The organism is Pseudonocardia sp. CA-142604 (assembly GCF_050948475.1).
GTDB lineage: Bacteria > Actinomycetota > Actinomycetes > Mycobacteriales > Pseudonocardiaceae > Pseudonocardia > Pseudonocardia alaniniphila.
In genome coordinates this window covers 2,450,279-2,507,949 of record NZ_CP192045.1, presented here as the reverse complement: position 1 = coordinate 2,507,949, position 57,671 = coordinate 2,450,279, and the positions used below count along the sequence as shown (strand labels likewise).

Below are 57,671 nucleotides of genomic sequence, written 5' to 3'. Positions count from 1 at the left end.
TCCTCGGCGAGCGTCCGCGTCCGCACGGCGTCGGTCACGGCGGAGTCGCCGACGTACGCGGCGGGCGAGCGCCCGGTCAGCGCACGCACCATCGCGACCATCCCGCCGTGATACTGGAAGTAGTCGTCGGAGTCGACGATGTCGTGCTCGCGGGTGTCCTGGTTCTTCGCCGCCACCGCGATCCGGCGGAACGACTGCTCCATGTCCGCCCGCGCCTCGCGCCCGTCCAGTCCGCGGCCGTAGGCGTACCCGCCCCAGACGGCGTAGACCTCGGCGAGGTCGGCGTCGCTGCGCCAGTTGCGGGCGTCGATCAGCGGAAGCAACCCCGCCCCGTAGGCGCCGGGCTTCGAGCCGAAGATCCGGGACGTGGCGCGGCGGCGGTCGCCGTGCAGTGCCACGTCCTCCTCGACGTGGGCCCGCAGGTGGTTCTGCTCGGCGGGCTCGTCCAGCTCGGCGACCATCCGGATGGCGTCGTCGAGCAGCGCGATGACGTGCGGGAACGCGTCGCGGAAGAACCCGGAGATGCGCACGGTGACGTCGATGCGCGGGCGGCCCAGCTCCTGCGCCATCACGACCTCGACGCCGGTGACACGCCGCGAGGCGTCGTCCCAGACGGGGCGGCAGCCGATCAGCGCGAGGATCTCCGCGATGTCGTCGCCCTGGGTACGCATCGCCGACGTGCCCCAGACCGTCAGGCCGACGCTGCGGGGGTACGTGCCGGTGTCGGCGAGGTGGCGGGCGACCAGCGAGTCGGCCAGCGCGCTCCCGATCTCCCACGCCGAGCGTGACGGGATCGCCTTGGGGTCCACCGAGTAGAAGTTGCGCCCGGTCGGGAGCACGTTCACCAGGCCGCGCGTCGGCGAGCCGGACGGCCCCGCCGGGACGTAGCCACCGTCGAGGGCGTGCAGCACGCCGGTGACCTCGTCGGTGGTGCGCTCCAGCCGTGGCACGACCTCCGCGCACCCGAACTCCAGCACGGCCACGACGTCGGGGATCTCCTCGCCGAGCAGCTCCGCGCAGACCGCAGCGGGTCCGCTCCACCCACGGGCCTGCACCCCGGTGACGAGCGCGCGAGCGACCCCCTCCAGCACATCGACGAGATCGGCCCCGGTGACAGCGGGCCCCCCGGCGAGCGCGACGAGCCGCGCCAACGGAGTCCCCACCGAACCAGCGGCACTCTCGTCCGTCAGGTCGACACCGATGACCCGCTCGTCCGGCCCAGGTGCGAGCACGGGCGGCAGCACCACCCCGACCGAACCAACGGCACTCTCGCCCGCTGGATCCGCGAGAACGGCCCGCTCGTCCGGCTTCGCGATCGGTTCGCCGGGTGCGGCGAGGAGGGTCTGCTCGTCCAGGCCCGCCCATGCCGCCAGCGCCGCTCGGAGACCGGGGAGTGCGCGCTTCCCGCCCCAGACCTGCGTCGCGCGCAGGATCGAGAGCACGAGGTTGATCTGTGCCTCGTCGCGCGGTGCCGCACCGAGGATGTGCAACCCGTCGCGGATCTGGACGTCCTTGACCTCGCACAGGTAGCCGTCGATGTGCAGGACGAAGTCGTCGAACTCCTGCTCCCCCGGCGCCGTGTCGACGTGCAGGTCGTGGTGCAGCTGCGCGGTGGTGACGACCTCCCAGATGCGGGCGCGCAGAGCCGGGAGCTTCGCCGGGTCCATCGCCGCGACGGTGGCGTACTCGTCGAGGAGCTGCTCGAGCTTGGCCATCTCGCCGTAGGTGTCGGCGCGCGCCATCGGCGGCACGAGATGGTCGACGACCACGGCGTGCCCGCGGCGCTTGGCCTGCGTGCCCTCGCCGGGGTCGTTGACGATGAACGGGTAGATCAGCGGCAGCTCGCCGAGCACGGCGTCGGGGGCGCACTCCGCCGACAGCCCCAGCCCCTTGCCGGGCAGCCATTCGAGCGTGCCGTGCTTGCCGAGGTGGATCACGGCGTCGGCGCCGAACTCGTGGTCGAGCCACCGGTACGCGGCCAGGTAGTGGTGCGAGGGCGGCAGGTCCGGGTCGTGGTAGATCGCCACCGGATTCTCGCCGAACCCGCGCGGCGGCTGGATCATCAGCACCACGTTCCCGAACTGCAGAGATGCCAGCACGACGGCCGCGTCGTCTCCGCTTCCGTCGACGTAGAGCGAGCCCGGCGGCTCGCCCCAGTGCTCGCGGATCCCGTCGGTGAGCTCGTCGGGCAGCGCGTCGAACCAGCGGCGGTAGTCGGCGAGGCGCACCCGCGACGGAGCGGCGGCCAGCTGCTCCTCCGTGAGCCACTCGACGTCGTGCCCGCCGGCGGCGATCAACGTGTGGATGAGCGCGTCGGAGTCCTCGGGGAAGTCGCCGACGGTGTACCCGGCGTCGCGCAGGGCGCGCAGCAGCAAGACGGCGGACGCCGGCGTGTCCAGCCCGACCGCGTTGCCGACCCGGGCGTGCTTCGTCGGGTAGCTGGACAGCACCACGGCGAGCTTCCGGTCGGCCACGGGTGTGGCCCGCAGCCGGGCGTGCCGCACCGCGATCCCGGCGAGCCGGGCAGCGCGCTCCGGGTCGGCGACGTACACCGGCACGTCATCACCGGGGGCCGTCTCCTTGAACGAGAACGGCACCGTGATCAACCGGCCGTCGAACTCCGGGATCGCCACCTGCATCGCGGCGTCCATCGGCGACAGCGCCGCGTCGGACTCCGCCCAGGTCGCCCGGGACGTGGTCAGGCAGAGCCCTTGCAGCACCGGCACGTCGAGCGTCGCGAGCGCACCGGCGTCCCACGAGTCCTCCTCGCCGCCCGCCACGGCGTCGCTCGCCCGGGTGCCGCCCGCCGCGAGCACCGTGGCGACCAGGGCGTCGGCGTGGCCGAGCAGCTCCATCAGCGCCGGGTCGGCGCCGCGCAGCGATCCACAGAACACCGGCAGCGCGTTGGCTCCGCGGGCCTCGATCGCGTCGCAGAGCGTGTCGACGAACGCGGTGTTCCCCGACAGCTCGTGGGCGCGGTAGAACACCACACCGACGGTCGGACGGCCGGGGCGCTGCTCACGCTCGCCGCGCACCCCGAACTCGGGAGCCGGTGCGGGCGCGGCGAACCCCTCGCCGGTCAGGAGCACCGTGTCGGACAGGAACCGGTGCAGCTCACGGAGGTTGTCCAGGCCGCCGGCGGCGAGGTAGGCGAGCGCCTCGGACGCCACGCCCGCAGGCACCGTCGATGCCGCCATGAGCTCGGCGTCCGGTGCGGCCTCGCCGCCGAGCAGCACCACCGGCCGCCCCGACGCCACCAGCGCATCCACGCCTTCGGGCCAGGCCCGCCGTCCGCCGAGCAATCGCAGCACCACCACCGACACCCCGTCGAGCAGCGCGGGCAGCCCCGCGGGCTCGACGCGTGCCGGGTTGGCCGTGCGGTAGAGCGCTCCGGAGCTGCGGGCGGCCAGCAGTTCCGTGTCGGCGGTGGACAACAGCAGGACGGGGCCGGCGTCTCCACCAGCGCTGCGCAGTGACGGCCCTGTCTGGGCGCCCATCGCTCCTCCTCGAGGGTCCGCGCCCTCTGCTCGGGGACGTACGACGGCGGCGAGTGTCCTGGCTCCCGGATCAGCGCGAACCGTCCGACCTTCCCGCCTCTCGGCAGTGGTCATTCGGCTGGACGTCCGCTCCCCGGTGACAGTGGCGGGACCGCGCCGGATTCACACCGGCTTCCTCCACTGCCGTCCGTCACACCAGATCACAGCGCCGTACCCGCGGTCAACGAGAGGTCAAGCACCAGCCGGTGCGCCCGACGGCCCGTCAGTCGGAATCGAGCTCGGTCACGTGGTCGCCTGCCGCGGTGGCGAGCAGGCGGACGCGTTCCAGGTCGGCCACGCCCTCCTCGCCGTGGACGTTGGCCGCTACCAGGTCGGCGGCTGTGCGTGCGGCCGCCGCGGCGATCCGGACCGCGGCCACGGCGTCCCCGCGAAGCTGCTGGTTGCCGTGCCGGGCGAGGCCCGCGGCCAGCTCGGCGACCTCCGCGGCGAGCTCTCCGACCTCCGCGGGCACCCCGATCGCGCCCCGCCGGGCCTCGGCGACGGCAACGGGCCGTCCGGGATCGTCGTGCGGGAGCCGGACGGCCGCGAGGAACGTCCCATACGCGATGGCGTCGGCATCCGCGAGCGCCGCCGCGCGGTGGCGCAGATCGTCGCTCCTGGTGGCCGCGGCCCCGTCGCCGAACCTCGACGCCATCCCGGTGAGTGCCGCCGCCATCGCCGTGGCCAGGGCCGCAGCACCGCCACCGCCCGGCGCGGGCGTGCGCGCGGCCATCACGTCGAGCAGGTCGCGGACGGTCAGGTCGAGCAGTGAACCCCTGGCTTCCGCCACGTTCGGCTCCTCCGATCGAGACGTAGGTCAGTCAGTGACGGAGTCGGAGACCAGGCCGGCGACCGGGCCGATCACGACCACCGCCGGCGGCCGGATCCCCTGCTCCTGCACGGCATCAGCCACCGTAGCCAGCGTGGCGCGGACCGCGCGTTGAACCCGCATCGTGCCGTCCTGCACCACCGCGACGGGAGTGTCGGCCGGGCGGCCGCCCTCGATCAGCGTCTCCGCGAACAGACCGATCCGCTCCACCGCCATCAGCAGCACGAGCGTGCCGCGCAACCGCGCCAGCGCCTCCCAGTCGACGAGGCTGCGTGGGTCGCCGGGCCGCACGTGCCCGGAGACCACCACGATCTCGTGGGCCACGCCGCGGTGGCTCACCGGCACATCGGCGACAGCCGGTGCGGCGAACGCGCTGGTCACGCCCGGGACGACGGTGACCGGCACACCCGCCTCGGCGCACGCGAGCACCTCCTCGAACCCCCGGCCGAAGACGTACGGGTCGCCGCCCTTGAGCCGCACCACGAACTTCCCGGCCCGCACGTGCTCCACCAGCAACTCGTTGATCCGGGCCTGGTTCATCGCACGCCCGTAGGGGATCTTCGCCGCGTCGATCACCTCGACGTGCGGGGCGAGCGAGTCGAGCAGCTCGCGGGGGCCGAGCCGGTCGGTGATCACGACGTCGGCCCGCGCGAGCAACCGCCTGCCGCGCACGGTGATCAGCTCGGGGTCGCCGGGACCACCGCCCACGAGCGCCACGCCGGGCCGGACCGGCTCCACGGAGTCGTCCACGAGTCCGGTCTGCAGCGCCTCCACCAGCGCGGTGCGGACCGCGGCCGAGCGGCGCGGGCGTCGCCCGGCCAGCACTCCGACAGAGAGCCCGTCGTGGCGGCCGACGGCCGGGGTGACGGCGCTGCCCGACGGGGCGTCGTCGGCACGCACGCAGAAGATCCGCCGCCGCTGCGCCTCGTCGGCGACCGCCGCGTTCACGGCAGGATCATCGGCGCAGGCCACCGCGTACCAGGCCTCGTCGAGATCGCCGTCGCGGTACCGGCGGGCGGTCCAGCGCAGCTCCTGCGCCGTGGCCATCCCCTCGACGGCCGGCGTGACCTCGGGCGCCACGACCTCCACGTCGGCACCGGCCGCCAGGAGCCCGACGACCCGCCGCTGCGCCACCGTGCCGCCACCGATCACGACGACCCGGCGCCCGGCCAGGTCGAGACCGACGAGGTAGTGCTCGCTCATCGCAATCCCTCGCTGCGCTCGGTCAGCGCTGCGCGAAAGCGCTGTACCGATGATTCGCTCGCACACTCGCTCATACTCACTCCCCAACGACCGCGTCGACGCGCGCATGCCCGTGGCCGTGCCCATGGCCGTGCGCCGGGTCGTCCGGATGATGGTGGGGAGTCTGCGCCGCGCCGAGCTTGTCCTCGAACCCGGGGAGCAGCACCCGGTAGGCGCAGGTGTCGCAGTTCATCCTGATGTCGCCGTGCAGCGCCTCCCGGTAGCGCTCGACGACCAGCCCGGCGAGCTCGTCACAGTCGCCGAGGTAGTCCGCGACGCGGACCTCGACGTCCGGGTGCTCCACCCCGAACGCCAGGGACTGTTCGACGACCCGGCGCGGCAGCACGCCGTCGAACAGGAAGTAGGGCGCCACGACGACGCGGCGTGCCCCGAGCGCCCGGCACCGCGCGAGCCCGGTGGCGACATCCGGCCGGGCGAGCGAGACGAACGCGGGCTCGACGAAGTCGTACGCCCTGCCCTCCTGCAGCAGCCGGGCGACCTTGCAGACCTCGGCGTTGGCGTCCGGGTCCGTGGATCCGCGCCCGACCAGCAGCACGGCCGTGCCGGTGCCGTCCTCGCCGTTCAGCGCAGCCGCGATCCGCTCGTCCAGCAACTCCTGCAGCACCGGGTGCGGGCCGAGCGGGCGGCCGAACACGTAGCTGGTGGCCGGGTCGCGCAGCACCTCCCGCTGCAGGGCAGCGGGGATGTCGCCTTTGGCGTGCCCGGCGCCCACCAGCACCATGGGCACCGCCGCCATCGTGGAATGGCCACGACCTGCCAGCGCCGTCCATGCCTCGTGCACGGTCGGCTGCGACAGCTCGATGAACCCGCCGTCCACGTCGACGCCCTCGGCTGCGAGCCGGCGCCGCACTCGTCCGGTGAACGCCACGAACTCGGCGACGCCCGTGGCGTCCACCGTTCCGTGGCCGACCAGCAGCACCGGCGGGACGTTCATGCGGTCTCCTCGCTGTACAGCAACGCGTTGACGGCGGCGGCCGTCGCGGCGGCCCCACCCCGTTCGGAGCGGTTGGACACTGCGGGCAACCCGGCGGCGCGCAGCCCGGCCTTCGCCGCCACCGCGCCGACGAACCCGACGGGCAGCCCCACCACGAGCGGTGTGGTGACCAGGCCCGATGCGGCGCACCGCAGCAGTTCGACCAGCGCGGTGGGGGCGTTGCCGATGGCCCAGACGGCGCCGGATGGATGCTCACGAACGGCGGCGCGGATCCCCGCCGCCGAGCGCGTGAGCCCGTCGGCAGCCGCGAGTTCACGCACACCGGGCAGGTCGAGGGCGACCGTGGCGGGCCGGGAGGTGACACCTACCGCGACCATGCGCACATCCGTCACGAGCGGCGCCCCGGCGAGCAGCGCGGCGCGGCCCGCGCGCAGTGCCTGCTCGTCGCAGACCAGGTCACCGGCCCAGCTCGGGTCGGCGCTGGTGTGGACCACTCGCTCGACGACCGCACGGGTCAGCGGCGGCAGATCGGTGGTGTCGAGGCGCGAACGCAGGATCGCGTACGACTCCACCTCGATGGGGTGCACGCTGCTGCGCACGCTCGTTCTCCTCCCCGGGTGTCCGCGCCCGGACGGGTCGATGGCCATCGGCGGCGTGGGTCTGGCTCCCCCGACGAACCGGGGTCACAGTGGCGGGACCGCTCCGGATTCGCACCGGGTTCCTCGCTGCCGATCGATCGCGAGCATAACCCGAGCTCTCCGCGAACACGGAGAACCGCAGGCCAGGTGGACGATCATCGGGTGATCCAGCGGTATCCGCGGGGGGTGACCATCCGTCCGGCGACCATCCGCGTCGCCGACGATCCCACGACCACGGTGGTGAGCATGTCCACCTCGGCGGGGTCGAAGTCCGCCAGCGCGGCGGTCCACACCCGCTGCCCAGGCCGGCCCGCCTGCCGCACCGCGCCAATGGGAGTGGTGGGCGGCCGGTGCGCCCGGAACGCATCGAGGGCCGCGCCGAGCTGCCAGTGCCGGTCGCGGCTGCGCGGGTTGTAGAAGCAGGTGACGAGATCCGCCGCCGCGGCGGCCGCCACGCGCTGCTCGATGACCTCCCACGGCGTGTGCAGGTCCGAGAGCGAGATCAGCACGTGGTCGTGGCCGAGCGGGGCCCCGAGCAGGGACGCGGCGGCGAGCGCTGCGGTCACCCCGGGCACCCCGACCACCTCGATGTCAGCCCCTGCGCCCTGTAGCGCCGGGCTCGCCATCGCGTACACCCCGGCGTCGCCGGAGCCGATCAGGGCCACGGCGTGCCCCTTCGCGGCGAGGGCGACGGCGTCGGCGGCGCGCTGCTCCTCGTCGCCGAGCCCGCTGGCGCGCACCTCGGTGCCCGGCCGCAGCAGGTGGCGCACCTGGTCGACGTACTGGTCGAGCCCCACCACGATCGACGCGCGGCGCAGCTCCGCCTCGGCCCGCGGCACCCGCAGGTCGGCGGCACCGGGCCCGAGCCCGACGATCGCGAGCCGTCCGCGGGGGCGGATCCGGGCGGCCGCGACCGTCACGTTGTCGCCCTTGATCTTCTCGACGACCAGCTCGACGGGCGCCCCGGCAGCCAGATCGGCCGCGGCATGCAGCGCTGCCGCCTCCGCGACACTGGCCGTGCCCACCTCCCTCCGCACGACCTCGCTGGGGTTGGGCACCTCGACCGCAGCCAGCGCGGCGGCCGGGTAGGTGCGCAGCGGGGCCGGGGCGATCGCGGCGAGGATGCCGGACTCGGCAGCCTTCAGATCGACGCTCGCGTAGGCGCGGACCGCGCGGAGGTCGAGGCCGTACTCGGTCTCCAACCGGCTCAGCGTCGCCGCCACCGCCTCCGCCGGAACGCCGCGGGCGCTCCCGATCCCCACGACGAGCGTGGGAGGCACGAGCCGGGTGACCGCGGTGCCGTCCCCACCCCGCGAGTCGCCTGTTTCGCCGACCAGGGCCCCGGAACCGACCCCTGCCCCGGCCTGCGCACGGGCGACACCCGCGGTTTCGGCAGGGGCTCCCGCTCCGGTGGCGTTCTGCTCGACAGCATCGCTCGCCGCCACGCTCCGGGCGGCCGGCGTCCTCCGGTCCGCGGCGGCGTCCGGGTCCTGCGCCGCGTGGGCGGTCGGTGTGCCCGGGGCTCCGACCTCCTCCTGGGAGCCGCTGCGTTCCTCGGCTAGGGCGACGCGGTCGGTGATCACGATCGTGTGGCGGATCTCGCCGGTCGTGGGCGGGAAGGGGGGCAGCGGGAAGCCCAGCGGGTTCTCCAGGCGCGCGGCCCCGTCCAGGAGCGCCGTGCCGGCAGCGGCGAGGTCGCCGCCGACGGCCGCACCGAGCAGCTGCACCAGCTCGTCGAGGCCCGTGCTGCCCACCGCGTCGGACGCCGTGGTGATCACCGGCTGGGCACCCAGCAGCGTCGCGACCCGGGTGGCCAGCGCGTTCGCCCCACCTTCGTGGCCGCCGGTGAGCGCCACGGCGAAGCGGCGCGCCTCGTCCACGCAGACCACGCCGGGGTCGGTGCGCTTGTCGGCCAGCAACGGGGCGACCAGCCGCACGGTCGCCCCGGTGGCGAGGAAGAACACCGCCCCGTCCAGCCCGGGCCACAGCGTCGGCAACTCGCCGAGCTCGTGCGCGGTGGCGCCGAGCGGGCCTGCCACCTCGGCGGCGGCCCGGCGGCCTGCCTCGGTGACGGCGAACAGCGCGATCGTCATCGATCCTGAACCTCTCCCCAGACGAGCGTGATCGGATTGGTGGCCGCGAGCCGCACCGACCCGTCGGGCAGCTCCGCCAGGCGGCTCGCCGCCACCTGCACGCCGCCGACGGCGTATCCGGCGGCCGTGAGGGCGGCGCGGGTCGGAGCGACCCGGTCCAGCGCGGCGAGTGCGACGACGATCCGCCGCGGTCCGACGGCCGCCGCCGCGGCGACGACCTCCGGCCCTCCGCCGCCCACGAACACGGCGTCCGGGTGCGGGAGCCCGGCGAACACGTCGGGCGCCACGCCCGGTACCACCCTGACCTCGACGCCGTGGGCGCTCGCATTGGCCCGCACCCGGGCGACGTCGTCGTCCCGCCGCTCCACCGCGAGTACCGCCGCGCCGAGCCGGGCGCACTCGACCGCGACCGATCCCGACCCGGCACCGACGTCCCAGACCAGCGTGCCCGGACGGGGCGCGAGGCGGGGCAGCGCGACGGCCCGCACCTCGGCCTTCGTCACCATCCCCGCGCGGTGCTCGAACGCCTCGTCGGGCAACGCCCACCCGCCGGGCGGGGGCGCCGGCTCGCCACCGGCGTACCAACCCCGGCTCGCCGCCTTCTCATCGAGCCGCAAGCACAGCAGCACGCTCAGCGGATTCCACGAACGGGCTGCAGCCTCTGCGGCCGGCACCGTCGTCACCCGCTCGTCCGGACCGCCGAGGTCCTCGGCCACGACGAGGGTGCGCGGCCACCCGTCCAGCGCGGCACCGATCTCGGCAGGCCCGGCGCCCGGCCCGGTGAGCACGGCCGTGGCCCCCCGCGCACGGCAGACGTTCACCGCGGGACCCAGGGCACGCCCGTGCGCGCTGACCACCGCCACGTCGTCCCACGATCGGCCGGCCCGGGCGACCAGCACCTGCACGCTCGACAGCGCAGGCAGCACGACGGGCTCGTGACCGTGCTCACGCAGCAGGCGGACGATCCCGAAGAAGCCAGGGTCGCCGCTGGCCAGCACCACGGCCCGGCGCCCGGCGAGCTTCTCGAGCGCGGGTCCGACGGGCCCGAGCACGAGCTGCTCCGCCCCGGCGGGCACCGACAGCCGCTGCACATGCCGCGCCGCCCCGACCACGACCTCCGCCGCAGCCAGCGCCGACTCGGCCCCCGGAGGCAGTGGCCCCCCATCGACCCCGATGACGGTGATCGTCACGCTGCCACCCGCCCCGTGCCCATGGGCCCCGACGACCTCCGGAACGAACGGCACGCTCGGCGGAGAGGTTCGTGCGGAAGGGCCGCTCGTTTTCTCACGGGGCCGGGCGTCCTGCGGCGCGGGCGGCCCGCAGTTCCCGGCGGGCGGCCGCGTCGGGCTTGCGGAACGTGTGGAAGTGCCCGGGGTGGTAGAGGTGACTGCGGGTGCCCGCCGACCCGAGCGCCGGGCCGACCAGGAACAACGTCTGCCGCCACAGCTTGCGCTCCTTGCACACGGCCTCGACCTCGTCGAGCCGGCAACGCAGCGTCAACTCGTCGGGCCAGCTGGTGCGGTAGGCGACCACGACGGGGGTCTCGTCCGGGTAGCCGCCTGCGCGCAGCTCGTCGACCATCTGGGCCGTGCGCGCCGCGGACAGGAAGATCGCCATCGTGGTGCCGTGGCGGGCGAACTCGCGCAGCTTCTCCCGCTCCGGCATCGGGGTCTTGCCGCCTTCGAGCCGCGTGAGCACCACCGACTGGGCCACCTCGGGGATCGTCAGCTCCCGGCCCGCGACGGCTGCGGCGGCTCCGAACGCGGAGACGCCGGGCACGATCTCCACGTCGAGACCGAAGGCCTGCGCCGCGTCGTACTGCTCCTGCACGGCGCCCCAGAGCGATGGGTCCCCGGAGTGCACGCGCGCAACCTTGAGCCGCTGGTCGGCAGCCCGGCGGTAGATCGCGAGCACGTCCTCGTGCGCGATCGTGGACGAGTCGACGAGCTCGGCGTCGGCGCGGGCGTGCTCGGTTATGCATTCCTGCATGACGAGGCTCGCAGCCCAGATCACCACATCGGCCTCGGCGATCCGCCGCGCGCCCCGCAACGTGATCAGGTCCGCTGCCCCCGGCCCGGCCCCGACGAACGACACTCTCCCGCGATCCACGCCGGACAGTCTGTGCCGCGGCACTCGGCCACGTCCAACCAGCGGCCGCCGCCATGATTGTCGTGACATTCGGCTGCCAGCCCGTCGACGGGCCGAAACCCCGATCTCACGGTGATCAGTCGGGCAGCAGGGCGCGCAGCGCGGCGTCCACCGCCGCCGTCCGGTAGGACTCGAGCGGCTCCTCGGCCATCAGGACCACGCAGTCCTGCAGCCCGCCGAAGGCGATCACGGCGCGGGCCCGGTCGGCGGGGCGGTCGCTGCCCACCAGCGCCCGGTCCAGCTCGACCCGCTTGCGGACGAGGGCGTCGAGCACGTCCAGCCGGGCGAGCGCTCCGAAGTCGCGCAGCAAGCCCTGGAACAGCATCTTGTGCCGGTGGCACAGCTCGAGATAGCCGTCGAGCGTGGCCCGCATCCCCTCCGGGCCGGAGGCCATGGCGTCGATGCTGAACGCCTCGAGGTCCACGACCAACGGGCTGAAGAGCTCGGAGATCAGCTTGTCCTTCGACGGGAAGTGGTAGTAGAGCGCCGCCTTCGTGATGTCGAGACGCTCGGCGATCTCGCGCAGGCTCGTCTGCTCGAACCCCCGTTGCGCGAACAGCTCGAGCGCGACCGCCCGGATCTCTGCACGGGTGTCGGCACTGCGTCGCGGCACGGGAGGTCTCCTCGGCGGATCCGGATACGGCTCCGGAAGCTTAGCCGCTTGCCTGCCGGACGGTTATCTACTTGCCGCACGGTTAGTTAGTGGCTTACCGTGCGGCAAGTAGATTCCTTGCATCGGGAGGCCGACATGACCCGCACCGTCCTGATCTCCGGCGCCAGCATCGCCGGGCCGGCCCTGGCCTACTGGCTGCATCGCCACGGCTTCCAGCCGGTGGTCGTCGAGCGCGCGGCGGCGGTGCGCGGCAACGGCTACCCCATCGACATCCGCGGTACCGCTGTCGACGTCGTCGACCGGATGGGTGTGCTGCCGCGGCTACGGGCGGCGCACGTCGACACGCAGCGCATCACCTTTGTCGATGCCTCCGGCCGTCGCACCGCCGGCATGAACATGGAGGACATGCTGAGCAGCACCGCAGGCCACGACATCGAGGTGCCGCGGGGTGAGCTCACGACCGTGCTCTACGAACACACGCGGAACGACGTCGAGTACGTGTTCGACGACTCCATCAGCACGATCGAGCAGCGCGACGACGGCGTGCACGTGACGTTCCGGCGCGGCAGGCCGCGCACGGTCGATCTGGTGGTCGGCGCCGACGGCCTGCACTCGAACGTCCGTCGCCTCGTCTTCGGGCCGGAACGGGATTTCCGGCACGACCTCGGCTTCTACTTCGCCGGCTTCTCCATCGACGACGCCCTCGGCCTCAGCCACGAGGTGATGGCGCACAACACGCCGGGCCGGCTCGCGGGCTGGTACGCGGTGGGCGGGCAGGACCGGCCGACCGCGATGCTGGCCTTCGCCGCGCCGGAACTGCACTACGACCACACCGATCTCGACCAGCAACGCGACCTCGTGGCGCAGGCCTTCGCCGGCGGCGGATGGGAGATCCCGCGGCTGGTCGCGGCGATGCGCACGGCGGACGACTTCTTCTTCGACTCCGTCAGCCAGATCCGGATGCCCCACTGGACCGCCGGACGGGCCGCCGTGGTCGGTGACGCCGGCTACGCCCCGGCGCTGCTGTCCGGCCAGGGCACGAGCCTCGCGCTCGTCGGCGCGTACGTGCTGGCCGGAGAGCTGGCCGCAGCCGGAGGCGACCACAGCGTGGCGTTCCCGGCGTACGAGCGGGAGATGCGTGACTTCGTCGAACGCGGCCAGAGGATCGCCCGGACCGGTGGGGCCGCCCTGATCCCCCGGACCCAGGCCCGGATCTGGTTGCGTGACCGGATCATCTCGGTGCTGCCCCGGCTGGGTCCGGCGAAGTCGCTGGTCACCGGCGGGGCGGAACGGGCGACCCGCAGCCTGGAACTGCGCGACTACGCCCGCGATGATCGCCGCGAGATCCGGGGATCCGCCCTTCCCAGGGCCGAGAACCGGATCTCGCAGTGATCATCAGGCCGCCGCGCTCCTCCCGACGTCGATCGCGTGGGACAGCGTCGCGGCCGCCGTGGTCAGCGCAGTGTCCAGCACCTGCTCGCGCCGCCGCGGGTTCATCAGGTTGCCGCCCATCGCCAGCAGGTCCTCCGCGCCCGGCATCAGCACCGTGACGCGGGTGCCCGTGGCCCGCAGCGCCTCGACGTCGGCGTCGAGCCAGCGGGTGATCAGACGCCGGACGCCCCGCTCCACCCCGACGATCGGGTCGAGGGAGCGGTCGTAGGAGTGGCTGGCCAGCGGCGCGAGCACGTACACCTCGTCGAGCCGCGGCGCGTCGGGCCGGGACAGCAGGCCCAACGACGTCGACGAGGCCACCCCACCGTCGACGTACCGGCGCCCGCCGATCGCCTGGGGCGCGAACCAGCCGGGGATCGAACAGGACGCCAGCACCGCCTCGGCCACCGACGACGCCGGCGCACCGGGCCGTCCGAAGACGACGCGCTCACCGCTGTCGTAGTCGACGGCGACCACCCACAACGGCGCTCCGGGCACCCAGCCGTCGGGGGTGGTGCCGATCCGGGACTGCAGGACGTCGACCATCCGGACGAGCGATCCCATCCGTCCCCGGCCGCGCGGCAGCAGGCCCGACGCCGCGATCACCGGATCGATCCGCCACGGCGGCATCGCGGCGGCGAGGAGCAGCCGGGGGGAACCGAGGAGGGGCAGCGGCAACGGCGGGAGCCCGTCGCCGGACTCGCGGTCGATCGCCTCCATCTCGGGCAGCTCCTCGGGCCGCCGGTCCGCGACGCCGATCGGGTCGATGCCCCGCTGGTGCGCCAGCAGTTCCGGCACGTCGATGCCGGACCGCAGCGCTGCCGCAAGCACGCTGCCCGCGCTCGTGCCGAGGACGAGATCGACGTCGCCGAGGGGGCGATCCAGGGCCGCCGCCACTGCGGAGAGCGCTCCGACCATCCAGGCCGATCCGAGGATGCCGCCGGCGCCTAGCACCAGACCCACCGTCGGAGCTCGTCGTGAAGCGTTCGTTGCACGAAGGCGGTCCGGCATGGTGACCTCCTCGCCGAGGACCCGTTACTGCACGGTAGCAACGAGGACGGCGAAAAGGGAGCACCGGCGAATCACGTCTTACAAGGCCGCTGCACCGACGAAACGGGCAACAGCATCCGGATCTCCCGCGGGATGGGTGTGCAGAAAGGACGCGTGCACCCCGCCGACCACCCATCCCTCCGGCGCGCCGCCTCGCCAGCCCCAGGCCGGCGCCGACCCCGCCGCGGGCGTCACCGCGCAGTGGTGGAACTCGTGACCGGCTACCCGGGCGCCCGCAGGGAAGAGCGGCGATCCGGTGAGTGCGACGGCGTCGCGGTACCCGAGCGTGAGCCGCCCGGTCATCGCGGCCCGGGCCGGCAGCACCCCGCACATGGGCGCGTCGTCGAGCGATTCGCACAGGTAGAGCAGGCCGCCGCACTCGGCGTGCAGCGGCGCTCCGGACGCGGCGAGCGCCGCGACCGCGGCCCGCAGCCCCTCGTTCGCCCCCAACGCGGCGACGTGCTCCTCCGGGAACCCACCGGGCAGCACGAGCGCCGCCGTGCCGTCGGGCAGGGTCTCGTCCCGCAGCGGATCGACCACGACGACCTCCGCGCCCGCTGCCGCCAGCAGCTCCACGTGCTCCGCGTAGCCGAACGTGAACGCAGGTCCGCCGAACACGGCCGTGCGCGGAGCCGGACGCTCCCGCACCTGCACCATCGCTCTGACCGCGTCGGCGGCCGACCAGGCCGGCCCCGGCGGCAGGGGCTCGGCGAGCCGCACCACGGCGTCGAGGTCGACGTGGGCGGCCACGAGCTCGGCCATCGCGGCGACGGCCGACACCGCCGCGGCCCCGTGCTCGGCCGCGGTGACGAGCCCGAGGTGCCGCGACGGGACGGCGAGTGCGTCGCGGCGCGGCAACGCCCCGAGCACCGGGAGCCCGGCCTCCTCGGCGGCAGCCCGCAGCACGGTCTCGTGCCGCTCGCTGCCCACCTGGTTGAGGACGACACCCGCGAGCCGCACCTCCGGGTCGAACGACCGGAAGCCGTGCAGGAGCGCCGCCAGGCTGCGCGACTGCCCACGGCAGTCGACGACGAGCACGACCGGCGCCCCGAGCAGTCCCGCCACCTGCGCCGTCGAGCCCTGGCCGTCGGCGAGCCGCCCGTCGAAGAGGCCCATCACCCCTTCGACGACGGCGATCTCGGCGCCGGCGGCACCGTGCCGGGCGAGTGGCGCGATCCGCTCGGTGCCGACGAGCACGGGGTCGAGGTTGCGGCCGACCCGGCCGGCGGCGAGCGTGTGGTAGCCGGGATCGATGTAGTCCGGTCCCACCTTGAACGGCGCCACGGCCGTGCCCCGCTCGCGCAGAGCGGCGATGAGACCGGTGGCGACGGTGGTCTTCCCGCTGCCGGACGACGGGGCCGCGATGACGAGCGCCCGCGCCGTCATCGACGCCTCCGTCCGCCACATGGACACGTGTCGCGGTTCAGGCCGATGACCGAACGGCGTGATGTGTCCATGTGGCGTCGATTCCGGCGGTTACTGGTGGCCGAGGACCGGGTGCGGGACGTACGGGGCCTCCAGTGCCGCGATCTCCTCGTCGGTCAGCTCGATGTCGACCGCGGCCACCGCATCCTCGATGTGCCCCGGCTTGGTGGCCCCGACGATCGGGGCGGTGATCGCCTCCTTGTGCAACATCCAGGCCAGCGCCACCTGCGCGAGGGGCAGGTCGCGGGCCTTCGCGACGTCGGCGACGGCGTGCACGACGGCCTCGTCCGACTCGTTGTACATCCGGTCGCCGATCGGGTCACCACCGGACGAGCGGGTGGTGGTGCCGTGCTGGTCCGGCACGCGAGCCAGCCGGCCACGGGCCAGCGGGCTCCACGGGATGACCCCCACGCCCTGGTCGAGGCACTGCGGGTGCATCTCCCGCTCCTCCTCGCGGTAGATCAGGTTGTAGTGGTCCTGCATCGCGACGAACCGCGTCCAGCCACCGAGGTCGGCGGTGAACTGTGCCTTCGCGAACTGCCACGCGTGCATGCTGGACGCGCCGATGTAGCGGGCCTTGCCCGCCTTCACGACGTCGTGCAGCGCCTCCATCGTCTCCTCGATCGGCGTCTGCGGATCCCAGCGGTGGATCTGGTAGAGGTCGACGTAGTCGGTGCCGAGCCGGCGCAGCGACGCGTCGATGCTCGCCATGATGTGCTTGCGGGACAGGCCCGAGTCGTTGGGGCGGTCGCTCATCGGCGACCTGACCTTGGTGGCGAGCACGTAGTCCTCGCGGCGGGGGAACAGCTCCGCGAGCAGCGTGCCCGTCACCTCCTCGCTGACGCCGAGTGAGTAGACGTCAGCGGTGTCGTAGAAGGTGATGCCGGCCTCGGCAGCGGCGCGCACGAGCGGCCGTGAGCCGTCGATGTCGAGCACCCAGTTCCGCCAGGACGACGAGCCGTAGCTCATCATCCCCAGACAGATTCTCGATACCTGCAGTCCGGTTGAGCCCAGTCGTGTGTACTCCACTCCGGGCACACTAATCCTGCGAAGATCTCCGAACTACCACTCGATTCCGCGCTGGCCCTTCTGCCCCGAGTCCATCGGATGCTTGATCTTCGTGGTCTGCATGACGAGATCTGCCGCGGCCACCAGCTCGGGTGCGGCATCCCTCCCGGTGATGATCACGTGCTGACGGCCCTGCCGGGCGCCGAGCACCGCCACCACCTCGGCGACGTCGACCCAGCCCCACTTCATGGGGTAGGTGAACTCGTCGAGCACGTACACGTCGTGCACCTGCGCCTCGATCCGGCGGCGGATCTCCGCCCAGCCCTCGGCGGCGGCAGCGGCGTGGTCCTCCTCGGTGCCCTGCTTGCGGGTCCAGGACCAGCCCTCACCCATCTTGTGCCACTCGACGGGCCCGCCTTCGCCGGTCTCGGCGTGGACGCGGCCGAGCGCGCGGAACGCCGCCTCCTCGCCGACCTTCCACTTCGCCGACTTGACGAACTGGAACACTCCGATCGACCAGCCCTGGCTCCAGCCGCGCAGCGCGAGCCCGAACGCCGCGGTCGACTTGCCCTTCATCTCCCCCGTGTGCACGACGACGAGCGAGCGGTTACGACGTTGGCGCGTGGTGAGCCCGTCGTCCGGCACGGTCGTGACCCGTCCCTGCGGCATGTGTGTTCCCCTCTCACGCAGCCCGGGCAGCCCGGACCACCCCGGCCACCTGGTCGGCAGAAAGCTCGGCCAGCCCGAGCGCCGGGCCACCCGCAGCGGCGGCCACCCGGGCAGCGAGGCCGAGTCGCACCGGCCCGCTCTCGCAGTCGACCACGATCGTCGCGACGCCATCGGCTGCGAGCAGAGCCGCGGCCCGGCACGCGTCGTGGACGGCGTCGCCACCCTCGCGCGCGGCGACCGTGGCGCGGCCGTCGGTGAGCACCACGAGCAGCGGACGCCGGCGCGGGTCGCGCAGCCGCTCGACGCGCAGCACCGCCCGCGCCCGGAGCAGCCCGTCCGCGAGCGGGGTGCGCCCGCCCGTGCGCATCGCCGCGAGCCGGACCTGCGCCGCCGGGACGCTCGACGTGGGCGGCAGCACGAGCTCGGCCGCCGTGCCCCGGAACGTGACGAGTCCGACCTTGTCGCGGCGCTGGTAGGCGTCGCGCAGCAACGAGAGGACCGCGCCGCTGACGGCGGACATCCGCGCCCGTGCGGCCATCGAGCCCGAGGCGTCGACGGCGAACAGCACGAGATTGCCCTCGCGGCCTTCGCGCTCGGCCCGGCGCAGGTCGCCGGTGCGTAGCAGCAGGCCGGCACCGGCGCGGCCGCGGGCCAGCTGATGCGGCGCGGCGGCGGCGATCGTGGCAGGCAGGTGCAGGTCGGCGGCGCGGCGCGGCGTCTCACCTGACGCGCGCACCGTCCGTCCGGTGTCGGTGCGCGCCCGGGAGCGGCGGCCAGGGGCGCCCTCCCCCACCCCGGGCACCTGCAGCAGGCGGGCCCGGAACGGGGTGGACGCGGGTGGGGCGCCTGCGCTGCGACCATCGCCGGCCGGCGTGGTGCCACTCGGCCGGTGGTCCGTGTCGGGGCGCGACGCGTCGGGAGCGGACGCCCCGTTCTCCGGCTGCGGGGCACCACCTCCGCCGGACGGGCCGCCGTCACCGGGGCCGGGGTCGTCCGGCCCGCCGTCGCCCGGTCCACCGTCGTCCGGGGGCTCCTCCTGCTGCGCCGCCTCGCGTAGCGCGTCGTCGAGGGCGTCGTCGTCGATTCCCGGCTCGTCGAACGGGTCGCGACGGCGCCGGTGCGGCAGCGCGAGCCGCGCCGCCACGCGCACGTCCTCCTCGGCCACCTCGTCCGCGCCCCGCCACGCAGCGTGCGCCACGGCGGCACGGGCGATCACGAGGTCGGCACGCATCCCGTCGACGTCGAACGCCGCGCACACGGCCGCGATGCGACGCAGCTCGGCGTCCGGCAGCACGACCGACCCGACCCTGGCCTGCGCGGCGGCGATCCGGGCCGCGGTCTCGGACTCGGACTCCTGCCATGCGGCGACGAACCCCGCGGGGTCGGCCTCGAACCCCATACGGCGACGGACCACCTCGACGCGCGTGGCCACGTCCCGCGCGGCGCGCACCTCAACGGCGAGCCCGAACCGGTCGAGCAACTGCGGGCGCAGCTCCCCCTCCTCCGGGTTCATCGTGCCCACCAGCAGGAACCGGGCCGCGTGCGAGACCGACACCCCGTCCCGCTCGACGTGGGCGCGGCCCATCGCGGCGGCGTCGAGCAGCAGGTCAACGAGGTGGTCGTGCAGGAGATTGACCTCGTCGACGTAGAGCACGCCGCGGTGGGCGTCGGCGAGAAGCCCCGGCTGGTAGGCACGCACACCCTCGCGCAGTGCCCGCTCCAGATCGAGGGAGCCGACCAACCGGTCCTCCGTGGCACCGACGGGCAGTTCGACGAGGCGCGCTGCGCGGGTCTCACTCGCTCCCGCCCCGCGCTCGTGCGGGCCGTCGGGGCAGTCCGGGTCGGGGGCGGTGGCCGTGGGGTCGCAGCTGAAGCGGCAGCCGGAGACGACGGCAAGGCGCGGCAGCAGCGCCGCCAGCGCGCGGACGGCCGTCGACTTCGCGGTGCCCTTCTCGCCACGCACGAGCACCCCACCGATACCCGGGTGCACAGCGTTGAGCAGCAGCGCGAGTCGCAGGTCGTCATGGCCGACCACGGCGGAGAAGGGGAACGTGCTCATCAGGGCGAGCCTGCCAGAACGGACGTCACCACCGGGAGACCGACGGGCACACCGTGACTGATCACATGTTCAAGTGCACGGATGTCGATGTGTTTCTCGACGAGATCGCCGAGCAGGTCGAGCTGGGCGTCGCGCTGCGCGGCGAAGCTGGTGGCCGGAGCCGCAACGAAGCCGGCGCGGCCCGCCTGCTGCGCAACCCGTGCCAGCAGCGACCGTCGGAAACCGTCGTTCTCCAGCAGGCCGTGCCAGTGGGTGCCGATCACGGCTCCCGCGTCGGATCCCTCCTGGCCAGTCTCCGAGGCTTCGAGCAGCGGCGGATCGCCGGAGTGGACCACCCGCCCGTGATGGATCTCGTAGCCACGCACCGGCTCGCCCCACGCCGTGCCCGCCGGGTTGCCGAGGTGCTTCTCGGCGTCGAAGAGGACCTCGAGGTCGAGCAGCCCCAGCCCCGCGACGACACCACCGTCGGTACTGCTCTCGACGGCATGCGGATCGGCGATCCGGCGGCCGAGCATCTGGTAGCCCCCACAGATCCCGAACACCGGGCGTCCGGCACGGGCGTGCGTCGCCACCGCGTCGGCGAGGCCGGTGCGGCGCAGCCACTCCAGGTCGGCCACGGTCGCCTTCGAGCCGGGCAGCACCACCAGGTCGGCGTCGAGCAGCCGGGCAGGCTCCGTGACGTACCGGACGGCGACCCCCGGCTCGCAGGCCAGCGCCTCCGCGTCGGTGGCGTTGGAGATCCGCGGGAACCGGACGACGGCCACGCGCAGCCACTGCGACCCGAACGGCGGCGCCGGGCGTCCGAGCACGCTGTCGGCCACGGCGGACAGCGAGTCCTCGGCGTCGATCCACAGGTCATCGGCCCACGGGACGACGCCCAGGGTCGGCCGCCCCGTGAGCGCGGTGAGCTGGTCGAGACCGGGCGCGAGCAGGGCGGGGTCGCCCCGGAACTTGTTGATCACGAACCCGGCGACGCGCGCCTGGTCGGCCGCGTCCAGCACGGCGAGGGTGCCGAACAGGTGCGCGAGCACGCCGCCACGGTCGATGTCGCCGACCACCACCACGGGCAGGTCGGCGGCCTGCGCGAGCCCCATGTTCGCGATGTCACTCCCCCGGAGGTTGATCTCCGCGGGCGACCCTGCGCCCTCACAGACCACCACGTCGAAGCGCTCGCGCAGCCCGGCGAGCTCCGCAGAGACGACGTCGAGCAGCGCGGCCTTGCGGGCGTAGTAGGAACGTGCGCTGGCCGTGCCGTCCACCCGGCCGCGCACGACGACCTGGGAGCTGCGGTCGCTCCCCGGCTTGAGCAGCACCGGGTTGAACGCGACGCTCGGTTCCAGCCCGCAGGCGCGGGCCTGCATCGCCTGTGCGCGGCCGATCTCGCCCCCGTCGGCGGTGACCACCGAGTTGTTGGACATGTTCTGCGCCTTGAACGGCGCGACAGCGACGCCACGCCGGGCAAGCCACCGACAAATGCCGGCGACGAGGACACTCTTGCCGGCATCGGAAGTGGTACCAGCCACAAGTAGCGCCCCCCGCATGCCGCCACCCTACGTCGCAGCTCGGAGCCCTAATGCTCCCGAGGACCCACCTCAAACGGCACTTCGGAGCCCTACTGCGGCCACCCGACTACGGTGGACCTGTGCGGTTCCTTCTGCGGCCTGGGTGGCTCGCCTTCATCGCGGTCGTCATCGGGTTCGCGGCCGCCTGCTACACGCTGCTGGCCCCGTGGCAGTTCGGCCGGGAGGCCCAACGCGACGCCGAGCAGCAGGCCATCGACGCCTCCTACCACACGCCGCCCGTCCCGCTCGCCGAGCTCACGTCCGCAGGCACCGGCGTCACTTCCGCACTGGAGTGGCGGCAGGCCACGGTGTCGGGCACCTACGTCTCCGACGCCGAGGCGCTCGTGCGGCTGCGGGTGGTGGACGGCAAGCCCGCGTTCGAGGTGCTCACCCCGTTCCGCACCGACGACGGGCGGCTCATCACCGTGGACCGGGGGTACGTCTCCACGCCAAGCGGCTCGCAGGTGCCGGGCTTCGCCGCCGCCCCGCCAGGCCCCGTCACGCTCACCGGCCGGCTCCGCGTGAACGAGACCGACCCCCAGAACCGGCCCGTGTCCGTCCTCGACGGGCACCGCCAGCTCTACGCCGCCGACTCCCGCGCGCTCGCCGCCGCCACGAACCTGGACCTCGAACCCGGCTACCTGCAGCTCTCGGCCGACCAGCCCGGAGTGCTCGGCCCGCTCCCCGTCACGGTCAGCGCGAGCGGGGCGCCCTTCACGAACTTCTCCTACGCACTGCAGTGGCTCACGTTCGGCGCGATCGCCATCTTCGCACTGGCCTACTTCGTACGCCTGGAGCTGCTGCAACGCCGGGGCAAGGACCGCCGGGCCGAGCGCACCGCGCTGCGCCAGGCCCTCGCCGGTGACGACGACGCGCCCGAGCCGCGGGAGGGGCCCGCGCAGCAGGACGAGACCCCGCTCGCCGACCGCTCCGGCCGCCAGTAGCTCGATCGGCAGCTCAGCTGATCGCGATCAGAGCCGTCCGGATCGGAGATCGGTGACCGCGACCCTCGCGGCCAGCCCGATCGCGGCGTCGGCGCGCGGGAGCATCGCGTCGGCACGGGCGGCGTGGGTGAACACGGCCACCGCGACGGGACGTTCCCCGTCGAACTGCACCACGCCGACCTCGTTGCGGATGGCGCCGAGGGTGCCGGTCTTGCCCGCCACCCGAACCCCGGCATAGGGGAACCCCGAGCGCAGCCGATGCGGCCAGATCTGCGCGCCGAGCACCTCGCGGGCGAAGCGGCACTGCTCCGCCGAGGCAGCGCGGTCGGACCAGATCGCGTCCAGCAGCATGGTCATCTCGCGCGCCGTGGTGGCGCTGCCGTACACGGGGTTGTAGGCCCTCACCTCGGGTGCGACGTCGTGGCTGGCCAGGGCCTCGAACGCGGCCGCGGTGTCGGCGGACGCCGTGTCGGCCATCAGCGTGCGGTGTACCTCCGCGGTGCCGCTGCGCACCCGGGTGCGGGTGAGGCCGAGGTCGGCCATCGCCTGGTAGAGCTGGTCGAGCCCGACGCGTTCCAGCAGGACGTCGGCGGCGGCGTTGTCCGACACAGCGACCATCGACAACGCCACGTCACGCCAGGACATGGTCACGTCGTCGCGCAGGATCGACAGTCCGGTCGGACCCACCGTGCGTTCCGTCGGGACGATCGTGACCCTCTCGCGTGGGTCGATCGTGCCGGCGTCGACCTGCCGGCAGAAAGCGACGAGCAGCGGAAGCTTGTAGACCGACGCCATCACCACCGGCTCGTCGGGTCCGAGTCCGACCTCGCGGCTCCCCGGACCGCCGAGCGCGACCGCGTGCAGCCAGCCGCGCACGCCGGCGTCGGCGAAGATCCGGAGGATCTCGTGGTCACGCTCGTTCACCCCGCCGCTCCTCCCCCGAGCGCGGCGAGCACCGCGTCGTGGGTGGCGGGGGCGGTGTCGGCGCCGCGCCACACCACGCGCAGGCGCAGCGGCAACGGATCACCGGCGACCGGCCTGCGCACGACGCCGGGCGCGGCGAGATCGGGATCGGCGGTGACGGCGAAAGCCCGGCCCATGGCGACGAGGACCAACGCGGCCCGGTCGTCCACGGCCGGAAGCACCGGGGCCACGAGCCCACGTTGCTCCAGCGTGTCGAGGAACAGATCGTGCGCCGCCGTTCCGTGGGGCCGTGGTGGCGCGGCCACACCCAGGCCACGCAACGACCGGAGCACCACCGGCTCACCGGTGCGTGCCGCGGGATGATCGGCGGGGATCAGCAGCGCGGTGTCGAGACGGACGACCGGCCCGCTGCGCAACGCACCCAGCAACGCCGGGTGGACGACGACGGCGAGATCGAGCTGGCCCGCCGTGACAGCGTCCACCAGTTCACTCGTCGAGGCGGTGGTCATCTCCACCGGGCCACCGGCGCGCTCCTGGCACGCGGTGGCCACGGCGGCCATGACACGCGGGCTGAGCTGCGGCACCGTACCGACGCGCAACGACGTGGCAGCGGCTCCGTACGTGCCGGCCACCCGTCGCAGATCCTCCGCGCCCTGCAGGAGAGCGCGGGCGCGCGGCAGCAGGTCGCGCCCGGCCGCGTTGAGTCTGACCCCGCGGGAGCTGCGCTCCAGCAACACCACACCGAGGCTGCGCTCGAGCCGTTGAAGGCCTTGCGAGATCGGGGGCTGGGCCATACCGAGCCGGCCTGCCGCGCGTCCGAAATGCTCCTCCTCCGCGATCGTGACGAAGAACTCCAGGTGCCGGAGGAGATCCACGGACGGACACTAACAGGGGCGATATCCGACGCATATCGGATAGGCCGTTCGTTGCTATTTGCGATATCGGCCGTGCCCGGATTGTCTGAGCAGGTGACCAGAGACAGGAGCCGTCGGCGGAGCCTTGCCGTAGCGGCGATAACGCTAGCGCTGATGGTGACGGTCGCGTCGTGTTCGCTGCTGGGGACCTCCGGTCCCCGCACGGCAGCCGAGAACTTCATCAGCGCGCTCGCCCGGGGCGACACGGCGGCGGCCGCCGCCACCACCGACGACCCACCGGCCGCCACCACGCTGGTCAACGCGGTGTTCGACGGACTCGAGCATCCGCGGCTCACCACCGGCCTGGACGAGGTGAACGACGAGCAGTTCTCCTACCGCGCCACCTGGGACTTCGGCAACGGGCACGTCTGGTCCTATCTCGCGCACGGCACCGTCCGGCAAGCAGACGACGGCTGGAAGGTCCACTGGGCGCCGTCGGTCCTGCACGACGCGCTGCAGCCCGGGGACGGGCTGGAACTCCAGACGTTGCCTGCGACGCCCGGGCGCGACCTCGACCGAGGAGGGGCCCCGCTCATCCGGCCCGGGACGGTGACGCTCGTGCGACTGGACCCCGCCCGCACCACGGACCTGGAGCGCACCCTGAACACCGTCGCGCCCGTCCTGGCCCGGATCGATCCGAGCGTGACGCGGGCATCGCTGCGCAGCGCCACAACGGGCGCCACCGGCCCGGTCACGCTGATCACCCTGCGCGAGGACGATGCCGCCCGCGTCGAACCGGCATTGCGTGACGTTCCCGGGATCGTGCTCTCCGAGCAACAGCGCCGCCTCACCGAGCGCGGACTGTCCTCACCGGCCCTGACCGAGCTGGCGAAGGACCAGGACACGGCCGGGGCGGGCTGGCAGGTCGTCGTGGTCGACGCCGAGGGCACCGTCCGCACCCGCCTCGCCGGACAGGACCCCGCACCGCCCAAGGATGTGACGCTCACCCTCGACCTCCACACCCAGACCGCCGCGCAGGACGCGCTCCGCAGGCTCGACGAGCCGGCCGCGCTCGTCGCACTCCGCCCGTCCACCGGGGAGGTCCTCGCCGTCGCGCAGAACCCGGCCGCCGACGCGCAGGGCCCGATCGCGCTCAGCGGCGTCTTCCCGCCCGGATCGACGTTCAAGGTCGTGACCGCGACGGCCGCACTGGATGCGGGCTCCGTCACCCCCGACACCGTGCTCGCCTGCCCCGGCACGGAGAACATCCAGGGCCGCCAGATCCCCAACGACGACGGCTTCGACCTCGGCTCGGTGCCGCTGCACACGGCGTTCGCGCACTCGTGCAACACCACCTTCGCCCGCATCGGCGTCGGCCTCGACCCCACCGCGCTGCGCCGGACCGCGGCTCGCCTCGGCCTGGGGACGGACTGGGACATCCCCGGGATCACCACCGTCACCGGCACCGTCCCGGACGCCACGACGCCCGCGGAGCAGGTCGAGAACTCCATCGGCCAAGGGCGCGTCGTCGCCAGCCCGTTCGGCATGGCCTTGGTCGCCGCCACCGTGGCGCACGGTCGCACTCCGAGCCCGACCCTGATCCAGGGCAGGCCCGGGACCCTCACCCGCGACGGCGGTGACCAGGCGCCGCTTCCCGACCAGCTGCGGACCGAGCTCGCCACGATGATGCGGGAGGTCGTCACCGACGGCTCGGCCTCGCAACTCGCCGACCTGCCCGGCGTGATCGGCAAGACCGGCACCGCCCAGTTCGGCGACGGCACCCGTTCCCACGGCTGGTTCATCGGCACCCGGGGCGACCTGGCCTTCGCCGTGCTCGTTGTGGGCGGTGAGACCTCGCGACCGGCCGTCGACGCCGCAGGGCGCTTCCTCGAGGCCACGCCCAATCCCTAGGTCAGAGCACATGAGGAGTACGACCATGCACAACTCCACGGTCGGCAGGCGCGCGGTCCTGGGAGCCACGCTGCTGCTGCCGCTCATAGCCTGCGGCCGAGCACCCGGCCCACCGGCCGCAGCACCCCCGGCGCCCGCGCCCGGACCCGCCGCATCCGCGCGGCTCGCCGAACTCGAGACCCGCTTCGACGCGCGACTCGGGCTCTACGCCGTGCACACCGGCACCGGACGAGAGCTCGCCCACCGCGCCGACGAGCGGTTCCCCCTCTGCTCGACGTTCAAGGTGCTCGCCGTCGCCGCGATGCTCGCCAAGACTCCGCCCGAGCACCTGCAGACCCGGATCCATTACAGCGCGAGCGTCGTCGTGGAGTACTCCCCGATCACCGAGGCCCACGTCGCCGACGGCCTCACCATCGCCGAACTGTGCGACGCCGCGATCCGCTACAGCGACAACACCGCAGGCAACCTGCTGCTCGACGACATCGGCGGCCCCGGCGCCGTCACCGACTACGCACGCCTCCTCGGCGACGGCGTGACCCGCCTGGACCGCCGCGAGACGGAGCTCAACAGCGCGATCCCGGGAGACGACCGGGACACCACCAGCCCCCGCGCCATCGCCGGCAACCTGCGCGACCTCGTCCTGGGCGAACGGCTCGACCCCGCCGACCGCGCCCTCCTGACCGACTGGCTCGTCCGCAACACCACCGGCGCCGCCCGCATCCGCGCCGGCCTGCCGCCGGACTGGCGGGTCGCCGACAAGACCGGCACCGGCAGCTACGGAACCGCCAACGACATCGCCGTCGCCTGGCCTCCCGGGGGCGCCCCGATCGTCCTCGCGGTCCTGTCCACCCGCGACGGCCGCGAGGAACAGGCCGACAACGCCCTCATCTCCCAGGCCGCAGCCATCACGACAGCCGAACTCCGCTGAGACTCGCGCCGGACCGTGCCTGCGGCGTGTGGTTCATCCATGATCACCGGTTGGGGACGCGCAGGCGTGCGCCGCACAGCTGCCGGCCCCCAAATGCCGATCAAGATTCGACGGCCAGTCCTCCCCAACCAGCCGGCGGCGATCACCGATCGGGGAAGGACGGCCGCGTGCGGTGCGGCCGCCGATCGTCAACCGCTGATCAAGCGCGGAGATCGGGCTGACCCAGCCGACCCATTGGCCATGATCACCAAATGGGGGCCCGGAGCCGCCCGTGGCACGGTTACCAGTCCCCAACTGCTGATCAAGAACCGCCAGCCAGGCGACGACACGCCCGGGCGCGCCCATGATCACCGGCTTGGGCCGCGCAGCCGCCTATAGCACGGTTGTCGGCCCCCAACTGCCGATCAACGGGTCCGCCCGCAGCCGTCCGCGGTGATCACCGAGTGCCCCGCGACCTGCTGATCGAGACTTAGCAGCCAGGGTCGGCCTGGCCGGCGGCCGGCCATGATCACCGGTTCGGGCCGCGCGGCCGCCTGTAGCGCCGTTGCCGGCCCCCGAATGCCGATCATGACCATGCAACCAAGGTCCGCGCGGCGGGCCTCCCGCATGATCACCGGTTCGGGACGCACAACGGTGGCGCGGTTGTCCGTCCCGCAACCACTGATCATGACCTGGCAACCAGGTTCAGCCCGGCCCTCGGCGGTGATCGACAGCCCCAGAGATTCGGCGGCCGGTCAGCGCTTCCGTGCCGCCGCCACGCCACCGGCCAGTACGGCCGCAAGCCCGGCTGCCGCCCACCCGACCAGCCGGGACAGGCGCGCGGCCCGGCGCAGGTCAGCAGGTGCGGGTGGGTGGCCGGAACCCAGGCGGGGGCGTTCCTCCACCCCGTGCCGGTAGACGGTGCGTCCCCCGAGCCCGACGCCGAGCGCCCCCGCCGCAGCCGCCTCGACAGGGCCCGCGTTCGGGCTGGGGTGGGCACCGGCGTCCCGGCGCCATGCCGCCAGCGCCTGCTGGGGTGAGCCGCCGACAGCGGAGGCGAGTGCCGCGAACAGCAGCGCCGCCACTCGGGCGGGGAGGAGGTTCACCAGGTCGTCGAGCCGGGCGGATGCCCAGCCGAACCGGAGGTAGCGGGCCGAGCGGTAGCCGACCATCGCGTCGAGGGTGTTGACGGCGCGGTAGCCGAGGAGGCCGGGCAGGCCGGCCACCGCGCCCCACAGCAGCGGGGCCACCACGGCGTCGGAGGTGTTCTCGGCCATCGACTCGGTGCCGGCCCTGGCCATTCCCCAGGCGTCGAGTGCCTCGGGGTCGCGTCCGCAGAGCGACGGCAGCCGGGAGCGCGCGGCGTCGAGGTCGCCGTCGGTGAGCTCGACGGCGAGTGCCGTGCCGTGGCGGGCGAGCGACGCGCCACCGAGCACGGCCCAGGTGGCTGTGGCGGTGAGCGCCACCTCGGCGAGCGGGCGGCCGGCCACCGCACGCCGGGCGAGCACTCCCACACCGGTGGCCGCTCCCACGAGGACGGCCGTATACCCGGCACCGGCTCTCCTGCTGTCGGCGTAGCAACGCCGTTCGAGCGCGAGGGCGAGCGCCCCGAAACCGGCCACCGGATGCCCTCGCCGAGGGTCGCCGAACAGAGCGTCGGCCGCCGTACCCAGAAGCAGGCCGGCCGGCCGCGCCCACCCGTTCGCCCTCACATCCGGGACGGTACGGCGGTGCGTCCTACCCTCCGCCGACCGCCTGGCCGAGGCGGAGGCCGTACAGCCGCTCGGCCTCGGTGGCGATCCGGTGCAGGGTGCACGGCCAGCGCGAGCCCGACCCACTGGATGTGCGGCAGGCGGCGCACCGGCCCATACGGTCGGCGACGTGTGCGGCCAGCAGCCGTCGCCACACCTCGGGCATGCCGGCCATCACCTCCGCCAATGACCCGCTCTCCGGCGTGCGTGGTTGCGTCACGACCGGTCCAACATGCTCGATCGGAGAGGACGTTTCAATTTTGAAAGGACGTCGGCGAGCGGCGGATGAGTTGCGGTCAGCGCCACCCCTCCGGACCAGGACGTCACCACTCCCGACGACCGACGGTCACTATTCGCCGCTCAGCGCAGGAGATCGGATGAATGGGTACAGAGCCGAAAGAGTGGGTACGGCGACGTCCCGTCACCATCCGGAGCAGCCTCAGAGAACGAACTCGCCGCTCGGTGGCCCGTCGGTCTCGCGCTCCGAACCGTGCAGCTCGGTCTCCCGACCCCGCAGCTCGACGCGCCGGATCTTGCCCGAGATGGTCTTGGGCAGCGCGGCGAACTCGAGGCGCCTGACCCACTTGTACGGCGCGAGGTTGGCGCGCGCGAACTCCAGGATCGAACGTGCCGTCTCCTCCGTCGGCTCGTGCCCCGCGGCGAGCACCACGTACGCCTTCGGGACGGCGAGGCGCAGCGCGTCCGGCGAGGGCACGACGGCGGCCTCGGCGACCGCCGGGTGCTCGATGAGCACGCTCTCCAGTTCGAACGGACTGATGCGGTAGTCCGATGCCTTGAACACGTCGTCCGAGCGGCCGACGTAGGTGATGTAGCCGTCGGAGTCGCGGGAACCGACGTCACCGGTGTGGTAGTACCCGCCCGCCATCGCCTCGGCGTTGCGCTCGGGGTCACCTGCGTAGCCGACCATCAGCCCGAGCGGGCGCTGCGAGAGGTCGATGCAGATCTCCCCCTCCTCGGCGGGCTCCCCGGTGGCGGGGTCGATCAGCACGATCGGGAAGCCGGGGACGGGACGGCCCATCGACCCGGGCTTGATCCGCTGCCCCGGCGGGTTGCCGATCTGCACCGAGCTCTCGGTCTGCCCGAAGCCGTCGCGGATCTGCACGCCCCAGGCCTTGTCGACCTGCTCGATCACCTCGGGGTTGAGCGGCTCCCCCGCACCGACGACCTTCACCGGTGGGTTCGCGAGCCCGGAGAGGTCGGCCTGGATGAGCATGCGCCACACCGTCGGCGGGGCGCAGAAGCTCGTGACGCCGCAGCGGTCGAGCACCCCGAGCACCGAGGAGGCGTCGAAGCGGGCGTAGTTCATGACGAGCACGCAGGACTCGGCGATCCAGGGCGCGAACACGTTGCTCCACGCGTGCTTGGCCCAGCCCGGCGAGGAGATGTTGAGGTGGACGTCGCCCGGCTGCAGACCGATCCAGTACATGGTCGACAGGTGCCCCACCGGGTAGGAGGCGTGGGTGTGCTCCACGAGCTTCGGCTTGGCGGTGGTGCCGGAGGTGAAGTAGAGCAGGAGTGTGTCCGAGCCGTGGGTGACGCCGTCGGGGGCGAAGTCCGTGGATGCGGCGTCCGCGTCGGCGTAGTCGAGCCAGCCCTCGGGCGCGCCGCGCACGGCGATGCGGGTGTAGTCACCCTCGACGCCCTCGAACTTCCCGGCGTCCGCCCCACCGACCACCACGTGCCTGGCGCCGCCGCGGTCGAGCCGGTCGCGCAGATCGGACGCGGTGAGCAACGTCGTGGCCGGGATGACCACCGCGCCGAGCTTCATCGCGGCGAGCAAGGTCTCCCAGAGCTCGACCTGGTTGCCGAGCATGAGGATGATCCGGTCGCCGCGCGCGACACCGTGCTCGCGGAGCCAGTTGGCGACCTGGTTGGACCTGGCGGAGAGCTCCGCGAACGTCCAGTGCGCCTCGCTCCCGTCCTGCTCGACGATCCACAGCGCGCGGGCGGCGCCCCGCTCGGGGTCGGCCCCGACGGCGTCGAAGTGGTCGAGCGCCCAGTTGAACTCGTCGATCTCGGGCCAGCGGAAGTCACGGTAGGCCGTGTCGTAGTCCTCCCGATGGGCTACGAGGAACTCGCGCGCCGCGTAGAAAGCTTCTGCCGACCGATTCATGACCTCACCTCGGGTTTGCCGCTCTGCTGATCGCACCCTAGTGAGCGCACACCTCCAGCGGCACGGGTCGGCACACGCCCACCCCGCGAGCCGCCGCCGGCGTGACCACGGGTCCGCCCGCCCTCTGCCCGCGAGTCGCGCACCGGCCACCCGCGGGTCGCTCGCGGGAGACGGCGAGTCGCGCACCGGCCACCTGCGAGTCGCTCGCGGGAGACGGCGAGTCGCGCACCGGCCACCCGCGGGTCGCTCGCGGGAGACGGCGAGTCGCGCACCGGCCACCCGCGGGTCGCTCGCGGGAGACGGCGAGTCGCGCACCGGCCACCTGCGAGTCGCTCGCGGGAGACGGCGAGTCGCTCATCCCCGCCCCGGTGTCGGCCCGCCCGCGAGTCAGCCCCTGCTCAACCCGCAGGTCGTCCCTGCAAGCCGCGCCGCTTCTCCGCCCGCCAGGCGCCCCGCTGCGACATGGCAGCCGGCCCGACCCCGCCAGCCGCCAACAGTCGCCGCCCCAGGTCGTGGCGGGCCTGCTGGCCGCGCGGCGCGGTTCTGGGAGCCGATGCGCACCCACTCGTCTCGCCGCCGACGCGGCGGGGCGCTCGCGAACTGCTCGGGGCGAGGACGGCCGCGTGGCCGCTGATCAAAGTGGAAAGTCGGGCCGACCCAGCCGGCGCGTTGACCATGATCACCAATCGGGGACCCGGAGCCGCCTATGACACGGTTCCCGGGCCCCAACTGCTGATCAAGACCCGGCTTGACCAGCCAGGCCCGCCCATGATCACCGGCTGGGGACGCGCCGGCGCGTATTACACAGCTGCCGGTCCCCAAATGCCGATCACGACCCGACCGCCAGCCCGACCCGGCCAGCCGCCGACGGTCGCCGCGCCCCGGGTGGCGGCGGGCCGGGTGGCGGTGCGCGCGGCGCGGTTCTGGGAAGCCGATGCACACCCACTTGTCTCGCCGCCGACGCGCCAGGGCGCACGCGAAGCGCTCGGGGCGTGTGCGGTGCGGGCGCTTCGCGTCCCACCGCTGATCAAAGGGCCGAAGTCGGGCCGACCCAGCCAGCTTGCCGGCCATGATCACCAAATGGGGACCCGGAGCCGCCTACGACACGGTTCCCGGGCCCCAACTGCTGATCAAGACCCTCCTCCACCAGCCCGGCCCATCCATGATCACCGGTTGAGGACGCGCCGGCGCGTATTACACAGCTCCCGGTCCCCAAATGCCGATCACGACCCGACCGCCTGCCCGACCCGGCCAACCGCCGACGGTCGCCGCTCCCCGGTGACAGCAGGCCCGCTAGCCGTGCGGCGCGGTTCTGGAGGTCGATGAGCACCAGTCGTCTCGCCGCCGACGCGGCTGTGCGCTCGCGAACGGCTCGGGGCGAGGACGGGTGCGTGGCCGCTGATCAAAGTGGAAAGTCGGGCCGACCCGTTGGCCATGATCACCAAATGGGGACCCGTAGCCGCCCATGACACGGTTCCCGGGCCCCAACTGCTGATCAAGACCCGCCTCGACCAACCCGGCCCGCCCATGATCACCACTTGGGGACCCGCAGGTGCGTATTACACAGCTGCCGGTCCCCAAATGCCGATCTAGACCTGACAGCCAGTCCGACCACGCCAGCGGTCGGCAGGGGCAAGGGCGGCCGCGTGTAGCGCGGCCACCGGTCCCCAAACGCTGATCAACTCGCGGAAGTCGGGCCAACCCGGCCAACCCGGCCAACCCGGCCAACCCGGCCAACCCGGCCAACCCGGCCAACCCGGCCAACCCCGCCAACCCAGTGGCCATGATCACCAAATGGGGACCCGTAGCCGCCCATGACACGGTTCCCGGGCCCCAACTGCTGATCAAGACCCGCCTCGACCAACCCGGCCCGCCCATGATCGCCGCTTGGGGACACGCAGGCGCGTATTACACAGCTGCCGGTCCCCAAATGCCGATCAAGACCTGACAGCCAGCCGACCCCCGCCAGCGGTCGGCGACGATCATCAAAGGGGGTCGGAGCCGCGCGGCCGTTGGCCCCGACTGCTGATCACGACTTGCCGGCCCGGCCACCCGCTGGCGCCGCCAATCGGGAAGGCGCGGCCGTGGGTGGAACCGGCCGCGGGCCACGTGATCAAGAGCCGGCGGCGGAGGCCCGCCGCCCAGGGCACCATGGCCGTCCTGACGTCGCGCTGATGATCACCGAGCGAGGACTCGCCGCCGCGTCAGGCCCGGCTGCCGGCCCCCGAGCCGCCGATCACCACCCGGCAACCACGGTCGCCTCGACCAGCCCCGGCGCCATGATCACCGGATCGGGCCGCACAGCCGCCTGTAGTGCGGTTATTCGTCCCGAACCGCCGATCACAACCCGACAGCCAAGATCGGCGGCCAGCCGCCGGCCATGATCACCGCTAGCCGTCCGTGGTGTGCACAACCCGACAGCCGAAGTCGGCCCGACCAGCCGCCGGCGGTGACCACGTGACGGCTGGTCGTCCCGAACCGCCGACCGCGACCCGGCAGCCCACTCGACCCGCGAGTCGCCCCTCCATGCCCGGCGGTTCGGGTGATCGTCGGACCCCGCGGAGATCCATTTCGGCACCCCGGTGAGGTGAGATCGTTCGATCCCCCGTACGTGCCGATCTGATCGGGCCCTTACAGCGTGTCGGACCGAATACCGTTCACGACGTGTTCGATCTCCCGCGAAGTGGCCGCGCAGCTGCGGTCGCTTTTCTCGCCGCCCTGCTGCTCGCAGGCTGCGGTGGCGGTGGTCTGCCGACCGGTGCGGGACCCACCGCACCGCCCGTGCAGCCGCCGGCCCCGCAGTCGGCGCCGCAGACGGCGCAGGAGGAGACGACCACGCCGGCACCGGCCGGATCAGCAGCAGAGCTCCCCTGGCCCGCGGCTGGTGCCGCTGAGGCCGCCGCGCTCCAGGCGGCGGTCGACAACGGTTCCCAGCCCTGGTTGCTCGATCCGGCGGAGGTGGCGGTGTCCTACGCCTCAGCGGCGTACGGCTGGACCGACGCCGAGGCTCAACCTGGTCCGGACGGCATCGTCGAAGTGCGCAGACCGGGCGGGCAGCGCCTCGCCCTCACGGTGGCGCAACCCGGCCGAACCGGCAAAAGCGGGATCTGGGTGGTCACAACAGAGCACGACAGGTGACCGCATGGCCCGCGGGGAACGCGGGCGCCGAACGGCGCAGACAACACGCCGGATAACCACCACAACGGTCGTGACTATCAGTCACAACCCGTACACCCGGACGCCCTTGACTCACTTGTTCGGGTGAAGACCTGTCGCACGTGCAGCGTTACGGGCCTGACCGTCGATCTCCTCAACAGACGCCGCCGCATGAGCGACGGCCCCGATCGCCAGGGGGCGACCAGCATGACCACCGACTCGGTCCAGCAGGACATGTTCACAGTGCTGCACGGCCAACCAGCTCCGGTCGTGACGCGATGGACCTACACCGCGTCCGACCCGTTCGCCATCTCTCTCGCCGTCGCGACCAGGAACGATCGATGGATCGAGTGGTTGGTGGCCCGCGATCTCGTGATCGACTCGATCACCGGTCCGGTCGGTGAGGGCGACATCCGGATGTCGCCGCACGAGGTGCAGGGCTACGACATCGTGGAGATCGAGATCCGCTCCGTCGACGGTCGGGCCGTGCTGGAGGTCGACCGCGACCTGCTTCGCCACTTCATCGAGTCGACGATCGACATCGTGGCGCTTGGTGACGAAATCAACCGAATGGACCTCGACGACGAGATCGCGAAGATCACGCAGAGCTGCGCTGAGTAGGCGCCGACCGCTCGGCGGAAGAGGCGCCGCCGCATGGACCTGCCCGACCGTCGCCCCACGGGCAGGAACAGCACGATGAGCACCACCACCGGGAGGATCTGAGCGAGCGGCACCACGGTGCCACTCCCGGTGCTCGGCGGCAGCGCGCCGCCCATCGCACATCACAGACAGCGCAGAGGACCAGGTCGTTCTGCTCCCCTATCACGAACGCCGGTCCGCGCATTCGAACTCAGGGCAGACCCGTGATCGGCCCGGCATCGTCGCGCCCCGAGGCTGGCGCGGCCGCACCGCCGGTTTCCCGGTTGGCGTCGAGGCCTGCCGCCGGATCCCGGTCGGCCGTGTCGCGAGGCGGTACGGGGTCCGCTCCCCATCCGGACAGATCCCCTCCTTCGGCCACCGGTATCGAGCCGGGGTCGAAGATCTCGCCATCCGCGCTGACGTCCCGCGCGGCCTCCATCCGTGCCTTCCCGGCGAGCGGGTCGTCGGCGAGAGCCGCGTCGAGCTCCGGGTCGTCCAGTGCCGCCGCCGTCGCGAGCGATGGCTCGTTGTCGAGCGGAGCATCCGGGTCGTCGGTCTCGTGCACCGCGGCCTCCTCAGCGGAAGCGGCGCCGCCGTCGATCCCGACGTCCACAGCGTCCAGGTCGTCGGACGTCTCGAGTGCGGCGCCCTCCCCTTCCATCACCAGCCTGCCGGCACGGTCGGGATCGATCTTCTCGTCGCCCTGCTCGCGGCGGAGCCGCTCGTCGAGCGTCTCGCCCTCCCGCATCTCGCGGGCGGTCACGCCGTCCTCGTCGAGCGCGTACGGCCGGTCCGGCGGCACGTAGCCCGCGTCGAGCGCGTCGCGGTCGCCGGGTGGTCCCCCGAGGTACTCGTCGTTCTCCAGCTGCACGGATGCGCCTAGGTCCGGCGCCTCGGGCTGCTCCTCGTAGTCTCGCTGAGCCATTGCCCCGGTTACCCCGGCCCCCCGAACCCCACACCGGAGGCTCACCCTCGCTGCGCCCGATGTGTTCTCATCAGCTGCACGTGCAGGAGGAGGACACATGACGCCGTATCCAGCTGGGGGCGCCGGAGTGAGAAGCGCGGCCCCGCCTGTGCCGGCGAGCCGCCCGCGCGACTCGGCCGCCACGCGGAAAGCCCTGGCCGACGCGGGGCGCGCCCTCTTCGCCACGGTCGGCTATGACGCCACGACGGTCCGCGCGATCGCCGACCGTGCCGGGGTGAACCAGTCGCTGCTGTTCCGTTACTTCGGCAGCAAGGAGGGCCTGTTCTCCGCGGCCGTCCTGGACAAGGCGACGGAGCTGCTCGCCGAGGTCCCGCGTGAGGCCCTGCTGGAACGCACACTGGCCGCGGTCCTGGACGACGAGCATGGCGGTCGCAATGCCGAGACCCTGATGGCGGTGCTGCGGGCCGCGGGGAGCTCCCGGGTGGCCGAGGACATCCGGGTCCGGCTGTGCGCGGCCTACTCCACGGCGTTCGCGTCGCTGGTCGACACCGACGACCCGGCCGACGCCGAGGTGCGTGCCGACCTGCTGCTGGCGTGGCTGCTCGGGATCGCCCTCAACCGGTCCGTGCTGCACGCGGGGCCGCTGCACGACCCGCGGGTGGTCAGGGATCACGTGATGCGGGCGGCCACCACCCTGCTCGGTCCGCGCCGATCTCCCTGAAGCGGCACTTCTTGCTAGCGTCGGCGTAAGCGGCCGCTTGCATCGGAGAATTCCATGGTTCGGACATATCCCTTCAGCGAGCCCGACCGGCTCGAACTCGACCCCATCTACCAGGACCTGCTCCGCGACGAGCCGGTCTCCCGCGTGGCGCTGCCCTACGGCGGAGAGGCCTGGCTCGCCGTCCGGCACGCCGACGTCCGCACGGTGCTGGGCGACCCTCGCTTCAGCCGCGCCGCCGTCGTCGGGCAGGACGTCCCGCGCGTGCGGCCGGAGATCGACCACCAGGTCAACTCGATCCTCAACATGGACCCTCCCGACCACACGCGCCTGCGCAAGCTCGTGGCCAGGACGTTCACCACGCGGCGGGTGGAAGCGCTGCGGCCCCGCGCGGCCGAGCTCACCACGGAGCTGCTCGCGGGAATGCGCGCTGCCGGCCCCGGAGCCGACCTCGTCGAGCACGTGTCCGTGCCGCTGCCGGTCACGATCATCTGCGAACTGCTGGGCGTGCCCGTCGAGGACCGGCCCATCTTCCGTACGGCCTCCGACGCCGCCCTGTCGACGTCCGGGATGACGCCGCAGGAGCGTGTCGCGGCCACCGAGACGCTCGCCGCGTACATGGCGGGGCTGGTGGCGCAGCGCCGCGCCACCCCGACCGACGACCTGCTCGGAGCCCTCGTCACCGCACGGGACGAGGGCGACCGGCTGAACGAGGGCGAACTGATCGGCCTCGGCATCGGCATCCTCATCGCCGGTCACGAGACCACGATGAACCAGATCGGCAACATGACCTACACGCTGCTCACCCGCCCGGACCGGGGCGCTGCGCTCCGGGGCGACCACGACGCGATCGTGACGGCCGTGGAGGAGCTGCTGCGCTACACACCGCTCGGGGCGTCGGCAGGGTTCCCACGGATCGCGAAGGAGGACGTCGAGCTGTCGGGTGTGACGGTGCGTGCGGGCGAGGCCGTGGTGGTGTCGATCCACGCCGCCAACCGCGACCCCGAGATGTTCGACGACGCCGAGGCGCTGGTGCTGGGCCGGGCGCCGAACCGCCACATCGGTTTCGGCTACGGAGCCCACCACTGTCTCGGTGCGCAGCTGGCCCGGATGGAACTGCAGGAGGCGCTCGGGAGCCTGCTGCGCGAGTTCCCGGACCTGCGCCTCGCCGTGGCACCGGAGGACGTGCAGTGGCGCAAGGGCGCGTTCGTCCGCGGTCCGCACACGCTGCCGCTGGCCTGGGGCGACGCGGAGTAGCACCTCTCACAATGCGCCGGTTTGCGGACGCCATCACGATGGATGGGTGTCCGTACGCTTTCGCGCGGGGTACGTGACCTCACCTGCTCCGCTCTACTACGAGCGGTTCACCCCGGTCGCCGACGGCGACCGCCCCGTCATGGTCATGGTCCACGGCGGCTGCCTGAGCGGCGCGTGCTACCTGGGCACGCCGGACGGCCGTCCGGGCTGGGCTCACGACTTCGCAGGCCAGGGCTACGACGTCGTGGTCCCTGACTGGCCCGGGATCGGCAGGAGCGGAAGCGTCTGCGAGCACGCGCTGTCCGGCAACCTGGTCTGCGCGGCGCTGGGCGCTCTCCTGGAACAGGTGGGGCGTCCGGTCGTCCTGCTCGTCCACTCGATGGCCGGTCCTTTCGCCTACCGGCTCGTGGAGACCCACGGGAACCTCATCGAGGCGCTGGTGGCGGTCGCGCCGGGGCCACCGGGCAACATCCAGCCGGAGCCCGTCGTGGTGGCCGAGACGGATTCGGACATCGAGCTCGCCGGGCCGTTCGCCCGCCGGCGGTTCCCGAAGACCGGCAGCTACATCGCCACCGAGGAGTTCGTCCAGGAGAAGCTGATCGGGCGGGAGTCCACGCGGTTTCCCCGCCACGCCGTGGACGAATTCCGGGCCGGGCTGCTCGCGCTTCCGGCCCCGCTCATGCTGCAACGGCAGAACCTCCGGGGCGGGCAGCTCCGTGTGGAGCGAGCGGACAACTTCGCGGGGCTGCCGATACTGATCGTCACCGGGAGCGCCGACCTGGAGCACCCTCGGGACGAGGACGGCGCCACAGCCGAGTGGCTGGCCGGGCTGGGCGCGAACGTCGAGTACCGCTTCCTCGCCGACGCCGGGATCACCGGCAACGGCCACATGCTCATGCTCGAGGACAACAGCCGCGAGATCGCCCTCTCGATCGCCGATTGGCTGGAGAGGGCGGCGATCCCGGTGCCGATCGGCCGGCGCTGACGCCGCCTGTCACCCGTCGGCGGGCGCGGGCAACCGTCGCGTGCGCACCTGCACACCCCCGCGGGCCCGGCCGCCGGTGCCGGCCGCCAGGCGCAGGCAGGTCTCGACCCACAGGTTCAGCTGGATCTCCTTGGCCAGCCGCAGCCTGCTGTAGAGCAGATGCGAGAGCCGGTCGCCCGACCGCGCCCACGCCTCGATCGCGATGACCAGCGTGTCCTTCTTCGGTCGGCACCGGAACTCGATCTGACCGGCCTCGAGGTGCCCGCGCAGGGTGGCCAGCCGGAACGACGTGTCCGTCCGGTCGACCACCCGCACCGGCCCGTCCCATGGTCCCGGCATCCGGATCAGGAACTCGTCACCGACACTCATGGCGCCCGGCTCTCCCCGCGTCTTCTCGAACACCGCCACCTCGCGGGGGGCGGCGCAGTTCGGGTCGCCCGCGAGCGCGGCGATCACCTCCGCTGGCTGCTGCTGCGCCCCTTCGACGCGGACCGAGTAGCGCCGGTGGAACATCGGGCCGACGCCGTGCTCGGCGGGTTGCAGGTCGTCGTCGAGGACGTCGGGCGGCAGCGGCGGGGGACGGTCGTGGTCGTCGCCCGCGCTCTCGGAGCGGTGGATCGGGGTGGTGCGCCACATGTACTGCCAGGTCACCAACGCCAGCCCGATCGGCCAGCGGAGCACGATCGCGGTCCGGTGGGCGAGGCTGCCGGGGGCAGGGCGCGAGCGGCGGAGTAGGAGCACGACACCTCGGGTACCCGATTCCCGTGATCCCCACTGGTCCTGCGCTCCGCCGTGCCGCCGTGTCGCTGTACGGCGCGTCGTTCGGCTCGATCGGGTTGTGCATCGTGCTGTGGCTTCGCGCCAAGACCGTGGACCAGGACGAGCGGGGCAACGCGGAACGGCGTGCGCTGTTCGTCGGGCTGTGGCCCCCGATGTTCTGGCTGATCGGCGACGCCGTGCACCGCGCCGGCCACCGGCGCTGACCACTGTGCAGGACCTCGCGGCCACGGTGGGCGAGCTACGCGGGCGTCCGGTCAACTACGACGAGACGAAGGCTCCCCCGTTCGTCGTCGACGGCTGGCACCAGGACCGGCGCGTCGTGGTGCTCGGCCGGGAGGCACCCGGCGAGCCGGAACCCGGCGGGTTGGTCGAGAAGGCCCGGGCCCTCGTCGACGGCTACGAGTTCAGCGACCCCGCCATCCTGCGGGCGGCGTTCCGTTGGCCCGGCGACCTCGTCGGCCGCGACATGCTGCTGGAAGGCCGGTTCCTCCTGCTGCGCTTCCTGATCGGGGTGCGCATCACCGCGGCGCACGACGAGGTGCGCGAGGGTGCCGACGGGCCCGAGCGGGTGGTCGGCTGGTCCTACCAGACCCTGCGCGGCCATCTGGAACAAGGCCGGCTGACCTACGAGGTGGCGAAGAACCTCGCCACGGGCACCGTCGAGTTCCGGATCATCGCCTACTCCCGGCGCGCGCCCATCCCCAACCCGGTGCTCCGCACGGGGTTCCGGCTCTTCGGGCGGCGCACGCAGCTGCGCTTCTACCGGCATGCGCTGGTCCGGCTGCACCGGCTGATGCAGGCGCCACCCTGCCCGCTCGCTCCCGGCCCGGACGGGATCGTCCGCGCACCGAGCGGGGTAGGAGTGGGCCGCTGCGAGAAGTGGACGCTGCCGTTCGTGCACCCGGGCCGCTGATCCGGCCGTCAACCACATGGGCGAACCCCTGACCAGCGGGTTTGCCGAGAGCCGACGCGGGCAACCGCCGGTTGTGCAGCCTTTCGACCAGATCGACCGTCTCGAACGCGCCGAGGCGCTGGACCGGCCGGCAGCGGCGATCCGCCCTGTGGTGCAGCGGCTGCTGCGCGACCGCCGGGTGAAGGACGCACTGCACGGCGTCTGGCTGGGCCACCCCCTGCACCCAGCGCTGGTGCATCTCACGCTCGGGTCGTTGTTGTCGGCGTCATTGATCGACCTGGTCGGCGGGAAGCGCCGCTACTCCACCGGTCTCATCGCCACCGGCCTGCTCCTGACGCCGCCCACCGCCGCCGCGGGATGGGCGGACTGGTCAGCGGCCCACCCCGACCAGCAGCGCGTCGGGCTCGTGCACGCCTCGACGAACGCGCTGGCGGTGAGCTGCTACGCCGCGGCCCTGTGGAAGCGGGCCCGGGGGCGCCGCGGAGGACGGCTGCTGTCGCTGGCCGGAGCCGCCGTCGCCAGTGTGGGCGCAGCTCTCGGCGGCCACCTCTCCTACCACCTCGCACTCGGGGCCAACCACGCCGACCGCGTGAGTGACCTGGCACCCCAGGGCTGGCAACCGCTGGGTGCACTTTCCGAGGTGCCCGAGGGCACACCGGTGCGGCGGACGGCGGGGGAGGTGCCGGTTGTCGTGCTGCGGCGCGGTGAGAAGGTGAATGTGCTGGCCGATCGCTGCCCCCACCTGGCGGGCCCGCTCTCGGGCGGCGAGGTGGTGGGCACGGACGGAAACGCCCGGGTGGTCTGCCCCTGGCACGGCAGCGAGTTCCGGCTCGACGACGGCCACGTCGTGCACGGCCCGGCCACTGCACCCGTGCCCCGGTTCGAGACGCGAGTGGTGAGCGGGAAGCTGGAGGTCCGGATCACCCCGCCAGGCTGACCCGACGCGGGGTCAGCGCTCGATGTGGACCTGCACCGACCGGCCGTCCGGCGACAGCCAGCCCTTCTTCTCCGCGTAGGCCGTCATGCCCGCCCACTGGTCCGCCCAGTCCGGAGCGGTCGCGACCAGCTGCGCCGTGGAGCGCAGCACAGCAAGATCCAGCCATGCGTTGTCGGCGTCGATCGGCTCGCCGACGCCGGTGGTCGTCAGCGCGGCCCGGAGACCGTCGGCGTCGAGGTCGGTCTGCAGGTGCAGGCGGCCGAGGTCGTCGGCGTCCTGCACGACGGCGCCTTCGGCCGTCACTCGGACGATCACGCCGCCATCCTGCCTGGTGGGCGCGGCGACGGCCAACCCGGGCCGATCGCCCCGGTCACGGGAGCGCCGGCGGTCAGCTCCCGGCGGAGCGGTCCGGCGCCCGGAAGAGGACGCCGGCCGAGTCCGAACCGGACGCCCCGTGGATGCGATAGGCGATTCCCGCCGCCTCGACGAGCGCCACGTCCTCGGCACGCACCCCGCGACCGGTGAACCGCTCGACCGCGACGAGACCCTTCTCCACCCGGTCGTGATAGTCCTCGAGCTCGAGCCCGGCCAGCGCCGCGAGAACCTCGGGGTCGCCGGGGAGTGCGGGCGGGGGCGGTTCGAACGAGGCCAGCAACTCGCCCTCGCGGGCGAAGGACAGGCTCGTGAGCGCGTTGACGTTCCAGTACATGCTCGCCGCGGAACCGTGCGCCGAGGCCCGCCGGAGCACCGGCCCCTGCGCCCCCTGCCAGCCGTTGTACTCCAGTGCGAGAACCGCGCCGTCGATCGGGAGCACGGCGACCCACGGGTCGATGCCGATCTGCCCGAACAGCTCGGTCAGCGGCACCGGCTGCGCCGGATCAGCGCCGAACGCGGCCAGCACCTGCTCCGGTTCTGCTCCGGTGACGACCATGACCGTGCCGGCCGGGCCGAGGCCGGTGCCGCGCACCCAGCGGTAGGCGACCTCGGGCCGGGCGACGACCGGCGGCTCCGGCTCGCCCCGCAGCCGGTGGCCGAGCCGGTCGGTGGCCTTGTGCACCACCTCCCCGGCGAGCGGCGCGGGCCAGACGACGATCTCGTAGCGCTCGCCGCCGTCGCCGTGCTCGTCGCGGCCACGGGCCGAGATGCGGGCCCGTACGGGTCCGGGCCACGGCGGGGTCTGACCCAGCAGGTGCGACGGTGCCGGCGCGGCCGGGCCCAGCAGCGAGGCGGCCCCCTCCTCCGCCGTGTAGCTGATGTCGACGACCTCCTGCCACGAGGCCAGGTCCACCACGGTGGGTTCCTCGGCCAGCACCCGTAGCCACACCGGCACCGCGGCGCTGCTCACGCCCGTACGCAGAACGATCCCGCCCGGCACCGCTTGGACCAGCCCGTTCGCCGGCTCCCCGGCAACGGCCGGAAAGGCGCCCTCGACCATGGCGAACCGGTGCTCCAGCACGGGAACGTCGCCCGCCGAGAACCGCGGGAGGACGTACTCGGCCCGCAGCCGCTCGCGCAGCGCCGCTGCGTACTCGACCGGCATCGGGCGCGACAGCAGCACCCGCGTCGCCGCGTCGAGTGCCACCCCGACCACCACGGGCGGCTCCGCCCCGAGGATCGGGGGTGCGGCCGCCCGGAGCACGGCCAGCGCCGTGACGACGGCGAGCGCGAGATGAATCCCGCCGTGGGCGGCGGCCACGTCCTGCTCGGCGCCCGGAGGGATCTCCAGCAGCGGGGCGATGCGCTCGTGCTCCGCGAGGGCGCCCACGAGACCGGCGACGAGCTCGCGCAGTCCGGGTGCGATCTGGTCGAGCAGGGTGACGGCCGAGTAGGCCTCGCTGTCACCACTCGCCGACATACTGGCGACCCCACCCCTGCCCTGCGACACCCTGGCCCGCGCGGGGCCGCGCAGAGTCTCGGGGATGTCGAGCGCGACATCGGGGACGGTGAGCTCCAGCGCCCCGAGGAGCCGCTCCGCGAGGAGATGGTCCACCCCGGACCGGCGTCCATGAGCAGGGCGGAGCGCGTCGGCCGGGGCGGCGGGCGCCGCCAGCCTCCCGAGAAGCGCCACGGGCGTGGCGGGGATGCGGCCCGCCACCATGGGCAACGCGCTGAGCACGATCTCCACCAGCGCGTCGGCGACGCCGTCGGGTGGCTCGGGCACGGTGGTCTCCGCACCCGGCGCACCGACGGGCCACGCGGCCGCCACCGGCGCGCGCATCGGCTCGGCGGCCCGAGCCACCGGTAGTCGTGATGGTTCCGGTCGATCCACAGCAGACCCGCCCCTTGGTCGTGGAGCCGCCATTCTCAACGATCATGCGTACGGCCGATCACCCGGTCCGGTGAATGGTCGGCCCGCTCGGCGGGCACCCCTGCGGCATGACGGACCGTCCGCACGGAATCGATCCCCAGGAGCTCGCCGACGACGACCTCCGCCGCGAGCTGGCCCACATACACGAGACCCGGCACGACACGCTGCTCCGCGGCAGCGAGTCGGCACTCGAGGCCCACACGCAGCGGATGTTCGCCCTCGAGCGGGAGTTTCTGCACCGCTTCCCCGAGGAGAGCGCGCCCGACCCGCAGCGCACCCGGGCCGGCAGCCGCGAGCACGCCGGGCAGCCGGTGCCCGGGCGCGACATCACCGGATCGCCGGGCTGAGCGGCCCTCGGGAACACATCCGGTGGTCCCGGCCGACGCATCCCCGAGCGCGGCCGGGGTCCGCTCAGGCCGCCTCGGGTCGCCCGCACCCGATCGCCTGCTGCACCACACGGACGGGCGGGCGGGGCTTGCGCAGCACGAGGAACGCGATCGACCCGAGACCCGTCACCACCGCGAGCGCGACGAACGCCCCCGGGTAGCCGGCCGGCCCGTCGGCGAGCGCGGTGACGAGCAGCGGTCCCACCACCAGCCCGAGCGAGACGAAGCCCATCGACCAGCCCATGATCGTGCCGAACGAGCCGATCCCGAAGTAGTCGGTGCGAAGGGCCGTCATCGTCGGCCCGCGCAATCCCCACGCGATCCCGTGGACGATCGCCGCGGCCACGACGAGCCCGATGCCGGACACCATGGCGAGCGCGATCAGCACCCCGGTCTGCACCATCATGCAGATCGCCGCGTACCAGCGTTTGTCGACCCGGTCTCCGATGAACCCCGTGACGATCTGGCCGAGCAGTTGCGCGACCGACATCACCGCGACGGTGAGGCCCGCGATCGCGAGCGATATCCCGTGGTGATGGGTCATCAGCGGGACAAGGTGCAGGTTCACCGCGCTGACCGCCACGAGTGCGGATCCGTGCCCCAGGATGAGCAGCCAGAACGCACCGGTGTGCAGCGCGCTGCGCAGGTCGTGGTCGCCGCTCGTGGCCCGGTCCTCGGACGCGGCCACGGCCGACGCCCCGTCGACCACCGCCGGTTCGGAGGCCGTCGCGGCACCCACGACCGGTCTCGGAGCCCTGTCGGTGGGCAGGACGACACCGGCGGCGAGGCCGACCACGAAGATCACCACGGCCACGCCCATGAACGTGGCGCGCCAGCCGAAGCTGTCGAGCGCCCAGGTCACGAGCGGGACGGCCAGACCGCCGAGCGCCACCCCGGTCGGCAGCAAGCCCAGCGCGAGAGTGCGCCGCTCGGTCACCGACTGCACCACCGCGACGGTCAGCGGCATCATCCCGGCGGCTGAGCAGCCGAGCGCGATCACGACGACCGCCCCGACGAAATGGGTGGCCTCACCGACGACGCTGGCCAGCGCGAACCCGACCGCCGTGGTGATCGTCCCGATCCTCGACACGGCCCGTGTGCCGAACCGGTCGCAGCACCAGCCGGTGATCGGCGAGATGAACCCGTTGCCCAGCTGGACGATCGCGTAGCCCAGCGCGATGACACCTGCCGACCAGCCCGTGTCGGCCGTGATCGCCACGAGGTACGCGCCGAACGCGCTCATGATCAGGCCGTTCTGCAGCGTGAGCAGCACAGAGCCGCCCGCCACCACCCACCAGCCGTTCCTCCTCCGCACCCGCGCCGACTGCGGGGTCATCGGGTGGTCGGCGCCGTGGCGTCCCGCTCCCCGCTCTGCTGCCGGTCGAACTGCGCACGGGCCCAGCCCAGATCGGCCTTGCCCGTGTTGAGCCGCTGGACCTCGGGCACGACGGTGACCTGGCGCGGCTTCTTGTAGGAGGCCAGGCGCTCGGCGACGAACGCCGCGAGCTCGTCGGCGTCCGCGTGTGTGCCGCGCTCCAGGGAGACCACCGCGGCCACAGCGCTCCCCCAGCGCGGGTCGGGAACCCCGAGCACCACGACGTCGCGCACGGCGGGGTGGGCGTGCAGCACGAGCTCCACCTCGTCGGCGTACACCTTCTCCCCGCCCGTGTTGATCACGGAGCTGCCGCGCCCGAGCAGCCGCAGCCGCCCGTCCGCCTCCAGCACGGCCATGTCCCCCGGGATCGAGTAGCGGACGCCGTCGAGGTCGCGGAAGGCGGCGGCGGTCTGCTCCGGTGCGCCGGCATAGCCCGCCTCGGGGACGACCGGGGCGGCGAGCATGCCGACCTGGCCGGAGCCCGGCGGCACATCGTTGTTCTCGTCGTCGAGCAGGCGTGCGCCGGCGGCGAGCACGAAACTCGCGTCCTGCTCGTCGACGTTCTTGCGGGTGACCGACGAGTGCGCGTACACCCCGCCCTCGGACGCCGCGATCGTGTCGAGCAGGGTCAGGTCGGCGTAGGTGAGCAGCCTGCGCTTCACCCCAGGGCTCCACACCGCCCCGACACTGCGCATCTTGCGGAGGGAGGTGATGTCGGCCGGACGGCCGGCGTCGCGCGCCGCGTCGAGCGCGTCGAGCAGCCGCAGCGCGAACGCGTCGCCGACGATGTGCAGTTCGGTGACGCGGTGCCGCGCGATCGCGGCCACGATGGCCTCCCCGGTGACGCTGCGGCCGGGCAGCAACACGACAGGCGCCCCGACGGCCAGCGCACCCAGCGCGCCGTACAGACCGGTGCCGTGCATCAGCGGCGGGGCGATCAGCGCCACCGTGCCGCCCTCGCCGAACGGGTCGATGTCGAGCGCCTGGTGCAGCGCCTCGACGCCGTCGGCGGGGTTGAGGCCGAGTGCGGAGAACCCTCCCGAGCGCACAGACCGCAGCCGCTCGGCCTGGCTGCCCACCACGGCCTTCGGGTAGCCGGTGGTGCCCCCGGTGAACAGGAGCCACTCGGTGTCGCCCCGCGGGCGCCGCGGGTGCCGCTGGGCGGCGGCGACGTCGGCACCGAATCCGATGCCGTCCGCCGCGATCTCCACGAGCACGTCGCAGCCCGCCACCGGCTCCGCCGCCTCGGCGAGGACTCCGGCCAGGTCGGCGTCGGCGACCGCGCCACGGGCCCCGGAGCTCTCCAGCAGGTAGCGGACCTCCTCGGCGCGGTAGCGGTAGTTGATGTTGATCGGCACGGCCATCAGCTTCAGCAGCGCGTGCAGTGCCACCAGGTACTCGGGCGAGTTGCGGGCGTTGATGCCGAACCGGTCGCCTGCCCGGATCCCCCGGGCATACAGGTATCCGGCCAGCCGGTCGGCGAGCTCGTCGACCTGCGCCCAGGTGAGCTCCCGCTCCCCTGCCGCCACCGCCACGCGCCCCGGCACGAGGTCGGCGATGTGCTCGAAGTGCGAGGCGATGTTGTCGGCGAGTGCTGTCGAGCTCACGGAACGGCCGGCCGCGGTCATCGCGATTCCGTGGCCGGTACCTGCGGCTCGGCTGCGACCTCCAGCCCGAACAGCCGGGCCGCGTTGTGCAGCATGATGCCCGGTTTCACGGTGTCGCGGATCTCGGTCTTCTCGAGGTCGGCGATCCACCGCTCCGGAGTGAAGAGCGGGAAGTCGGTGCCGAAGAGCACCTTCTTGCGCAGCAGGGTGTTGGCGTACTGCACGAGCTGAGGCGGGAAGTACTTCGGCGACCACCCGGAGAGGTCGATGTACACCTGCGCCTTGTGCACGGCGATGGCCAGCGCCTCGTCCTGCCACGGGAACGACGGGTGGGCCATCACGATCGGCATGTCCGGGAAGTCGACGGCCACGTCGTCGAGGAACATCGGGTTCGAGTACTTCAGCCGGACGCCGCCACCGCCGCGGGTGCCCGACCCCACGCCGTTCTGCCCGGTGTGGAACAGCGCCGGCAACCCGTGCTCGGCCAGCACCTCGTAGATCGGGAAGGCAACCGGGTCGTTCGGGTAGAACTCCTGGACGCTCGGGTGGAACTTGAAGCCCCGGAACCCGTACTGCTCGATCAGCCGCCGGGCGATCTTGGCCCCAGCCTTGCCGCGCAGCGGGTGCACGCTCGCGAACGGGATGATCACGTCGGAGTGCTCGGCCGCGATCTCGCCGATCTCCTCGTTGGTCGGGGCGTGCTCGGCGACATCGCCGAGCGAGTCGATCGTGAACGTCACCGCGGCCATCCGGCGCTCGCGGTAGAACGCCGCGAGCCCGTGCAGGTCCATGCCGAGCACGTCGGACTTGAAGTGGTTCTTCATCTCCGCCATGCGCGCGCTGCCCTCCTCCGACTGCGCGGCGCGGGTGGAGAAGTGCACGTGGGTGTGCATGTCGATGGCGACGAGGTCGGTCGGCGCGAGCCGCTGCTGCTCGTTCATCGGGTGGCCTCCGCTGGCACGTCGGGGGTGTAGGGCTGCAGGTGGGGCGCAAGCTGCTCCGGGAAGACCTCGGCGATCGACTCGGCCGTCCATCCGCCCTCGCGCGAGACCTCGGCCGCGACGGTGGGGTGCGTCCAGACGGTGATCCGGTCGCCGCCGATACCCAGCGCCTGTCCGGTGACGCCCGCTGCGGCGTCCGACAGCAGATAGACCAGCAGCGGGGCCACGTCCTCCGCCGTGCCCACGCCGGCCTCGCGGAGCCGGGACGGCACGGGTTCGCCCGCCTCCACTGCCGCCACGGCCTCGGCGAACGCGGGGATGGTGGCGACCATCCGCGTGAGCGCCACCGGGACCAGCGCGTTCACGGTGACGCCGTGGCGGGCGGCCTCGGCGGCGAGCGTCCTGGTCATCCCGACGATGCCGGCCTTGGCGGCCGAGTAGTTGGTCTGCCCGAAGCTCGCCCGCTGGCCGGCGGGTGAGCCGATGAGGACCAGCCTGCCGCCCCCGCCCTGCTCGCGGAACCGGGCCAGCGCCGCCCGCGCGCAGGTGAAGGTGCCGCGCAGGTGGGTCTCGAGCACGAGGTCGAAGTCCTCATCGGACATCTTGCCGATCGTCCGGTCGCGCAGCAGGCCGGCGTTGGTGGCCATCGCGTCCAGCCGTCCGAAGTGCTCCACGGCGGCGGCGACGAGCGCATCGGCCGTGGCCGTCGGCCCCACCGGCGCGACGACCGGGACGGCCCGGCCGCCCGCCGCGGCGATCTCCGCGACCACGACGGCGGCGGCGTCGGCGTCCACGTCGTTCACGACCACCGCGGCGCCAGCCGCCGCGACCGCCCGTGCGTAGGCCCGGCCGAGACCCCGGCCGGAGCCGGTCACCACCACGACCCGTCCGGCCAGCACCGGATCTCCTGCCGGATCTCCCGTCACGAACCTTCCTCCTTCAGTCGCCGATCACGCACGAGACGTGCGTACCGCGTGACCGGGGGTGGGATGCGCCCCGGTCACGCGGAGCCGATGGTGGCCCTCCCGCGGTCGATCACCACAGTGCCGTCGTCGGTACGGGTGCGGTAGAGAGCCTCGTCTCCCGTGCCGTGCCAGATCTCGACGGTGAGCGCCTGACCGGGCACGACCGTGGCGCTGAACCGGCCGTACATCCCGGTGAGCCGCGCCGGGTCGCCGCCCGCGACCTCCTGCAGCAGCGCACGGCCGGTGACGCCGTAGGTGCACAGCCCGTGCAGGATCGGCTTCCCGAAGCCCGCCCTCGCCGCGAACGACGGGTCGGAGTGCAGCGGGTTGCGGTCTCCCGAGAGCCGGTAGAGCAGCGCCTGCTCCGGCCGCGTCTCGTACCGCACGCTGCGGTCCGGGGCACGGTCGGGCGCCGCCCAGTCGTCGCGCGGCCCGCGGTCGCCGCCGAAGCCGCCCGCACCGCGGATGAACACCGCGCTGCGGTTGGTGGCGAGCAGCGACCCGTCGGCGAGCACAGCCTCGGACTCGGTGACGACGAGCGCGCCCGAGCCCTTGTCGTACACGCCTGCCACCCGCGCCGTGGCCGTGACGGTGCCCTCCACCGGCACCGGCCGGTGGAGGGTGACGGCCTGCTCGGCGTGCACCAGCAGGGCCGGGTCGAACGTGCCGAACGACGGTGGCGGGGCCTGCGACAGGAGCACGGCGAACGTCGGTAGTACCTGCTGCGCCACCCCGTCGGAGTTCTCCGTGGTGAACGCGAGCTCGCTCGTCGGCTCCCCGAGCCCTGCCCCGACGCCCACGGCGTAGAGCAGGGCGTCGGTCGAGGTCCACGACCGGGTGCGCGGCTCCCCCGTGCGCCCGACGGCCGTCGGATCGATCGCCATCAGCCGGCCTCCGGGACCGCGGCGTCCGCCTCCAGCCCGTCGAGGATCGGGTAGTGGCACGCGGTGAAGCGCCGCGGTGCCACCTCCCGCATCTCCGGCTCCTCGGCCGCGCACCGCTCCGTGGCGAGCGGGCACCGCGTGCGGAACCGGCAGCCGCTCGGCGGGTTGACCGGCGAGGGCATCTCGCCGGTGCCCACCTCGGCGGGCGCGCCGGCGGTCTCCATCGACGGGATCGAGGAGACCAGCAGCCGCGTGTACGGGTGGACCGGGTTGTCGAAGAGGGCCTCGGTCTCGCCCACCTCGCAGATCTTGCCGAGGTACATCACCGCGACCCGGTCACTGATGTTGCGCACCACGCCCAGGTCGTGGGCGATGAACACCAGCGTCAGCCCGTAGCGGCGCTTCATGTCCTCGAGCAGGTTGAGGATCTGCGCCTGCACGGACACGTCGAGCGCCGACACGGGCTCGTCGCAGATGAGCACCTCGGGCTCCAGCACGAGCGCCCGCGCGATCGAGACGCGCTGGCACTGCCCGCCTGAGAACTGGTGCGGCCTGCGGTCGGCCACCTGCGCCGGGTCGAGCCCCACGGCCTCCAGCACCTCGGGCACGACCTTGGCCCGCTCGCTGCCGCGGCCCCACACCACCAGCGGATCGCCGACGATGTCGGGGATGCGCCGGCGCGGGTTCAGCGACGAGATGGGGTCCTGGAAGATCATCTGCAGCTTGGGACGCAGCTGGCGCAGCTCCTCCGCCGACAGCGTGGCGAGGTCGCGGCCCTCGAACAGCACCGACCCCCTGGTGGGGCGCGGCAACTGCATGATCGCCCGGCCGGTGGTCGACTTGCCGCAGCCCGACTCCCCCACCAGGCCGAGGGTCTCGCCCCGGTGGACGTCGAGGCTGATCCCGGAGACCGCGTGCACCGTGCGGCCGCCGCCTGCGGGGAACTCCACGACGAGGTCGTCGAGCCGGAGCACGACGTCGGCCTCGTCCGCCTCGTGCGCCGCCGGAGCGGTCGCCTCCACCTGCGGCGCGGTCACCGGTCGAGCCAGGTGGTCGCGAAGAACTGGTCCCGAGTCAGGTAGCGCACCACGCCCTTGACCTCCGGCTTCGTGATCGTGGACAGGTAGCCGCGGCTGTAGAAGGCCACGGGCAGGTCCTGGTTGGCGAGCAGCTGGACCTGCTGGTACAGGCGCGTGCGCTCGGCCGCGTCCGACGAGGCGGTGGCCTGGTCGAGCAGCGTGTCCATCTGCGGGTTGGAATAGCCGCCGTAGTTGGCGTTGCCGCCGGTGTGGAAGAGGTTCGTCGCGGCCGGGTAGGCCGCGTCGACCGGGCCACCCACCCAGCCGGCGATCTGGAAGTCCTGGCTCTGCACGACGCTCGAGGAGTACTGCGCGAGGTCGAAGAACTGCGGCTGCAGCGTGATGCCGATCGCCGCCATCTGGGCCTGCAGGAACTCCGCGAACGCCACCCGGTTCGGTGCGTTCGTCGTCTTGTACTGGACGGTGGCGCTACCGCCGCCCGCCACGTACTCCTGGACGAGCTGCTTGGCCTTCTCCGGGTCGTAGGTCGGCCACGCCGCCGCGGCCTCCGGCGTCTGGTACGCGCTGTCCGAGCCGAAGTACCCGTCCGCCCTGGTCATCCGGGACCGGAACTGCGTGGCGGCGAGGGCGTTGAGGTCGATGCCGCGGATCAGGGCCTCGCGCATCTTGAGGTCGTCGAACGGGGCCTTCTCGACGTTGAAGTAGATGTACTCGGCCCCGTTGCCCGGCCCGTAGTAGACGCGCAGGTTCGGGTTGTCGAGCGCGCGGATCAGCTCGGTGTGGTAACCGCCGAAGATCTCGTCGACATCGCCGTTCTCGATCGACGCGTAGCGCGACTCGGTGTCGGGCAGTGGACGGAACTCCAGCCCGTCGAGATAGGGCAGGCCCTTGTCCTTCTGCCAGTAGTCCGGGTTGCGCTCCAGCACCATCCGCGAGTCGCGCGTCCAGCTCACCATCTTGAACGGGCCCGCACCCACCGGGTTGGCCGCGATCTGGTCGCCGTACTGGGTGAGCGCGGCCGGCGAGACGATCGTGCCGAGGCTGCCGCCGGTGAAGCTGCCGGCGAAGGTCACCGGGAACTGCCCGAACGGCCCGTTCAGCGAGAACTCGACGGTGTTCGCGTCCACTGCCCGCATCGACTGGATCGGCTCGGTGAACTTGTGTCCGGGCGAGGACGCCTTGTCGATGTGCCGCTGCACGTTGGTGATCACGGCGTTGGCGTCGAGCGGCGTGCCGTCGCTGAACCGGACGCCGTCGCGCAGGACGAGCCGCCAGGTGCGGCCCTGGTCCGGGCTCTCCATCGACTCCGCCATGTAGGGCTCGACGGTGCCGTCGGTGCCGAGCTTCATCAGCGAGTCGTAGACGGCGATGGCCGCCTGGTTGGTGTTCTGCACGGTCGGGTCGAACCCGACGGCCTCGCGGTCGGTGCCCAGCACCAGGACGCCGCCGCGCTTGGGCTGGCCCTCCGATGCGAGGTCGCCTCCGAAGGGGTTGGTGGCCGTGATCCCGTCGCCGGCTCCCGGCGCCGCGGCAGGCGCGACGTTGCTCCCGCATGCGGCGAGCAGCACCACGCCCAGCAACAGGGCGAGCGCGCCCACGGCGCGCGACCCTCTTCGGCGGACCCCCCGTCCCGTCGCTCTCGGCGGGCCGTGTGAGCAGCTCCGTTGCTTGCTCATGTCAGCACCATCTCCTCGGTCACGGACGTGCCGGCGGCACTCGTCCCACGTTCGATGTTCCGGGCCTTGGCCTCGGCCCAGGCCGGGCTGCCCACCGGGAACCAGCAGCGGTACTGGTGGTCGGGCGAGCCGGCGTCGCGCAGGGGCGGTTCCTCGGTGAGGCACTTGTCCTGCGCGTAGGGGCAGCGCGGGCTGAACTTGCAGCCCGCGGGCGGGTTGATGAGGTCCGGCGGCCGGCCGGGGATCACCTGGAGCCGGACGTGGTTCGGCCCGGCGATCGGCGGCACGGCGTTCATGAGCGCCTCGGTGTAGGGCATCTTCGGCTCGGCGAAGAGCTCCGGCGTGGGCGCCGTCTCGACGATCCGGCCCGCGTACATCACCGCGATGCGGTCCGACCGGCTACGCACCACCCGCAGGTCGTGCGTGACCAGCAGCATCGCCATCCGCCGCCGTGCCTGCAGGTCGGCGAGCAGGTCCAGGATCTGGGCCTGCACGGTGACGTCGAGCGCGGTGGTGGGCTCGTCGGCGAGCAGGAGCCGCGGGTTGCAGGACAGCGCGATCGCGATCGTCACGCGCTGGCGCATCCCGCCGGAGAGCTCGTGCGGGTACTGGCGCACCCGCCGCTCCGGTTCGGAGAGACCCACCGAGCGCAGCAGCTCGACGGCCCGGTCCAGCGCTTCCTTCTTCGTGACGCGCTCGTGCAGCAGGATCGTCTCGGTGAGCTGCGCGCCGATCCGCTTCACGGGGTTCAGCGAGGTCATCGGGTCCTGCAGGATCAGCGCGATCTCCGAGCCCCAGAAGGCCGAGAGCTCCTTGCCCGACAGCTCGCTGATCTTGGTGCCGTCGTACGTGACGGTGCCCGACACCTCGGTGCCGCGGCCGCCGCCGATGAGGCCCATCGCGCGGCGGGTGAACACGGTCTTGCCCGAGCCGCTCTCCCCCACCACCGCGAGCACCTCGCCCGCCTTCAGGCGCAGCGACACGCCCTCGACGGCGTGCACCACACCCTTCTTGGTGTGGAAGCGCACCACGACGTCCTCGGCCGTGAGCAGATCGCCCCCGTCCGGGACATCGCCCAGCGTGCCGGCATCCAGGACGTCCTCGGCCTGGCCGTTCTCGCTCCGCGTGCCGGTCACAGGTTGCTCTCCTTGACCTCGAACTGCTTGCGGGTGCGCTCACCGATGTAGTTGATCGAGAGCACCGTCAGGAACATGACCGCGGCGGGGAACAGCGAGATGTGCGGGAAATTGAGCAGCTCGGTGCGGCCACCGGCGATCATCCCGCCCCAGCTCGGCGTGGGCGGCGGGATGCCGAGGCCGAGGAAGCTCAAGGAGCCCTCCACCACGATGAAGACGCCGATCATGATGAAGCCGTAGGCAGCCACCGGGAGCACGACGTTGGGTGCGATCTCCCGGGCGATGATCCGGAATGGCTTGGACCCGTACGCCCGCGCGGCCTGCACGAACTCCCGTTGTGCCACCGTCAGGGTCGCGGCCCTGCTGAGCCGGATGAACGTGGGCACCGACAGGATCGCGAGGCCGATGATCAGGTTGGTGAGGCTGGAGCCCAGGATCGCGACCAGGGCGATGATGAACACCAGGCCGGGGAAGGCGAGCACCACGTCGGTGACCAGCGCCAGCACCCGCTCGGTGCGGCCGCCGAAGTAACCGGCCATCATGCCGAGGATGCCGCCCACCAGCGCACCGAGCAGGACGGCACAGATGCCGACGAGCAGCGACGCCCGTGCCCCGTAGATGATCCGGGACAGGTTGTCGCGACCCAGCGTGTCGCCGCCCAGCCAGTGCTGCGGCGTGATCCCGCCGAACACGTTGTTGTAGTCGGGCACCGCCGGGTCCCACAGTGGCAGCAGCGGGGCGAACACGGCGGAGAGCACCACCGCGCCCAGCCACGCCCATGCGATGTACCAGCCGACCGGCGCGCGATTGGCCCGCTGGATCCGCTTGGCCTTCCCCTTCGCTGCCATCGTCGCGATCGGCACCTGCGTGGCGACAGCGTCGCCGGGGGTCGTGTCCGGGGTCATTCCCGGAGTCGTCGTCTCAGGCATCTCTACGCACCCGCGGGTCGAGGGCCAGGTACAGGAGGTCGATGAGCATGTTGATCACGACGTACGCGACCGCGACGAACAGCAGGGCACCCTGCAGGATCATGTAGTCGCGGTTGAACACGGCCTGCACGATCAGCTGGCCGAGGCCGGGGATCGCGAACAGCGTCTCGACGATCACGGTGCCGCCCAGAAGCCGGCCGATGTTCACGCCGGACAGCGTGATCAGCGAGAACGACGAGGGCCGCAGCGCGTGGCGCATCAGGATCGTGCGTGGTCCCAGTCCCTTGGACCGGGCCATGAGGATGAAGTCCTCCTGCAGCGTCGAGATCATGTCGGAGCGCAGCAGTTGTCGGTAGACCGCCGCCTCGGCGATCATCAACGTCAGGCACGGCAGGATGATCGATCTCAGGTTGCCGAGCGGATCCTCGAAGAACCCGACGTAGCCGGTGGCCGGCAGGATGCTCGAGACACCACCCGCGAACAGCACGATCAGCACCATGCCGAACACGAAGGTCGGCATCGCGGCGGCGCCGAACCCGACCGTCATCGACGCCCTGTCCACCAGCCGGCCGGGCCGGTAGGCGGAGTAGACCGCCAGCGGGATCGCGATCAGCAACGCCAGGATCTGCGCGACGATCGTGATCTCGAACGTCACCGGTATCCGCTGGGCCAGCGCCTCCACCACCGGCTGCCCGGTGCGGAAGGAGCGTCCGAGGTCTCCGGTGACGACGCCACCGAGCCAGTCGACGTAGCGCACCAGCAGCGGCCGGTCCAGCTGCAGGTCCTCTCGCACCTGCTGCACCTGCTCGGGCGTCGCGTTGTCGCCCGCCACGACGACCGCGGCGTCGCCGGGGAGCAGGTCGACCACCACGAACGACAGGAAGGTCACGGCGAGCAGCACGATCAGCAGGTGCACGATCCGCTTGCGGATGCGCCGCAGGGCGGGGCGGCGGCTACCGGCCGGCTTGGCCGGGGTCCCCGGCGGAGTCGGGCCGCCGGCGGGCGTGGTCGGGCCAGCCTGTGACGTCAGTGTCATGTCGGCCACGGCGCGCCTCAGTTCGTCCGCAGGGGAAGCGCGGCCACCAGCGGGGTGTCCGCGCCGATCGGTCCCACCGCTGACGCCCCGCCCGGGTCACCGAGCGGGGCGTCACGGCCGGGGAGCGTGTCGTAGAAGAACGCGGCGTTGTCGGCGATGTGGCCGGCTTCGGCGTCGGACGCCTGCTGCTCCAGCACGATCGAGTCCACCGGGCACTCCGGTTCGCAGGCACCGCACTCGATGCACTCCGCCGGGTTGATGTAGAGCTTGCGCTCACCCGTGTAGATGCAGTCGACCGGGCAGACGTCGATGCAGCTGCGGTCCATGACGTCGACGCAGGCTTCTCCGATGACGTAGGTCATCTCGTTGGTCCCCTTCCGTGGGGGCGCCCTGTCGCGGGGCGCGTGCTGATCGCGAGGTGCGGTGGGATCGGGTGCGTGTCGGGCTGGTGCGCGTCCTACTCGGGACCACCGTCGAGCCAGGTGGTGGCGAAGAACATGTCGCGTGACGGGTAGCGGTCGATGCCCTTCACCTCGGGTTTGGTGATCGTGGACAGGTAACTGCGGCTGAACCACGCCATCGAGAGGTCCTGCCCGACCAGCAGCTCGACCTGCTGGTAGGCGTTGGTCCGGACCGCCTCGTCGGTGGTGCGCGCGGCCTCGTCGAGCAGCGCGTCCACCTGGGGGTTGGAGTAGTCGCCGTAGTTGGTGTTGCCGCCGGTGTGCAGGAGTCGGGTCGCGCCCGGGTAGGGCACGTCGAAAGCTCCGACCCAGGTGGTGAGCTGGAAGTCGTTGCTCTGCACCACCGCGGAGGAGAACTGCGCGAGGTCGTAGAACTGCACCTTGATGTCGATGCCCACGGCCGCCATCTGGGCCTGGATGTACTCCCCGAAGGGCACCCGCGCCTGGGTCGTCTTGAAGGTGAAGCTCGGATCACCGCCCGAGGCCTTGTACTCGGCGATCAGCTGCTTCGCCCGCTCCGGGTCGTACTTCGGCCACGCCTGCGACGCCGCCTCCGTGTGGTACGGGCTGTCCTCGGCGAACAGGCTGGTCGACGGCACGAGCCGGCCGCTGTACTGGCTCGCCGCCAGCGCGTTGAGATCCAGCGAGCTGATCAGCGCCTCGCGCATCCTGCGGTCGTTGAACGGTGCCTTGTTGAAGTTGAAGTAGAGGTACTCGCCTGCGTTGCCGGGCCCGTAGTACACGCGGAGCCCGGCGTTGGAGCTCGCCCGCACGAGTTCCTGGTTGTACCCGCCGAACACGACGTCGACGTCGCCGTTCTCGATCGAGGCGTAGCGGCTCTCGGTGTCGGGCAGCGGGCGGAACTCCAGCCCGTCGAGGTAGGGCATGCCCTGCTGCCAGTACGTGTCGTTCTTGGCGAGCGTGATCCGGGAGTCGGGGACCCACTCCACGAACCGGAACGGGCCTGCGCCCACCGGGTGGCGGCCGATGTCGTCGCCGTACTGCTGCAGCGCAGCCGGCGAGATGATCATCCCGAGGCTGCCGTAGGTGATCGGCTGGGCGAACAGCACCGGGAAGTCGCCCAGCGGGGCCTTCAGCGTGAACTCCACGGTCAGTGGGTCCACCGCGCGCATCGACGCGATGTTCGCGGCGAAGGCGTGTGCGGGCGAGGACAGCTTGTCGATGTGGCGCTGCACGTTGACCAGCACGGCGTTGGAGTCGAGGGCGGTGCCGTCGGTGAACTGCACGCCGGGCCGCAGCCCGAGGCGCCAGGTCACTCCCCCGTCGGCGCTGTCCATGGACTGCGCGAGGTACGGCTTGGCCTTGCCCTGCGGGTCGACCTTGAGCAGCGAGTCGTACACGGCCAGCGCGGCCATGTTCGAGTTCTGCACCGTGGGGTCGAAGCTGACCACCTCACGGTCCATGCCGAGCTTCAGCGTGCCGCCGGCGCGAGGCGTGCCCTCGGTGGCGAGATCTGCGCCGTAGGGATCGCGCGCCTGCAGCGCGCCGGCGGCCACAGCGCCACGGTCGGCCGCCCCGCACGCACTCAGAAGCACTGCGCAGCACGCGAGCGCCACCGCGGCGACGGCGCGGGACGTGCGACATCGCAATCGCATCTCAGAACACCCCAATGTGTCAGGAACGGCGCTGTGTGAGGAATGGCGCTGTACGAGGAATGGCGAAGTGCCGGGGAACAACGGGTGGGGAAAGCGAGCCGGGCGGGTGTGCCCGGCTGGCCGCCGCCCCGGACGGGGCGGCGGCCACGGGGTCAGGATCCGGCGACCGGAACGCGGGAGTTGCCGGCGTCGTACTTCTGCACCATCGGGTCGTCGCTGGTGCCGAGCACGCGCCAGTCCTCGCCGGGCTCGAGGATCTTCTCTGCCGACCGGATGCTGCGGTAGTCGAGATCGGGGGCGACAGCGGGCGGCTCGCCG

At 72.7% G+C, this 57,671-nt stretch carries 50 protein-coding genes and 2 riboswitches (2 of these 52 running past the window's edge); of the genes, 13 read left to right on the top strand and 37 right to left on the bottom strand.

Translation table 11 applies throughout. From position 1 onward, the window contains the following. The 9 genes from cobN to ACQPZQ_RS11400 form a co-directional block, all read right to left on the bottom strand. Positions 1-3,497, bottom strand: partial view of a cobaltochelatase subunit CobN gene (gene cobN, locus ACQPZQ_RS11440; protein ID WP_433294850.1) — the 5' portion only. It extends 361 nt beyond the left edge of the window; the window shows 3,497 of its 3,858 coding nt (coding positions 1-3,497); the start codon lies at positions 3,495-3,497; the stop codon falls past the left edge of the window. 31 nt (positions 3,498-3,528) lie between these two features. After that, a riboswitch (cobalamin riboswitch) is annotated at positions 3,529-3,701 on the bottom strand. Between the two features lie 58 nt (positions 3,702-3,759). After that, positions 3,760-4,326, bottom strand: a complete 567-nt coding sequence (locus ACQPZQ_RS11435; protein WP_433294848.1) for a cyclodeaminase/cyclohydrolase family protein — start codon at positions 4,324-4,326, stop codon at positions 3,760-3,762. Positions 4,327-4,353: 27 nt separating this feature from the next. Further along, entirely contained in the window at positions 4,354-5,568 is a 1,215-nt protein-coding gene (gene cobA / locus ACQPZQ_RS11430; protein ID WP_433294846.1) for a uroporphyrinogen-III C-methyltransferase, read from the bottom strand. Positions 5,569-5,644: 76 nt separating this feature from the next. Beyond that, positions 5,645-6,562 carry a sirohydrochlorin chelatase gene (locus ACQPZQ_RS11425; RefSeq protein WP_433294844.1) on the bottom strand — a complete coding sequence of 306 codons (918 nt, stop codon included), beginning with the start codon at positions 6,560-6,562 and terminating at the stop codon, positions 5,645-5,647. Further along, positions 6,559-7,161 carry a precorrin-8X methylmutase gene (locus tag ACQPZQ_RS11420; protein ID WP_433294842.1) on the bottom strand — a complete coding sequence of 201 codons (603 nt, stop codon included), beginning with the start codon at positions 7,159-7,161 and terminating at the stop codon, positions 6,559-6,561. The genes ACQPZQ_RS11425 and ACQPZQ_RS11420 overlap by 4 nt, the downstream gene beginning before the upstream one ends. 35 nt (positions 7,162-7,196) lie before the next feature. Continuing rightward, a riboswitch (cobalamin riboswitch) is annotated at positions 7,197-7,353 on the bottom strand. Between the two features lie 2 nt (positions 7,354-7,355). Then, positions 7,356-9,293, bottom strand: coding sequence for a precorrin-3B C(17)-methyltransferase (gene cobJ / locus ACQPZQ_RS11415; protein WP_433294840.1), 1,938 nt, complete (start codon positions 9,291-9,293; stop codon positions 7,356-7,358). Continuing rightward, positions 9,290-10,483: a precorrin-6y C5,15-methyltransferase (decarboxylating) subunit CbiE gene (cbiE, locus tag ACQPZQ_RS11410; protein WP_433294838.1), complete on the bottom strand. Its 1,194-nt coding sequence runs from the start codon at positions 10,481-10,483 to the stop codon at positions 9,290-9,292. The genes cobJ and cbiE overlap by 4 nt, the downstream gene beginning before the upstream one ends. A gap of 94 nt (positions 10,484-10,577) precedes the next feature. Further along, complete coding sequence (gene cobM, locus ACQPZQ_RS11405; RefSeq protein WP_433294836.1) at positions 10,578-11,402, bottom strand: precorrin-4 C(11)-methyltransferase; 825 nt, start codon at positions 11,400-11,402, stop codon at positions 10,578-10,580. Positions 11,403-11,517: 115 nt separating this feature from the next. Next, positions 11,518-12,054: a TetR/AcrR family transcriptional regulator gene (locus ACQPZQ_RS11400; protein WP_433294834.1), complete on the bottom strand. Its 537-nt coding sequence runs from the start codon at positions 12,052-12,054 to the stop codon at positions 11,518-11,520. Between the two features lie 135 nt (positions 12,055-12,189). Between ACQPZQ_RS11400 and ACQPZQ_RS11395 the strand changes: the two genes are divergently transcribed. Next, the gene (locus ACQPZQ_RS11395; RefSeq protein WP_433294832.1) at positions 12,190-13,446 is read left to right on the top strand and encodes an FAD-dependent monooxygenase; all 1,257 of its coding nucleotides are present in this window, start codon (positions 12,190-12,192) and stop codon (positions 13,444-13,446) included. 3 nt (positions 13,447-13,449) lie between these two features. Here the strand turns inward: ACQPZQ_RS11395 and ACQPZQ_RS11390 are convergent, their stop codons facing one another. The 6 genes from ACQPZQ_RS11390 to ACQPZQ_RS11365 form a co-directional block, all read right to left on the bottom strand. Beyond that, positions 13,450-14,448 carry a patatin-like phospholipase family protein gene (locus ACQPZQ_RS11390; RefSeq protein WP_433294830.1) on the bottom strand — a complete coding sequence of 333 codons (999 nt, stop codon included), beginning with the start codon at positions 14,446-14,448 and terminating at the stop codon, positions 13,450-13,452. A 126-nt stretch (positions 14,449-14,574) separates the two neighbouring features. Then, on the bottom strand, positions 14,575-15,921 hold the full coding sequence (locus tag ACQPZQ_RS11385; protein ID WP_433294828.1) for a cobyrinate a,c-diamide synthase: 1,347 nt from the start codon (positions 15,919-15,921) through the stop codon (positions 14,575-14,577). A 90-nt stretch (positions 15,922-16,011) separates the two neighbouring features. Further along, entirely contained in the window at positions 16,012-16,989 is a 978-nt protein-coding gene (locus ACQPZQ_RS11380; protein ID WP_433294826.1) for an aldo/keto reductase, read from the bottom strand. A 33-nt stretch (positions 16,990-17,022) separates the two neighbouring features. Further along, on the bottom strand, positions 17,023-17,637 hold the full coding sequence (cobO, locus tag ACQPZQ_RS11375; protein WP_433294824.1) for a cob(I)yrinic acid a,c-diamide adenosyltransferase: 615 nt from the start codon (positions 17,635-17,637) through the stop codon (positions 17,023-17,025). A 13-nt stretch (positions 17,638-17,650) separates the two neighbouring features. Further along, positions 17,651-19,696, bottom strand: coding sequence for a putative cobaltochelatase (locus ACQPZQ_RS11370; protein WP_433294822.1), 2,046 nt, complete (start codon positions 19,694-19,696; stop codon positions 17,651-17,653). After that, positions 19,696-21,237: a cobyric acid synthase gene (locus ACQPZQ_RS11365; RefSeq protein WP_433294820.1), complete on the bottom strand. Its 1,542-nt coding sequence runs from the start codon at positions 21,235-21,237 to the stop codon at positions 19,696-19,698. The genes ACQPZQ_RS11370 and ACQPZQ_RS11365 overlap by 1 nt, the downstream gene beginning before the upstream one ends. Positions 21,238-21,338: 101 nt before the next feature. On the opposite strand from ACQPZQ_RS11365, the gene ACQPZQ_RS11360 reads away from it, so the two are divergent. Continuing rightward, on the top strand, positions 21,339-22,202 hold the full coding sequence (locus tag ACQPZQ_RS11360) for an SURF1 family cytochrome oxidase biogenesis protein (protein WP_433294818.1): 864 nt from the start codon (positions 21,339-21,341) through the stop codon (positions 22,200-22,202). Between the two features lie 27 nt (positions 22,203-22,229). Here ACQPZQ_RS11360 and ACQPZQ_RS11355 read toward each other — a convergent pair whose 3' ends face one another. Then, positions 22,230-23,126 carry a serine hydrolase gene (locus ACQPZQ_RS11355; RefSeq protein ID WP_433294816.1) on the bottom strand — a complete coding sequence of 299 codons (897 nt, stop codon included), beginning with the start codon at positions 23,124-23,126 and terminating at the stop codon, positions 22,230-22,232. Then, positions 23,123-24,001, bottom strand: coding sequence for a LysR family transcriptional regulator (locus ACQPZQ_RS11350; protein ID WP_433294814.1), 879 nt, complete (start codon positions 23,999-24,001; stop codon positions 23,123-23,125). The genes ACQPZQ_RS11355 and ACQPZQ_RS11350 overlap by 4 nt, the downstream gene beginning before the upstream one ends. Before the next feature lie 153 nt (positions 24,002-24,154). Here ACQPZQ_RS11350 and ACQPZQ_RS11345 point away from each other — a divergent pair, with 153 nt between their 5' ends. Continuing rightward, the gene (locus ACQPZQ_RS11345) at positions 24,155-25,891 is read left to right on the top strand and encodes a penicillin-binding transpeptidase domain-containing protein (RefSeq protein WP_433294812.1); all 1,737 of its coding nucleotides are present in this window, start codon (positions 24,155-24,157) and stop codon (positions 25,889-25,891) included. Positions 25,892-25,916: 25 nt separating this feature from the next. Further along, positions 25,917-26,819, top strand: a complete 903-nt coding sequence (bla, locus tag ACQPZQ_RS11340; RefSeq protein WP_433294810.1) for a class A beta-lactamase — start codon at positions 25,917-25,919, stop codon at positions 26,817-26,819. A 734-nt stretch (positions 26,820-27,553) separates the two neighbouring features. Here bla and ACQPZQ_RS11335 read toward each other — a convergent pair. The 3 genes from ACQPZQ_RS11335 to ACQPZQ_RS11325 form a co-directional block, all read right to left on the bottom strand. Then, positions 27,554-28,510, bottom strand: coding sequence for a cobalamin biosynthesis protein (locus ACQPZQ_RS11335; RefSeq protein ID WP_433294808.1), 957 nt, complete (start codon positions 28,508-28,510; stop codon positions 27,554-27,556). 25 nt (positions 28,511-28,535) lie between these two features. Then, entirely contained in the window at positions 28,536-28,769 is a 234-nt protein-coding gene (locus tag ACQPZQ_RS11330) for a hypothetical protein (RefSeq protein ID WP_241039522.1), read from the bottom strand. A 219-nt stretch (positions 28,770-28,988) separates the two neighbouring features. Further along, the gene (locus ACQPZQ_RS11325) at positions 28,989-30,683 is read right to left on the bottom strand and encodes an AMP-binding protein (protein ID WP_433294806.1); all 1,695 of its coding nucleotides are present in this window, start codon (positions 30,681-30,683) and stop codon (positions 28,989-28,991) included. Between the two features lie 2,664 nt (positions 30,684-33,347). On the opposite strand from ACQPZQ_RS11325, the gene ACQPZQ_RS11320 reads away from it, so the two are divergent. Both ACQPZQ_RS11320 and ACQPZQ_RS11315 read left to right on the top strand, forming a co-directional pair. Continuing rightward, positions 33,348-33,821 carry a hypothetical protein gene (locus tag ACQPZQ_RS11320; RefSeq protein ID WP_241039525.1) on the top strand — a complete coding sequence of 158 codons (474 nt, stop codon included), beginning with the start codon at positions 33,348-33,350 and terminating at the stop codon, positions 33,819-33,821. Between the two features lie 225 nt (positions 33,822-34,046). Beyond that, positions 34,047-34,460 carry an SsgA family sporulation/cell division regulator gene (locus tag ACQPZQ_RS11315; protein ID WP_433294804.1) on the top strand — a complete coding sequence of 138 codons (414 nt, stop codon included), beginning with the start codon at positions 34,047-34,049 and terminating at the stop codon, positions 34,458-34,460. A 229-nt stretch (positions 34,461-34,689) separates the two neighbouring features. Here the strand turns inward: ACQPZQ_RS11315 and ACQPZQ_RS11310 are convergent, their stop codons facing one another. Continuing rightward, positions 34,690-35,403, bottom strand: coding sequence for a DUF5709 domain-containing protein (locus tag ACQPZQ_RS11310; RefSeq protein ID WP_433294802.1), 714 nt, complete (start codon positions 35,401-35,403; stop codon positions 34,690-34,692). Positions 35,404-35,500: 97 nt separating this feature from the next. Between ACQPZQ_RS11310 and ACQPZQ_RS11305 the strand changes: the two genes are divergently transcribed. The 3 genes from ACQPZQ_RS11305 to ACQPZQ_RS11295 are packed head-to-tail and all read left to right on the top strand — an operon-like array spanning position 35,501 to position 38,363. Next, positions 35,501-36,124 carry a TetR/AcrR family transcriptional regulator gene (locus tag ACQPZQ_RS11305; RefSeq protein ID WP_433294800.1) on the top strand — a complete coding sequence of 208 codons (624 nt, stop codon included), beginning with the start codon at positions 35,501-35,503 and terminating at the stop codon, positions 36,122-36,124. A 54-nt stretch (positions 36,125-36,178) separates the two neighbouring features. Next, entirely contained in the window at positions 36,179-37,378 is a 1,200-nt protein-coding gene (locus tag ACQPZQ_RS11300; protein WP_433294798.1) for a cytochrome P450, read from the top strand. A gap of 46 nt (positions 37,379-37,424) precedes the next feature. Continuing rightward, positions 37,425-38,363, top strand: a complete 939-nt coding sequence (locus ACQPZQ_RS11295; RefSeq protein ID WP_433294796.1) for an alpha/beta fold hydrolase — start codon at positions 37,425-37,427, stop codon at positions 38,361-38,363. Positions 38,364-38,372: 9 nt separating this feature from the next. Here the strand turns inward: ACQPZQ_RS11295 and ACQPZQ_RS11290 are convergent, their stop codons facing one another. Beyond that, entirely contained in the window at positions 38,373-39,104 is a 732-nt protein-coding gene (locus ACQPZQ_RS11290) for a DUF1990 family protein (protein ID WP_433294794.1), read from the bottom strand. Positions 39,105-39,130: 26 nt separating this feature from the next. On the opposite strand from ACQPZQ_RS11290, the gene ACQPZQ_RS11285 reads away from it, so the two are divergent. Genes ACQPZQ_RS11285 through ACQPZQ_RS11275 form a run of 3 tightly spaced genes read left to right on the top strand, consistent with a single transcriptional unit; the run spans position 39,131 to position 40,993 of the window. Further along, positions 39,131-39,346 (top strand): hypothetical protein, encoded by a 216-nt coding sequence (locus tag ACQPZQ_RS11285; RefSeq protein ID WP_433299126.1) that lies wholly within the window; start codon positions 39,131-39,133, stop codon positions 39,344-39,346. A 5-nt stretch (positions 39,347-39,351) separates the two neighbouring features. After that, the gene (locus ACQPZQ_RS11280; protein ID WP_433294792.1) at positions 39,352-40,056 is read left to right on the top strand and encodes a DUF1990 family protein; all 705 of its coding nucleotides are present in this window, start codon (positions 39,352-39,354) and stop codon (positions 40,054-40,056) included. A gap of 16 nt (positions 40,057-40,072) precedes the next feature. Continuing rightward, positions 40,073-40,993: a Rieske 2Fe-2S domain-containing protein gene (locus ACQPZQ_RS11275; protein WP_433294790.1), complete on the top strand. Its 921-nt coding sequence runs from the start codon at positions 40,073-40,075 to the stop codon at positions 40,991-40,993. 12 nt (positions 40,994-41,005) lie between these two features. Here ACQPZQ_RS11275 and ACQPZQ_RS11270 read toward each other — a convergent pair whose 3' ends face one another. Then, positions 41,006-41,308, bottom strand: coding sequence for a hypothetical protein (locus tag ACQPZQ_RS11270; RefSeq protein WP_433294788.1), 303 nt, complete (start codon positions 41,306-41,308; stop codon positions 41,006-41,008). Between the two features lie 73 nt (positions 41,309-41,381). Next, complete coding sequence (locus ACQPZQ_RS11265) at positions 41,382-43,232, bottom strand: DUF6461 domain-containing protein (RefSeq protein ID WP_433294786.1); 1,851 nt, start codon at positions 43,230-43,232, stop codon at positions 41,382-41,384. Between the two features lie 137 nt (positions 43,233-43,369). On the opposite strand from ACQPZQ_RS11265, the gene ACQPZQ_RS11260 reads away from it, so the two are divergent. Further along, a complete protein-coding gene (locus ACQPZQ_RS11260) occupies positions 43,370-43,648 on the top strand; it encodes a DUF6158 family protein (protein ID WP_433294784.1) in 279 nt (92 codons plus the stop codon). A 64-nt stretch (positions 43,649-43,712) separates the two neighbouring features. Here the strand turns inward: ACQPZQ_RS11260 and ACQPZQ_RS11255 are convergent, their stop codons facing one another. The 13 genes from ACQPZQ_RS11255 to ACQPZQ_RS11195 all read right to left on the bottom strand — a co-directional run. Continuing rightward, positions 43,713-45,023 carry an MFS transporter gene (locus ACQPZQ_RS11255; protein WP_433294782.1) on the bottom strand — a complete coding sequence of 437 codons (1,311 nt, stop codon included), beginning with the start codon at positions 45,021-45,023 and terminating at the stop codon, positions 43,713-43,715. After that, positions 45,020-46,690: an AMP-binding protein gene (locus ACQPZQ_RS11250; protein WP_433294780.1), complete on the bottom strand. Its 1,671-nt coding sequence runs from the start codon at positions 46,688-46,690 to the stop codon at positions 45,020-45,022. The genes ACQPZQ_RS11255 and ACQPZQ_RS11250 overlap by 4 nt, the downstream gene beginning before the upstream one ends. Then, a complete protein-coding gene (locus tag ACQPZQ_RS11245; RefSeq protein ID WP_433294778.1) occupies positions 46,687-47,610 on the bottom strand; it encodes an amidohydrolase family protein in 924 nt (307 codons plus the stop codon). The genes ACQPZQ_RS11250 and ACQPZQ_RS11245 overlap by 4 nt, the downstream gene beginning before the upstream one ends. Further along, positions 47,607-48,509: an SDR family oxidoreductase gene (locus tag ACQPZQ_RS11240; RefSeq protein WP_433299124.1), complete on the bottom strand. Its 903-nt coding sequence runs from the start codon at positions 48,507-48,509 to the stop codon at positions 47,607-47,609. Before ACQPZQ_RS11240 ends, ACQPZQ_RS11245 begins: the two co-directional genes overlap by 4 nt. A gap of 101 nt (positions 48,510-48,610) precedes the next feature. Then, on the bottom strand, positions 48,611-49,459 hold the full coding sequence (locus tag ACQPZQ_RS11235; protein WP_433294776.1) for a MaoC/PaaZ C-terminal domain-containing protein: 849 nt from the start codon (positions 49,457-49,459) through the stop codon (positions 48,611-48,613). Then, positions 49,459-50,496 (bottom strand): ABC transporter ATP-binding protein, encoded by a 1,038-nt coding sequence (locus tag ACQPZQ_RS11230; protein WP_433294774.1) that lies wholly within the window; start codon positions 50,494-50,496, stop codon positions 49,459-49,461. Before ACQPZQ_RS11230 ends, ACQPZQ_RS11235 begins: the two co-directional genes overlap by 1 nt. Next, positions 50,493-52,097, bottom strand: coding sequence for an ABC transporter substrate-binding protein (locus ACQPZQ_RS11225; RefSeq protein WP_433294772.1), 1,605 nt, complete (start codon positions 52,095-52,097; stop codon positions 50,493-50,495). Before ACQPZQ_RS11225 ends, ACQPZQ_RS11230 begins: the two co-directional genes overlap by 4 nt. A gap of 74 nt (positions 52,098-52,171) precedes the next feature. Continuing rightward, the gene (locus ACQPZQ_RS11220; RefSeq protein WP_241039543.1) at positions 52,172-53,311 is read right to left on the bottom strand and encodes an ABC transporter ATP-binding protein; all 1,140 of its coding nucleotides are present in this window, start codon (positions 53,309-53,311) and stop codon (positions 52,172-52,174) included. Beyond that, complete coding sequence (locus ACQPZQ_RS11215; protein ID WP_433294770.1) at positions 53,308-54,240, bottom strand: ABC transporter permease; 933 nt, start codon at positions 54,238-54,240, stop codon at positions 53,308-53,310. Before ACQPZQ_RS11215 ends, ACQPZQ_RS11220 begins: the two co-directional genes overlap by 4 nt. After that, positions 54,233-55,276, bottom strand: a complete 1,044-nt coding sequence (locus tag ACQPZQ_RS11210) for an ABC transporter permease (RefSeq protein WP_433294768.1) — start codon at positions 55,274-55,276, stop codon at positions 54,233-54,235. The genes ACQPZQ_RS11215 and ACQPZQ_RS11210 overlap by 8 nt, the downstream gene beginning before the upstream one ends. Before the next feature lie 17 nt (positions 55,277-55,293). Next, positions 55,294-55,638, bottom strand: coding sequence for a ferredoxin (gene fdxA / locus ACQPZQ_RS11205; RefSeq protein WP_433294766.1), 345 nt, complete (start codon positions 55,636-55,638; stop codon positions 55,294-55,296). Positions 55,639-55,733: 95 nt separating this feature from the next. Beyond that, the gene (locus ACQPZQ_RS11200; protein WP_433294764.1) at positions 55,734-57,353 is read right to left on the bottom strand and encodes an ABC transporter substrate-binding protein; all 1,620 of its coding nucleotides are present in this window, start codon (positions 57,351-57,353) and stop codon (positions 55,734-55,736) included. 152 nt (positions 57,354-57,505) lie between these two features. After that, a protein-coding gene (locus ACQPZQ_RS11195) for a Rieske 2Fe-2S domain-containing protein (RefSeq protein ID WP_433294761.1) crosses the window boundary here: on the bottom strand, positions 57,506-57,671 show its final stretch. Its footprint extends 1,178 nt past the window's final position; 166 of the gene's 1,344 nt are visible here — the last part of the coding sequence; the start codon falls outside the window, past its right edge; the stop codon is at positions 57,506-57,508.

Excerpts from the sequence above, each read along its gene's own strand:
- ACQPZQ_RS11300 (WP_433294798.1), top strand. The coding sequence starts at position 36,179 with ATGGTTCGGACATATCCCTTCAGCGAGCCCGACCGGCTCGAACTCGAC.
- ACQPZQ_RS11310 (WP_433294802.1), bottom strand. The coding sequence starts at position 35,403 with ATGGCTCAGCGAGACTACGAGGAGCAGCCCGAGGCGCCGGACCTAGGC.
- ACQPZQ_RS11255 (WP_433294782.1), bottom strand. The coding sequence starts at position 45,023 with ATGACCCCGCAGTCGGCGCGGGTGCGGAGGAGGAACGGCTGGTGGGTG.
- ACQPZQ_RS11345 (WP_433294812.1), top strand. The coding sequence starts at position 24,155 with ATGGTGACGGTCGCGTCGTGTTCGCTGCTGGGGACCTCCGGTCCCCGC.
- ACQPZQ_RS11245 (WP_433294778.1), bottom strand. The coding sequence starts at position 47,610 with ATGAACGAGCAGCAGCGGCTCGCGCCGACCGACCTCGTCGCCATCGAC.
- ACQPZQ_RS11200 (WP_433294764.1), bottom strand. The coding sequence starts at position 57,353 with ATGCGATTGCGATGTCGCACGTCCCGCGCCGTCGCCGCGGTGGCGCTC.
- ACQPZQ_RS11395 (WP_433294832.1), top strand. The coding sequence starts at position 12,190 with ATGACCCGCACCGTCCTGATCTCCGGCGCCAGCATCGCCGGGCCGGCC.
- ACQPZQ_RS11325 (WP_433294806.1), bottom strand. The coding sequence starts at position 30,683 with ATGAATCGGTCGGCAGAAGCTTTCTACGCGGCGCGCGAGTTCCTCGTA.
- ACQPZQ_RS11370 (WP_433294822.1), bottom strand. The coding sequence starts at position 19,696 with ATGAGCACGTTCCCCTTCTCCGCCGTGGTCGGCCATGACGACCTGCGA.
- bla (WP_433294810.1), top strand. The coding sequence starts at position 25,917 with ATGCACAACTCCACGGTCGGCAGGCGCGCGGTCCTGGGAGCCACGCTG.
- ACQPZQ_RS11250 (WP_433294780.1), bottom strand. The coding sequence starts at position 46,690 with ATGACCGCGGCCGGCCGTTCCGTGAGCTCGACAGCACTCGCCGACAAC.
- cobA (WP_433294846.1), bottom strand. The coding sequence starts at position 5,568 with ATGAGCGAGCACTACCTCGTCGGTCTCGACCTGGCCGGGCGCCGGGTC.
- ACQPZQ_RS11275 (WP_433294790.1), top strand. The coding sequence starts at position 40,073 with ATGGGCGAACCCCTGACCAGCGGGTTTGCCGAGAGCCGACGCGGGCAA.
- ACQPZQ_RS11305 (WP_433294800.1), top strand. The coding sequence starts at position 35,501 with ATGACGCCGTATCCAGCTGGGGGCGCCGGAGTGAGAAGCGCGGCCCCG.
- ACQPZQ_RS11425 (WP_433294844.1), bottom strand. The coding sequence starts at position 6,562 with ATGAACGTCCCGCCGGTGCTGCTGGTCGGCCACGGAACGGTGGACGCC.
- ACQPZQ_RS11215 (WP_433294770.1), bottom strand. The coding sequence starts at position 54,240 with ATGCCTGAGACGACGACTCCGGGAATGACCCCGGACACGACCCCCGGC.
- ACQPZQ_RS11315 (WP_433294804.1), top strand. The coding sequence starts at position 34,047 with ATGACCACCGACTCGGTCCAGCAGGACATGTTCACAGTGCTGCACGGC.
- ACQPZQ_RS11260 (WP_433294784.1), top strand. The coding sequence starts at position 43,370 with ATGACGGACCGTCCGCACGGAATCGATCCCCAGGAGCTCGCCGACGAC.
- fdxA (WP_433294766.1), bottom strand. The coding sequence starts at position 55,638 with ATGACCTACGTCATCGGAGAAGCCTGCGTCGACGTCATGGACCGCAGC.
- cobO (WP_433294824.1), bottom strand. The coding sequence starts at position 17,637 with ATGCCGCAGGGACGGGTCACGACCGTGCCGGACGACGGGCTCACCACG.
- cobJ (WP_433294840.1), bottom strand. The coding sequence starts at position 9,293 with ATGACGATCGCGCTGTTCGCCGTCACCGAGGCAGGCCGCCGGGCCGCC.
- ACQPZQ_RS11365 (WP_433294820.1), bottom strand. The coding sequence starts at position 21,237 with ATGCGGGGGGCGCTACTTGTGGCTGGTACCACTTCCGATGCCGGCAAG.
- ACQPZQ_RS11210 (WP_433294768.1), bottom strand. The coding sequence starts at position 55,276 with ATGACACTGACGTCACAGGCTGGCCCGACCACGCCCGCCGGCGGCCCG.
- ACQPZQ_RS11385 (WP_433294828.1), bottom strand. The coding sequence starts at position 15,921 with ATGACGGCGCGGGCGCTCGTCATCGCGGCCCCGTCGTCCGGCAGCGGG.
- ACQPZQ_RS11235 (WP_433294776.1), bottom strand. The coding sequence starts at position 49,459 with ATGGCGATCGATCCGACGGCCGTCGGGCGCACGGGGGAGCCGCGCACC.